The sequence below is a fragment of the Bradyrhizobium sp. UFLA06-24 genome (genome assembly GCF_054967145.1).
Map to the genome: position 1 here is coordinate 65,811 of NZ_JADFUE010000005.1, position 57,671 is coordinate 123,481.

The 57,671-nt window shown below is 64.8% G+C and carries 46 protein-coding genes (1 of these 46 only partly in view); 21 read left to right on the plus strand and 25 right to left on the minus strand.

Going from position 1 to position 57,671, the window contains the following annotated elements; translation table 11 throughout:
• Nucleotides 1-433 precede the first annotated feature (433 nt).
• Nucleotides 434-886, plus strand: coding sequence for a flagellar biosynthesis repressor FlbT (flbT, locus tag IF809_RS06825; protein ID WP_462837162.1), 453 nt, complete (start codon nucleotides 434-436; stop codon nucleotides 884-886).
• A 71-nt stretch (nucleotides 887-957) separates the two neighbouring features.
• Here flbT and IF809_RS06830 read toward each other — a convergent pair whose 3' ends face one another.
• From IF809_RS06830 to IF809_RS06870, 9 genes are all read right to left on the minus strand, one after another.
• A complete protein-coding gene (locus IF809_RS06830) occupies nucleotides 958-2,454 on the minus strand; it encodes a pyridoxal phosphate-dependent decarboxylase family protein (protein WP_462837163.1) in 1,497 nt (498 codons plus the stop codon).
• Nucleotides 2,451-3,698: an ATP-grasp domain-containing protein gene (locus tag IF809_RS06835; protein ID WP_462837164.1), complete on the minus strand. Its 1,248-nt coding sequence runs from the start codon at nucleotides 3,696-3,698 to the stop codon at nucleotides 2,451-2,453. Before IF809_RS06835 ends, IF809_RS06830 begins: the two co-directional genes overlap by 4 nt.
• Nucleotides 3,699-3,717: 19 nt before the next feature.
• Entirely contained in the window at nucleotides 3,718-5,319 is a 1,602-nt protein-coding gene (locus tag IF809_RS06840; protein WP_462837165.1) for a hypothetical protein, read from the minus strand.
• A 10-nt stretch (nucleotides 5,320-5,329) separates the two neighbouring features.
• On the minus strand, nucleotides 5,330-6,115 hold the full coding sequence (locus IF809_RS06845; protein WP_462837166.1) for a hypothetical protein: 786 nt from the start codon (nucleotides 6,113-6,115) through the stop codon (nucleotides 5,330-5,332).
• Nucleotides 6,116-6,187: 72 nt separating this feature from the next.
• Nucleotides 6,188-8,581 (minus strand): flagellar hook associated protein, encoded by a 2,394-nt coding sequence (locus tag IF809_RS06850; RefSeq protein ID WP_462837167.1) that lies wholly within the window; start codon nucleotides 8,579-8,581, stop codon nucleotides 6,188-6,190.
• An 18-nt stretch (nucleotides 8,582-8,599) separates the two neighbouring features.
• On the minus strand, nucleotides 8,600-10,480 hold the full coding sequence (gene flgK, locus IF809_RS06855) for a flagellar hook-associated protein FlgK (protein ID WP_462837168.1): 1,881 nt from the start codon (nucleotides 10,478-10,480) through the stop codon (nucleotides 8,600-8,602).
• Between the two features lie 33 nt (nucleotides 10,481-10,513).
• Nucleotides 10,514-12,766 (minus strand): flagellar hook-basal body complex protein, encoded by a 2,253-nt coding sequence (locus IF809_RS06860; RefSeq protein ID WP_462837169.1) that lies wholly within the window; start codon nucleotides 12,764-12,766, stop codon nucleotides 10,514-10,516.
• A gap of 191 nt (nucleotides 12,767-12,957) precedes the next feature.
• Complete coding sequence (msrB, locus tag IF809_RS06865; protein ID WP_462837170.1) at nucleotides 12,958-13,470, minus strand: peptide-methionine (R)-S-oxide reductase MsrB; 513 nt, start codon at nucleotides 13,468-13,470, stop codon at nucleotides 12,958-12,960.
• 85 nt (nucleotides 13,471-13,555) lie between these two features.
• Nucleotides 13,556-15,073, minus strand: a complete 1,518-nt coding sequence (locus IF809_RS06870; RefSeq protein ID WP_462837171.1) for an NAD(P)/FAD-dependent oxidoreductase — start codon at nucleotides 15,071-15,073, stop codon at nucleotides 13,556-13,558.
• Between the two features lie 106 nt (nucleotides 15,074-15,179).
• Between IF809_RS06870 and IF809_RS06875 the strand changes: the two genes are divergently transcribed.
• From IF809_RS06875 to IF809_RS06885, 3 genes are read left to right on the plus strand one after another with little or no spacing between them, the layout of a single operon-like run.
• On the plus strand, nucleotides 15,180-15,716 hold the full coding sequence (locus tag IF809_RS06875) for a SixA phosphatase family protein (protein WP_453983038.1): 537 nt from the start codon (nucleotides 15,180-15,182) through the stop codon (nucleotides 15,714-15,716).
• Between the two features lie 53 nt (nucleotides 15,717-15,769).
• Nucleotides 15,770-16,195 (plus strand): universal stress protein, encoded by a 426-nt coding sequence (locus IF809_RS06880; protein ID WP_128965398.1) that lies wholly within the window; start codon nucleotides 15,770-15,772, stop codon nucleotides 16,193-16,195.
• Nucleotides 16,196-16,210: 15 nt separating this feature from the next.
• On the plus strand, nucleotides 16,211-16,672 hold the full coding sequence (locus IF809_RS06885) for a hypothetical protein (RefSeq protein ID WP_453983037.1): 462 nt from the start codon (nucleotides 16,211-16,213) through the stop codon (nucleotides 16,670-16,672).
• Nucleotides 16,673-16,803: 131 nt separating this feature from the next.
• On the opposite strand, the gene IF809_RS06890 is transcribed toward IF809_RS06885, so the two are convergent.
• Nucleotides 16,804-17,040 carry a DUF1127 domain-containing protein gene (locus IF809_RS06890; protein ID WP_128965396.1) on the minus strand — a complete coding sequence of 79 codons (237 nt, stop codon included), beginning with the start codon at nucleotides 17,038-17,040 and terminating at the stop codon, nucleotides 16,804-16,806.
• Between the two features lie 184 nt (nucleotides 17,041-17,224).
• Between IF809_RS06890 and IF809_RS06895 the strand changes: the two genes are divergently transcribed.
• Entirely contained in the window at nucleotides 17,225-18,568 is a 1,344-nt protein-coding gene (locus IF809_RS06895) for an aminotransferase-like domain-containing protein (RefSeq protein ID WP_453983036.1), read from the plus strand.
• Between the two features lie 2 nt (nucleotides 18,569-18,570).
• Here the strand turns inward: IF809_RS06895 and IF809_RS06900 are convergent, their stop codons facing one another.
• Nucleotides 18,571-19,158, minus strand: a complete 588-nt coding sequence (locus IF809_RS06900) for a hypothetical protein (RefSeq protein WP_462837227.1) — start codon at nucleotides 19,156-19,158, stop codon at nucleotides 18,571-18,573.
• A gap of 65 nt (nucleotides 19,159-19,223) precedes the next feature.
• Here IF809_RS06900 and IF809_RS06905 point away from each other — a divergent pair, with 65 nt between their 5' ends.
• Nucleotides 19,224-19,658, plus strand: coding sequence for a hypothetical protein (locus IF809_RS06905; RefSeq protein WP_128965393.1), 435 nt, complete (start codon nucleotides 19,224-19,226; stop codon nucleotides 19,656-19,658).
• A gap of 4 nt (nucleotides 19,659-19,662) precedes the next feature.
• Here the strand turns inward: IF809_RS06905 and IF809_RS06910 are convergent, their stop codons facing one another.
• Nucleotides 19,663-21,063 (minus strand): MFS transporter, encoded by a 1,401-nt coding sequence (locus tag IF809_RS06910; protein WP_462837172.1) that lies wholly within the window; start codon nucleotides 21,061-21,063, stop codon nucleotides 19,663-19,665.
• A gap of 229 nt (nucleotides 21,064-21,292) precedes the next feature.
• On the opposite strand from IF809_RS06910, the gene IF809_RS06915 reads away from it, so the two are divergent.
• The gene (locus tag IF809_RS06915; protein WP_462837173.1) at nucleotides 21,293-22,507 is read left to right on the plus strand and encodes an MFS transporter; all 1,215 of its coding nucleotides are present in this window, start codon (nucleotides 21,293-21,295) and stop codon (nucleotides 22,505-22,507) included.
• A gap of 58 nt (nucleotides 22,508-22,565) precedes the next feature.
• Here IF809_RS06915 and IF809_RS06920 read toward each other — a convergent pair whose 3' ends face one another.
• On the minus strand, nucleotides 22,566-23,072 hold the full coding sequence (locus IF809_RS06920) for a YciE/YciF ferroxidase family protein (RefSeq protein ID WP_092303054.1): 507 nt from the start codon (nucleotides 23,070-23,072) through the stop codon (nucleotides 22,566-22,568).
• A 422-nt stretch (nucleotides 23,073-23,494) separates the two neighbouring features.
• On the opposite strand from IF809_RS06920, the gene IF809_RS06925 reads away from it, so the two are divergent.
• The 11 genes from IF809_RS06925 to IF809_RS06975 all read left to right on the plus strand — a co-directional run bounded on the left by IF809_RS06925 (nucleotide 23,495) and on the right by IF809_RS06975 (nucleotide 38,164).
• Nucleotides 23,495-24,577 (plus strand): lysylphosphatidylglycerol synthase transmembrane domain-containing protein, encoded by a 1,083-nt coding sequence (locus IF809_RS06925; RefSeq protein WP_128965390.1) that lies wholly within the window; start codon nucleotides 23,495-23,497, stop codon nucleotides 24,575-24,577.
• Between the two features lie 111 nt (nucleotides 24,578-24,688).
• Nucleotides 24,689-26,641, plus strand: coding sequence for an SGNH/GDSL hydrolase family protein (locus IF809_RS06930; RefSeq protein ID WP_462837174.1), 1,953 nt, complete (start codon nucleotides 24,689-24,691; stop codon nucleotides 26,639-26,641).
• A gap of 225 nt (nucleotides 26,642-26,866) precedes the next feature.
• Nucleotides 26,867-28,339 (plus strand): DUF1800 domain-containing protein, encoded by a 1,473-nt coding sequence (locus IF809_RS06935; RefSeq protein ID WP_462837175.1) that lies wholly within the window; start codon nucleotides 26,867-26,869, stop codon nucleotides 28,337-28,339.
• Between the two features lie 15 nt (nucleotides 28,340-28,354).
• Nucleotides 28,355-29,548, plus strand: a complete 1,194-nt coding sequence (locus tag IF809_RS06940) for a DUF1501 domain-containing protein (protein ID WP_462837176.1) — start codon at nucleotides 28,355-28,357, stop codon at nucleotides 29,546-29,548.
• 136 nt (nucleotides 29,549-29,684) lie between these two features.
• Nucleotides 29,685-31,025, plus strand: a complete 1,341-nt coding sequence (locus tag IF809_RS06945; RefSeq protein WP_462837177.1) for an MFS transporter — start codon at nucleotides 29,685-29,687, stop codon at nucleotides 31,023-31,025.
• A gap of 123 nt (nucleotides 31,026-31,148) precedes the next feature.
• A complete protein-coding gene (locus IF809_RS06950) occupies nucleotides 31,149-32,054 on the plus strand; it encodes a LysR family transcriptional regulator (protein ID WP_128965386.1) in 906 nt (301 codons plus the stop codon).
• Nucleotides 32,055-32,180: 126 nt separating this feature from the next.
• Complete coding sequence (kdgD, locus tag IF809_RS06955) at nucleotides 32,181-33,125, plus strand: 5-dehydro-4-deoxyglucarate dehydratase (protein WP_462837178.1); 945 nt, start codon at nucleotides 32,181-32,183, stop codon at nucleotides 33,123-33,125.
• A 22-nt stretch (nucleotides 33,126-33,147) separates the two neighbouring features.
• Nucleotides 33,148-34,491: a glucarate dehydratase gene (gene gudD, locus IF809_RS06960; protein WP_462837179.1), complete on the plus strand. Its 1,344-nt coding sequence runs from the start codon at nucleotides 33,148-33,150 to the stop codon at nucleotides 34,489-34,491.
• A gap of 26 nt (nucleotides 34,492-34,517) precedes the next feature.
• Nucleotides 34,518-35,966, plus strand: a complete 1,449-nt coding sequence (locus IF809_RS06965) for an aldehyde dehydrogenase family protein (protein ID WP_462837180.1) — start codon at nucleotides 34,518-34,520, stop codon at nucleotides 35,964-35,966.
• Between the two features lie 194 nt (nucleotides 35,967-36,160).
• Complete coding sequence (gene garD / locus IF809_RS06970) at nucleotides 36,161-37,702, plus strand: galactarate dehydratase (protein WP_462837181.1); 1,542 nt, start codon at nucleotides 36,161-36,163, stop codon at nucleotides 37,700-37,702.
• Between the two features lie 192 nt (nucleotides 37,703-37,894).
• Entirely contained in the window at nucleotides 37,895-38,164 is a 270-nt protein-coding gene (locus IF809_RS06975; RefSeq protein WP_453983025.1) for a hypothetical protein, read from the plus strand.
• A 50-nt stretch (nucleotides 38,165-38,214) separates the two neighbouring features.
• Here IF809_RS06975 and IF809_RS06980 read toward each other — a convergent pair whose 3' ends face one another.
• Nucleotides 38,215-38,571: a hypothetical protein gene (locus tag IF809_RS06980; RefSeq protein WP_462837182.1), complete on the minus strand. Its 357-nt coding sequence runs from the start codon at nucleotides 38,569-38,571 to the stop codon at nucleotides 38,215-38,217.
• Nucleotides 38,572-38,915: 344 nt separating this feature from the next.
• On the opposite strand from IF809_RS06980, the gene IF809_RS06985 reads away from it, so the two are divergent.
• Nucleotides 38,916-40,061, plus strand: coding sequence for a hypothetical protein (locus IF809_RS06985; RefSeq protein WP_462837183.1), 1,146 nt, complete (start codon nucleotides 38,916-38,918; stop codon nucleotides 40,059-40,061).
• Between the two features lie 21 nt (nucleotides 40,062-40,082).
• On the opposite strand, the gene IF809_RS06990 is transcribed toward IF809_RS06985, so the two are convergent.
• Nucleotides 40,083-40,682: a DUF2147 domain-containing protein gene (locus IF809_RS06990; RefSeq protein ID WP_462837184.1), complete on the minus strand. Its 600-nt coding sequence runs from the start codon at nucleotides 40,680-40,682 to the stop codon at nucleotides 40,083-40,085.
• Between the two features lie 106 nt (nucleotides 40,683-40,788).
• Entirely contained in the window at nucleotides 40,789-41,817 is a 1,029-nt protein-coding gene (locus IF809_RS06995) for an NAD(P)/FAD-dependent oxidoreductase (RefSeq protein ID WP_462837185.1), read from the minus strand.
• Nucleotides 41,818-41,999: 182 nt separating this feature from the next.
• Here IF809_RS06995 and IF809_RS07000 point away from each other — a divergent pair, with 182 nt between their 5' ends.
• Complete coding sequence (locus tag IF809_RS07000; RefSeq protein WP_453983021.1) at nucleotides 42,000-42,467, plus strand: acyl-CoA thioesterase; 468 nt, start codon at nucleotides 42,000-42,002, stop codon at nucleotides 42,465-42,467.
• Nucleotides 42,468-42,483: 16 nt separating this feature from the next.
• Here IF809_RS07000 and IF809_RS07005 read toward each other — a convergent pair whose 3' ends face one another.
• Nucleotides 42,484-42,804, minus strand: coding sequence for a 2Fe-2S iron-sulfur cluster-binding protein (locus tag IF809_RS07005; protein ID WP_008143731.1), 321 nt, complete (start codon nucleotides 42,802-42,804; stop codon nucleotides 42,484-42,486).
• 174 nt (nucleotides 42,805-42,978) lie between these two features.
• A complete protein-coding gene (locus IF809_RS07010; RefSeq protein ID WP_453983020.1) occupies nucleotides 42,979-43,353 on the minus strand; it encodes an Hpt domain-containing protein in 375 nt (124 codons plus the stop codon).
• 392 nt (nucleotides 43,354-43,745) lie between these two features.
• On the opposite strand from IF809_RS07010, the gene IF809_RS07015 reads away from it, so the two are divergent.
• Nucleotides 43,746-49,526, plus strand: coding sequence for an apolipoprotein A-IV repeat region-like domain-containing protein (locus IF809_RS07015; protein WP_462837186.1), 5,781 nt, complete (start codon nucleotides 43,746-43,748; stop codon nucleotides 49,524-49,526).
• A 91-nt stretch (nucleotides 49,527-49,617) separates the two neighbouring features.
• On the opposite strand, the gene IF809_RS07020 is transcribed toward IF809_RS07015, so the two are convergent.
• The 7 genes from IF809_RS07020 to IF809_RS07050 all read right to left on the minus strand — a co-directional run.
• Nucleotides 49,618-50,271, minus strand: a complete 654-nt coding sequence (locus IF809_RS07020; RefSeq protein WP_462837187.1) for a response regulator — start codon at nucleotides 50,269-50,271, stop codon at nucleotides 49,618-49,620.
• Nucleotides 50,268-53,855 (minus strand): hybrid sensor histidine kinase/response regulator, encoded by a 3,588-nt coding sequence (locus IF809_RS07025; RefSeq protein WP_462837188.1) that lies wholly within the window; start codon nucleotides 53,853-53,855, stop codon nucleotides 50,268-50,270. Before IF809_RS07025 ends, IF809_RS07020 begins: the two co-directional genes overlap by 4 nt.
• A gap of 127 nt (nucleotides 53,856-53,982) precedes the next feature.
• Nucleotides 53,983-55,473 carry a monocarboxylate uptake permease MctP gene (mctP, locus tag IF809_RS07030; protein WP_462837189.1) on the minus strand — a complete coding sequence of 497 codons (1,491 nt, stop codon included), beginning with the start codon at nucleotides 55,471-55,473 and terminating at the stop codon, nucleotides 53,983-53,985.
• Nucleotides 55,463-55,639, minus strand: coding sequence for a DUF3311 domain-containing protein (locus tag IF809_RS07035; protein ID WP_128965369.1), 177 nt, complete (start codon nucleotides 55,637-55,639; stop codon nucleotides 55,463-55,465). Before IF809_RS07035 ends, mctP begins: the two co-directional genes overlap by 11 nt.
• 272 nt (nucleotides 55,640-55,911) lie before the next feature.
• Nucleotides 55,912-56,811: an MlaD family protein gene (locus IF809_RS07040; protein ID WP_128965368.1), complete on the minus strand. Its 900-nt coding sequence runs from the start codon at nucleotides 56,809-56,811 to the stop codon at nucleotides 55,912-55,914.
• Nucleotides 56,812-56,827: 16 nt separating this feature from the next.
• Nucleotides 56,828-57,598 carry an ABC transporter ATP-binding protein gene (locus IF809_RS07045; protein ID WP_164938577.1) on the minus strand — a complete coding sequence of 257 codons (771 nt, stop codon included), beginning with the start codon at nucleotides 57,596-57,598 and terminating at the stop codon, nucleotides 56,828-56,830.
• 2 nt (nucleotides 57,599-57,600) lie between these two features.
• Nucleotides 57,601-57,671, minus strand: partial view of an MlaE family ABC transporter permease gene (locus tag IF809_RS07050; RefSeq protein ID WP_462837190.1) — the final stretch only. It continues 1,063 nt past the right edge of the window; 71 of the gene's 1,134 nt are visible here — the last part of the coding sequence; its start codon lies off the right edge, out of view — the gene reads right to left on this strand; the stop codon is at nucleotides 57,601-57,603.

Below are 57,671 nucleotides of genomic sequence, written 5' to 3' on the forward strand. Positions count from 1 at the left end.
TCACCTTCTTGCCGGTCGACAGACGCGACTGGGTGGTGGCGAGGAGGTCGGCGGTGGACTGGAGGGAGAGCAGGTTCTGGCGAACCGATGCGGAGAGAACGATACCGGACATACTGTTACCTTTCTGGTAGCTACGCGTCCTGTTTGACCGACATTGATCAAACGACCGGCGGACGGTGCCTCCGAGCCTCTAACAATCCGTGAAATGAAACCCCCAGTTTCTCCGCGTCGAACCCGAAAGCCTCCCTCCCGGAGTTCCGGCCGACTCTTTGCAGGATCGCAAGATGTTGACGGTGCATTGTTTTTCTGCTGCCGCCCAAATCTTTACGACCCGTTAACCACATTCAGCAAGGATTGGACCCAAATCAGGACCGGCAGCATTCGTTCACTGTGCGCGCGCCGCTCGTTACAGAAGAGTTGATGGAGAACAGGCATGGCTCTCAAGGTCGAGCTCAGACCGCACGAACGCATCATCGTCGGCAATTGCGTGATCACCAACACCGACCAGCGCGCCCGCCTGCTGATCGACGGCGAGAACGTGCCGATCCTGCGCGAGCGCGACATCCTCACGCCCGAGACCGCGGATACGCCGGCCAAGCTCGTCTATCTTGCGGTCCAGCTGATGTACATCTCGCCGGATCCGCAGAGCCAGCACGGCACCTACTTCAACCTGGTGCGTGAGATCATCACCGCCGTGCCCAGCGCCTGGCCGATCATCGAGAGCATCAACAACAACATCATGAGCGGCGATCTCTACCGGGCCCTGAAGGACGCCCGCAAGCTGATCGCCTACGAAGACAAGCTGCGTGAGCAGTTCGAGGCCACGCATCCGAAGAACGATGGCAAGACCGAGCCGGACGAGAGCGGCGTCAGCTCGGCGGCCTGATCTCGAACCAGAACAGACGACAACGGCCCCGGAACATCTTCCGGGGCCGTTGTCGTTTCGGCGGGTCGCCGCTATTGCGCGGCGAGCGGAGGCGCATCGACTTCGACCACACCGCCGGTTCGCTTGGCACCGAACTCGATCACGGCCGACACCAGCGCGTCGATGTCAGCCTCGGCGGTGCGATGATTGACGATCGCGGCGCGGATCGCGAACTTGCCGTCGAGCGTCGTGCCCGAGGGCGCGGCGATGCCGGACTCCTGGATATCGGCGACGATCTCCCGGTTGACCGCATCGCCGGTGCGGTAGCGGAAGCAGACGATGTTGAGATTGACCGGCGCGAGCAGCTCGAGCCTGGGATCGGCCAGCACCCGCGTCTCCAGGTATCGTGCCAGCGCGCAGCTCCGCGCGATCATCGCTCCCAGCCTGTCGGTGCCGAACGTCTTCAGCGTGAACCAGGTCTTCAGCGCGCGGAAGCCGCGCGACAAATCCGGGCCGAGATCGCATGGCCACACGGCACCGGCCGCAAGCCCCCTCGCTTCGCGGCTCAAATAGGCCGCGGGCTGGGCAAAGGCCTGCCGATGCCGCTCGCCATCGCGTACCAGCAGGAAGCCGGCATCATAAGGAACCTGGCCCCATTTGTGGAAGTCGAGCGCGATCGAATCCGCAAGCTCGATGCCGTCGAGCAGCGGCGCAAGCTCGGGCGACAGGATCGCCAGCGCGCCGAAGGCGCCATCAACGTGAAACCAGATCCCCTCCTCCCGGCACAGCTCCGCGACGGCCCTGAGATCGTCGATCGCACCGATGTCGACGGTGCCGGCAGACGCCGTGACAAGGAACGGCCTGAACCCGGACTCCCGATCGACGATAATCCGCGCGCGCAGCGCCGCGACGTCGATGCGATGGTCGGCATCGACATCGATCTTGCGCAGCGCATCGGTGCCGAACCCGGCGATATCCATCGCGCGGGAGATGCAGCCATGCGCGGCCTTCGATGCGTAGGCCGTCAGCAGCGCGCCGTCATTTCCAAGACCGTGTTGCCGCGCCAGCGCGCCGAGCGCGCTCGTACGCGCCACCAGCACCGCCATCAGGTTGGCCATCGACGTGCCGGTGACGAAGATGCCGCTCGCTTCTTTCGGAAAGCCGAACAGGCCGCGCATCCACTCGACGATCTGGCGCTCGACCTCGATCGGCATGTGATCGCGTCCGCCGAGATTGGCGTTGAGGCCGGCCGCGAGCATCTCCGCGATCATGCCGACCGCCGTGCCGCCGCCATGCACCCAGCCCATGAAGCGGGGATGAACATTGCCGGTCGCGTAAGGCGCGACATGCTCGGAAAATTCACGATAGACCTCGGCGAGATCGGTCGCCTCATGCGGCACGTCGGTTCTGATCGCCGCGCGAACCTCGTCGGGGATCGGCCGCCAGACCGGGCGCGCGCGGACGCCAGCGATGCCGTCGATGGCGTCGTCCAGCATGCGATGAGCGAGCGCACGAAATTCGCTCCAGTCCTGCGGATCGAGCGATCCATTCGAGACGTTCGCTTGCGGATTGCGGATGATCTCGTTCATGCAGCACTCTCCACGGCCGCCTTTGCAGCGCCTTCGGCATGCCGCGCCAGCATCGCGGTGAAGGCGGCAAAGATCTTGCGCATCTGCGGCGGCTTGTATGGAAACACGACAGGCGAATCCATGTTGTGCACGACGGCGGTGTTGTCGGCCTCGAACACCAGCAGCTCGCCGTTCTGGTTCTCGGCGCAATCGACGATGAAATAATCGAGCCCGACGCGCCGGCTCATTTCGTCGAGCGCCTGTCTGTGGCGCGCCGCGAAGGCATGATCGAAGTCTTGCATGAAGACGGCTTCTTCGGCGCGCTTCTCTTCGCTGAACGCCATATAGGCGTTGAGATACCAGATGTCCCAGCGATCGGCGATCGCCATATGGCAGGCATAAGGCTTGCCGTCGACCATGGTGAGCCGGATCTTGCGAAAGAGTCCGTCCGGGCCCGCATAATTGACGAAACGCGCGACGAAGAAGTCCTGCTCCTGCCGCTCGGCGAGATAGGCCGCGAGGGCGGCCGCATCGTGGAGCTTGGCAAGCCCGACGCCGGCATGCGTGCCACGCGGCCGCGCGATCATCGGAAAGTGCAATTCACCCGTAATATCTCCGCAAGCGATCCGGCCTTCCGCGAGATCGGTCAACTGGGCGCGCGTTGCGTGAGCCGTCACGGGAATGTCGAGACCGGGAATATCGGCCAGCAGCCGGAACAGCTTGTCGCGGTCGAGATTGCCGATCAACTCCGGGCGATTGAGCAGCGGCCGTGGCCAGTTCGGTGCGGCCTTTTCGATCAGCGCCAGCGCTTCGCGACATTCCTCGGAATCGGATGCGACAACGATGGCAACGTCGTGCTCGGGCAACGTTTCCGGCAGGCCTTTGTCCTTGGTCACATAGAGCGTCAGGAGCTCGATGTCCGAGCCTTCGAGCAAGAACTCGATCGGCGTGTTGCCGCCCATGTCGATGTCGGCGGCAAGCGCAAGGACGCGCAATCCCGGCTTCGGCACGGCGGCAGGCGTGCGAAACAGCTGATGGAACGACAGTACCTCGGATTGGATCACGAGGCCGGCTTCCTTCTCGCCCATCAACTGGGCAATCAGCGACAGGTCCAGCCCCTCGCCGGCCTGCGCCGTGCCTTCCGCGATTCGCGACAGGAGCTGATCACGCAACGGATGCAGATCGACGCCCTCGAAGGCCTGGCGGGTCAAATGCGCAAAGCCGATACGGTCGGCATAATTGGGCGCGGCAAGCGGATGCAACATCTCACACCTCGAATACGGACTACGCCGGCTCGGCGGCGGTACGGTCAAGCAGCAGTTCGATCTTCACCAGGACATGCGCGATGCGATCGAGGATGCCCTGCACATTAGCTTGCGCCTGCGCGCTGTCGACCGACCAGGCTTCGGTAACGAGCCGCGCGCCGACGCACAGCCGCAACGCGGCTTGCGGCGCGTCGTCCGCTTGCTCCAGCCGCAACGGCTGGCCAATGAGACAGGGCTGCGCGGCAACCTGCCGGTCCGCCGCACTGCTGACGATACCATCGCTCATGTCGCGCGCAAGCGCGCGATGCACGGCACTGGTGTCGGCGATGGACACCGGCTTGCCGTTTCGCAGCAACGTGAACGGAAAGATCGAAGGTTGCGTAAATTCTTCATCATCGGCATCAGCGGCGCCGAGAGCCGCCGGCACGGCCCGCAGCGACGGCGACAAGGCGATCATGCTGTCGATGCTTGCCGCCAGCTCGGCCATTGCCTTGGCGCGGAACGCGCCGGGCACGGCATAGTAGTTGCCGATTTCGGCGAGCGCTGCTTCCCAGCGTAGCCATTGACCGAAATTCGGCCGACGTTCGAAACGCGAGCGCAACGCCGTCCATGCCATCGGCCAATCGCAGCGGCCGGCATAGTCAAAGAAGTCCGGCGCGATCCCTTCGATCCGGTCGAGCGCGCGCGAAATCCCTTTCGGCACCAATAGCGCGCCGCTGAAGGCAGGCCCGCCGAAGAATTTCGAACCGGTGATCAGCACCATATAGCCACGATCGAGATAGGATCGGAGCCGGCGGCGGCCGAGCCGCGCCTGGCAGGCATCGACGACGACCTGAACCTTGCGCGGCCAGCGCCGCGCGATCTCATCGAGACAGGCGGCACTCGGCGCGCGCCAGCCGAGCTTTGACGAATCCATGATGTGCAACAGAACGCGCCGGCCTTGCGCGAGGCTGTCCTCGATGGCGCGCACGACCGCGGCATCCCCGTCACCTCGCATCGCAAAGCGAGCGGCGTCGAGCAGCGGCACCGCGATGCTGTCGCCCGCAAGCCCCGCGATCGCGGCGTCCTTGCGTACGGCAACGCCGCTCGCCGTCATCGCGCTGAAATGGTGGCCGCGCGCCGTATGAATGGTGCCGCTGCCGGTCTGGTCGGCGCCGACCACGATCGTCACCGGCGGAGCGCCGAGCACCGCGTGGGCCAGGAACAAGGCATGGAGCTGGGAGTCCGTGCCCGATGGCGAAAACACGATGTCGACGCGCGGCGGAAGCTGGAAGTGCCCGCGCAATTCCTCACGCATATCCTCGCAGCGCCGGTCGAAGGCGATCTCCACCTCGTCGAACAGCGATTTGTGCACCAGCTCCTCGCGCGCCATTGCGGCACGGTCATAGCCAGGCCGCGAGATGGTCGATGCGGTCGACGAGGCGAAATTCCAGATCTCGGACTCAGGCAACGGCGCGCAGCCATAGCCGTTGACGCGCTCCTTCGGGTCAAGCGCCAGCCGCTCGTCTCCGCCGGAGACAAGCAGCGTATCCAGCGGCGTGAAGAGATCGCGCAGGCGATAGCGCGAGCCCCCGTCGGGTGCGCGCTCGATGTCTGACAGGCGGGATGCGCCGATGCTCATCCCGGCAGGCTTACGCCGCGTCCACGGCCGCAACTACAGGCGCGGGCGCGAATTGCGAGGCGATGTCGCCGTGGAAGACCGACGGACCGACATGGTCGAGCGGACTCTGGATATCGGCCCAGATCTCACCGCCGATATCGGTCCAGCGCTTGCAAAAGGCGAAGTCCTCCGAAAGATAGGTGCCGGTCGCCGGATCGATCATGCATTCGAACAGGGCGAACCTGTTCGGACTCGTGACCAGCGAGTCATGCGAATGCTCGCGGAAGAACTGCAGACTGGCATAGTCCGGATGGCGGCACATCGCCTCCAGCGCCTGGCGCCGGATCATCAGGAAGCCGGTGCCCGCATAGCGCACGCGGGTAAAGCCGTTGACCACCACGATGCGATCGGGGTCCTCGATCTCGAGCACGTAATCGAGCGACGCCGCGGTCACGTCGGTGCGGCCGGCCTGGATCGCCCGTGCGGCCTTGGCCCAGTTGACCCGCTTGATCGGATAGCAGCCGGCGACGACGTCGGCGCCGCATTCGATCAGGCGGAACACCTGCTCGGGCTTGAAACCGATGTCGGCGTCGATGAACAGGAAATGCGTCGCGTCGGGGTCGTCCAGGAACATCGCGACCAGATTGGCCCGCGCGCGGGTGATCAGCGCATCGCCGTCGCGCAAGAGGACCTTGAGGTCGAGATTGGACATGCCGTGCACGGCGCGCTGGAGCGCGAAGATCGAGCTCGCGTAAATGCTCGACACCTGCCCGCCGAAGCAGGGGGTCGCGACCACCAGTTGCATCTTGTCCGACATTGACGGCTCCGCCCCCGCTCAAACCCTCTCCAAGAGGTAAAGAGGCATGGTTAACGGCGCCTTAATGCGCTGTTACAGGAACTTGACCAGCGAGAGCTCCGCGAGTTTGGCAGTCGTCTGGTAGGACGCCTGGAGCGCGTTCTGGAGCGACAGGATCTCAGCGGCGACCTGGTCGGGCGAGGCCGACTCCGCCTGATCCACGATGGTCTGGAGCTGCGCCTTGGCCTGAGTCTGGCGCGTGGTCGCGTCCTTCATCGTGTTCTGGGCCATCGCAATGTCGGTCTGGATGTCCTCGATCTTCTGCTGCCCCGGCTGCGGCGTCAGCGCCTGCGTGGTCCGCAGCGCCAGGGCCGAGACCTGCCCGCCCGCATATTGCCCGGTCGGCGATGTGGAGAAAGTGCCGAACACGGCGATCGCCTGCAGCTGCTTGCGGATGGCGGTCTCGTCCGCCTGCGCGCCGTATTGCACCGTGACGGAGTCATCCACCCGCGCCACCGCGGTCGAGCGTGCCGGGCCCGGCCCGTCATTGCCGGTGTACCATTTCACGGTGTTGGCCGAGCCGTTCACCAGCGTCGTCGCCGAGCCGAAGGGCGAGGAACCGACGCGCAACGGAGGCTTTGCCGTCGTAACCGGGATGGTCGTGAAGCCGAGCGCCCCGAACGCGGTGCTGTTCGAACTCGTGATGTTGAGGCTGCCGGGATCGTCCGTGTTGATCGTGATCACGCCGCACTGGATCGTCGACGGCTTCGAGGTGCCGGTGAGCTGATCGATCTTGCTCAGCAGAGTTGTGACGTTGTCGGTGATGTTGATCTGGTTTGGGCCTGATGCGCCCGAGGCGACAAAAGTCAGCGTCTGACCGTTCACCGTGATGGTATCGGGGTTCACGGCAGGCGGACCCGCCGATCCCGCCTGGAACGCCGATTGGAGGACTTCGGGGCCGCCCGTGGTCGCCGCGCCGCTCAGCACGGTTGAACCGGTGATCGGAGGCGTCGACGCCACGCTGCCGCGCGTCACGCTGCTGAGACCGAGCGCCGTGGTCGCGGGGCCGCCGGTGACCGCCACGTCCGTGCCAGTGCCGGTCGCGATCTGGATATTGCCGCTGGGGCTCAGAGTCACACTGGCGGAGGGGATGCCGGCCGCCGTCGCAATCGCATTCAGGATATCAGACACCTTCGCGGCGCTGCCCGAAGCCAATCCGATCGTGGTATTGCCGCCGGCCGTCGTGACCGTGGTGACGTTGGGGTTGAAGGTGATCGTACGGGCGCCGTTCGCACCGGTGATGGTCAGGGTGGTACCGGTCGGAGCGTTGGCGAGCGCGGTGAGAACAGCTCCGTTGAGATGGGGGGTCGCCGAAGAATCGAGCGACGTGGTCGCAGACGCAACCGCCGCTGTGCTGTCCTGCAGCGCGATCGAGCCCGTCCCGGTCGTCGAGGTATAGGAGCTCAGATTGCCGGCGACCGCCACATTCGCAATGGCCGACCCCGCTGTATTGAAGAAATTGTCGCCCGCTGCAACGGCGGATGCCGCGACCAGCGAAGTGCCAGCCAGCTTCTTGATCGCAGTGTTCAGCGCCGTATTGAGATTGGACGCCGTGATGTTCGGGTCGGGAGGAACCGGCGGCACCGCATTGGGCTTGCCGGGGTCGACCGCAAAGCTGCCGACCGGCGTCGGCGTGGCAGTGGACGCGGTCAAGTCGATCTGCTCCGTCGAACCGTCAGGCAGCGTGAACTGGATGCTGAGCTTGTCGCCGTTGTTTGGGTTGACACCGTTGAGATCGACCGAGAACGACACCGGCGAGCCGCTCGGGCCGGTGACGATCGCGCCTGATAGCGTCGAAGACACCGCCTTGAGCTTGAGCCCGAATGGCGATCCCGCGACGTCCTCGGACACGTTCACAGAGCTCGGCGTCGGCTGCGACTGCACCAGCCGGCCCATGCCGTTGGTGCCGAGGTCGGCGGCCTGGCGCTCGGCCATGACCTGCTTTAACCCGGCCTGCGTCGTGGTGCCGTTGATGATGTCGCCGGCATTGGCGACAGATTGCGTGTTGTAGGCGGTCCCGGAGAACAGATAGCGGTTGCCCGATTGCGTGTTGAGGACGCCGACCATCGAGCCGAACTGCGCGGCGGCCGTGTTCTGCGCCACGGTCTGGCCGTTGACATTGAGGTCTTGCGCGGTGCTGGCGGAGCCCGTCTGCACGGTATTGCGGATCGTGGTCAGCGACTGCAGCGCAGTGTTGGCAAGGTTGATGTTGACGTTGACGTTGGTGATCGTGTCGGTATAGGCGGCGATATTCGAGAGCTGCGCGCGCGAGGCGATCGCAAACCCCTCGTTGGTGCCCATGCCGGAATAGTTCTGCGACAGCTTGCCGGTCGAGAGCTGCGTCGACAGGTCGGTGAGCTGCTGGTTGATGTTACGGATCTGCGCGCCGAGGACCGACGAGCCGTAATTGATGCTGCTGATCGACATGTTTCAGAGCCCTACTGACTACCCTTGAGCCTGGATCAACGTGTTCATCATGCTCTGCACCACCGACATCACATGGGCGTTGGCGGCATAGGCATTCTGGAGCTGGATTAGGTTCGACATCTCCGAGTCCAGGTTGACGCTGGAGGTCGAGTTGAACTTGGCCTGCAGCGTCGAGACCACGACGCTCTGACCCTGCTGGAGCTGGCTCGCCTGCGTCGAGGCGTTGGCCTGCACGCTCAGGAACTGCTGGAGATAGTTCGAGACGCTGCCGGTGAACGGCTGGCTCGCCGAGCCGAGACCGGTCTGCGGCGAATAGGAGTACACGGCCGTGGTGAGCTGCGAGTAGAGATAGTCCGAGCGCGTGGTGTCGCCCGTGGGCGTCACCGGTGAGGTGCTGTAAATCGACAGCCTGGTCGGGTCGGCGGTCAGCTGCGTGTTCACAGCGATGCGGCCGGCGAAGCCCGTCATCTGCAAACCCGTCCCCGTGATCGCGCCGGTATAGAGCGCCTGGCCGCCGTCGGTGAACAGCGGCAGCTGCGGGCCGCCGGAGGTCAGCGAGGAGACCGTCTTGCTGCTCGACACCGAATTGACCTTGGCGAGACCGCTGTTGTCGTCGGTGACGCGCAGCGTCGTCGCGGTCGCCGGCAATGGCGCCGCGGAGAACACCAGATGCGATGTCGGCAGCGCGGTATTGAGGGCGGAGGCGATCGCGCCCATGCCGCCTGAAAAATCGATGCCGATCTGCATCGGATTGGCATTGGTGGCGTTCTGAAGCGGCAGCGCCGTCGGATCGGTCACGTTCACCAGCGTGACCTGGCGCTGGGTGTTGGTGGAGTCGGTATAGGTGAGGTTGACGGTGTTGCCCGGCTGGGCGCCGGAAAGATCGATGTCGAAGCCGGCGGGCGAACCGGAGACGGGGGTGCCCGCCGTGGTCTTGTCCGATAGCGCGCTCGACATCGTCGCGGCGAGCTGGTCGACCTGGTTCTGCGCCTGCACCAGCGTCTGGTCGCGCAGCTTCAAATCGGCCGCGATCTGGCCGGACGAGACCACGTTGTTGCCGGCGACGTCGATGGACGAGCCGTTCGGCAGCTTGATGGTGAGCGCGCCGACCCCGGACTTGGTCGGATCGATGTTGTAGAGCGACGTCGCCGACAGTGTCCCGGCGGACACAAACGAGAATTGCGAGGCGAGGCCCGCGCCGACCAGCTGGATGCCTGTCGTGGTGTAGATGTTGGCCTGGTTCGATCCGTCGGTGGTGACACGGACGTCGACATATTTCGACAGCGAGTTGATGGCCTGGTCACGCTGGTCCATCAGGTTTGCTGCCGACGGATCCGTCGGCGCCAGGCCCTGCAGCTTGGTATTGATGTCGGCGATCTGGTTCAACGCCGCATTGGCGGCCTGCGACGAGGTGGCGAGATCCTGCTCGACATTGGAGCGCAGCGACTGGATGCCCTTGGTGGTGACGTTGAGCTGCGTCGCCAAAGCCTGCGCAGCGCCGAGCGCAACCCGCTGCGCTGACGACGAGCCTGCGCTGGTCGAGAGTGCCTGCAGCGACGAGGTGAAGGTGTTCAGCGCGTTTTCAAGCGTGCCGCTGTTGCCGGGCGTGCCGTAGACACTCTGAAGCTGCTTCAGAATGTTGGCCATCTGGTCGGCATAGCCGCTGCCGCCGGTCTCGGTGCGCAGCTGGTTCTGCACATAGCTGTCGATCTCGCGGCTGACGCCGGTCGTCTTCGCCGTCGCGCCGAAATCACCTGTCGTGACCTCGATCTGGTTCGGCGTCTGGGTGACGTAACCCGGCGTTTGCGAGTTTGCGACGTTGGAGGAGACGATCGACAGCGCGGCCTGGTTGGCACGCAGGCCGCTCATCGCACTGGCAAGGGCTGAACTCAAACCCATCTTACTTGCCGCCTTTGGTTACGTTACGCGCGATCAGCGCAACACGTTGAGGAGGTCCTGCACCATCGAATTCGCCGTCGTGATCACCTTGGTATTGGCCGAATAGGCCTGCTGGGTCACGATCAGCTTAGTGAACTCGTCGGCGATGTCGGTGTTGGAGCCTTCCAATGACGAGCCGCTGATGGTGCCCGAGGCGCCGTCGATCGCGGGACCCGACTGGTCGGTCGCGGCGTAGGCGCCGCCGTCGAGCGCCTTGAGATAGTTGGTGCCGTTGAAGTGCGACAACGAGACCTGGGCGAGATCGAGGTTCTGTCCATTGGAGAAGGTGCCGACCACGAGGCCGTTGTTGTTGACGGCGACCGAGCGGAGCTGGCCGGCGGCGTAGCCGTTCTGGGTGATGGTATTGATGGTCACCGCGCCGCTGGTCGAAGCATATTGCGTCAGCCCGCCCGAGGAGATGTTGAAGGCGACCGAGCCGAGCGATTGACCACCGACGCTGACGTTCGGGATGGTGATGCCGGAGCCGCTCGGCGACGTCAGCGAGCCGTCGGCGGCGAAGGTGAAGGCCTGCCCGGTATTGACCCAGCCGACCGTCGTACCGGTCGCGTTCGGGTCGGTCTGGTAGAACAGGTTCCAGCTATCGGAATGACCCGCGCCCAGCGAGGCGCTATCGGTTTTGGCCCAGCGCAATTGCAGGTTCACCGGCGTGCCGGCGGCGTTGTAGGCCGTTACGGCGCCGCCGCTGATCGATTCCTTGGTGAATGTCGCGATGTCGTTGCCGATCACGCCGCCGGTGCCGGCGGTGCCACCGCCGTTGCGGTTCTTGGTGATGGTCGAAGTGAAGCCGAGCGCGGCAAAGGCGGCGCTGTTGGAGCTAGACACCGACAGGTTCGAAACGGTGCCGGTGTTCAGCGTGATCACGCCACCGGCGCTGACCGTTGATCCCGACGCACCTGAGAGAGCGTCGATCTTGCCGAGCAGGGTCGTAATGTTGTCGGTGACGTTGATCTGGTTCGCGCCGGCCGCGCCCGACGCCATGAAGGTCAGTGTCTGACCGTCGACCGTGATCGTGTCACCCGCAGCAAACCCTGATGTGATCACCTCGGCGCCGCCTGCGGTCGCGGTGCCGCTCAGCACCGTGGCACCGGTGATCGCCGGGGAGGACAGCACGTTGCCGCCGCGCGTCACGCTGCTGAGGCCGAGCGCGGTGGCCACCGTACCGCTGCCGACCGCCACGTCGGTGGTCGTGCCTGTCGAGATCTGGATGTTGCCCGTGGCGTTCAGCGTCGCTGTGACACCGGCACCGCCTGCGGTCTGGATCGCGGTCAGGATACTCTGAACAGTCGCCGTCGTGCCTGCGCCGAGACCGATCGTGGTGTTGCTGCCCGCCGTCGCGACGGTGGTGCCACCGTTGAAGGTGATGGTGTTGCCGTTGATGGTCAGCGTCTGGCCGCTAAGCGCAGTGAGGATGCTGGAAGCGAGATGGGTGCCCACCGAGCTGTCCAGGGACGTGGAGGTCGATGCCACCGCGGCCGAATTGTTCTGGAGCCCAACTGTCCCCGTCCCCGTCGTCGACGAGTAGGGCGATCGCATATTGCCGGTCGCGGCTGCGCCGGATACCGTCGCGTTGGTATAGGGCGCCGGCGGCGTGCCGACCGGGAGCGGGTTCGCGGCGAAATCCGAGGGGTTGATGCCGCCGGCTGCGAGAAGCGTACCGGTTGCTGCGGTCGAGCTCGCCACCGTGTTCGGCACGGACGGCAGGTTGGCGGCGTACTGGATTGAGGTGGTCGCCTGCGCCGGGATGAAGTTGTTCTGGAATTTCAGGACGCTCGCAACGTTACCTTGCGGGTTGCCGGTCTTCGGATCGACCGTGACGCCCATCAGATAGTAGCCGGCACCGTTGACGAGGTTGCCGTTGGCGTTGAGCTGAAAGTCACCGCGCCGTGTGTAATAGGTCACGCCGCTGAACTGCGGCAAGTTGTCGACGATGCTGGTGGCTTTCTGGATCGAGAAGAAGCCGTCACCGGTGATCGCCATGTTGGTGGCGACGGTGGAGGATGAGATCGTGCCTTGGGTGGTGATGGTGGCCTTGGCATTGGCCGTCACGCCGCCCGCGACCTGCTTGCTCGGGACTGAGGCGTCGGGAATGAGATCGACGAAGCTGGTGCCGATGCCCTTGTACCCGGTGGTCGATGAGTTGGCGATGTTGCCGGAAATGTTCTGAAGCGCGAAGGACTGCGCCTGCAGACCACCCACCGAGGTATTCATTGCATCGAAGATACCCATAACTTTGTCTCCAAATCCGGTCGCGGCGGCGGATCGACTTATGGCCGCAATCGGGGAGACAGTCGCAAGGCCTATGCCAAAGGGGGTATTCTCACGAAATCAATGACTTAAAAGATACGCCCCGGCCGAGTGACCGGGGCATAATTGCCGGAGGCGGCAACAATTGCCGGGGAATCTCATCAATTGACGCCCTATGTCGCCGACGGCGTCGCCGGGTGGAACACCAGCCCGAAACCGTCGATGCAGTAGCGCAATCCAGTCGGCTTCGGACCGTCGTCGAAGACATGGCCGAGATGGCCGCCGCAGCGCCTGCAATGCACCTCGGTGCGCACCATGCCGAAGGTGCGGTCCTCGGTCTTGCCGACATTGCCCTCGATCGGCTGGTAGAAGCTCGGCCAGCCCGTGCCGCTCTCGAACTTGGTCTCCGAGGTAAACAGCGGCAGGTCGCAGCCGGCGCAAGCGAAGACGCCTTTGCGGTGCTCGTTCAGCAACGGGCTGGAGCCGGGCCGCTCGGTGCCCTCCTTGCGCAGGATCTCGTATTGCTGCGGCGTCAGCTGGGCGCGCCACTCGGCGTCGGTCTTCTCGATCTCGAATTTTTGCGCGGCCTTCTCTCCGGCCCGGGCCGGCGTTGCCCTCAACCAGCGGAAGGGCGAAAGGCCAAACAGGCCGGCGACAGTCGTTAGCAGGATGCGGCGGTCAAACATCTCATTCTCCGTGCGCGGGGACCACGCCTTGAGATACGGGCTCTAACGGCCGACGTTACACTTTCAGGCGGAATTTTTCCTGCCTTTATTGCGCGACGCCCTGCTCTTGAGAGGTCGCTCGGACAGTTTCTTGGACCGTCTCGTGAACAGTCTCTTGAATGGTCTCTTGGGCGCCCGGTTCCACCTCCTCCGGCGCAGCCGGCTGTGGCGGGGCCATCCGCGGACGAACCCCTGGGGGCTGATGACGCGGACCGGTGCCGGCGGCCCGGTTGGCCTCGGCCAACCGCGCCTCGCGTTCCCTGTCCTTTACCCGCGCCCGCTCGCGGTACCGGGCAAGCGCCCCCGCGGCAGCAAAGCTCGCTCTGCCCCACATGCCGACCAGTTGGCCCGCGACCCGTCCGGTGGTGCCGCCGGCCCAGACCAGCTCGAAGGGCGAGAACAGCTTCCAGCGCTCGTCGCCCCACAGGATGCTGCGCGCGATCAGCTGTCCGGCCATGGCTGAGGTGTTCATGCCTTGGCGGCCGAACCCGCTTGCCACCCAAAGGCCTTTGCGCAACTGGCCGATCTGCGGCATCCCGTGCACGGTCTGGCCTGTCGCGCCGCCGAATGTCTCGCTGATCTCGACATTGCCGAGCTCCGGGAAGATCGACCGGATGCGACGCTTGACGCTGCCTGCAAAGCGCTGTGGACGCGCCGCCCAGGTGGTCTCCGGGCTTTCCCACATCAGGCGGTCGCCGTCGACGATACGGAAATGATCGACACCGTCCGAATCCATCACCGATCCCTTGAAGCCGATGATTCCGTGCAAGCGCTCGCCGAGTGGCGCGGTGATCCCGGCGTAACGCCAGACCGGCAGCAGCGTCTCCGACAGGCGCCGCATCGGCGCGCCGAGATGAATGTTGCCAGCAAGCACGATGTGGCCCGCGCGCAGTCGCGCCGACGGCGTAACGATGCGCTTGCGGATGCCGGAATGATCGATGCTGACGACTGGCGTATCCTCGAAGATGCGCGCGCCGGCCCGCCGTGCCAGCGCGGCGAGGCCATGCACATATTTGCGGCCGTCGAGCTGGAACGCCTTGGGGTAATAGACGCCGTGGAAATAACGATCGGTCTTGAGCGCCTCGCGCACGCGATCGACTTGCCAGCCCTCGGCCTCGGTGTCGAAATCCTCGTTGAGCATCTGGAGCCGGCTGATCAGCCGGTCGCCGGCATCGACGTTGGAGACCTCGAGCACGCCGTCGGTGAGGCGGATATCGGGCATGTTCTCTTCGGTGGCGACGGCGCGGACGAACTCGGCGCCCTCCTTCGAGAGCGACCACAATTCGCCGGCATCCTCGAAACCGATGCGCTCGATCAGATCGGCTAGCGGCAGTGCAAAGCCCGGCATCACCGTACCGAGCTGGTTGCCCGAGGCGTTCCAGCCGACATGGCGACCCTCGAGCACTGCGACGCTGGCTCCTAACCGGGCCGCCTCCAGCGCAATGGAAAGCCCGGCGAGCCCTGCCCCGATCACGCAGATATCGGCATCGAGATCGAACGACAGCCGCTCACGCTCACGAAAGTCGGGTTCTTGCTGGGACACGCTTGTGAAAGTCTCGCTCATGTCGCTTTCTTAGAGCATGATCCGGAAAACTGTGCAGCGGTTTTGTCACCTTGTCCTCAACACCCGCCTGTAGATTATTCTGGACGTGGAACGATTCGAGAATGCCATGCGCCGTTTGATGTTGCTGCGTCACGCCAAGACCGAGACCGACGCGCCGAGCGGCCGTGACCAGGACCGCCGGCTCGACGAGCGCGGCCAGCGGGATGCCGCACAGATGGGTAACTGGATCGCCAGCCATCCCCCGGTCCCCGGGGCCGTGCTGGTGTCGCATGCGGTCCGCGCCCGGCAGACTTGGGACCTCGCTTGGCAGGCCATGAAGGACCGCGTCGCGGCGCCCGAGGTCGAGATCCTGCCGGAACTCTACGGCGCGGACCCTGCGCAGATTCTCGAAACCATTCGCACTGCAACGATCCCGACCGACCCTGCGCAGTTGCTGCTGGTCGGCCACAATCCCGGCATGCACGAGGCTGCCCTGATGCTGATGGGCAGCGGCGATCCCGTCGGCGCCAGGGCGCTCGCCGACAATCTGCCCACCGCGGGGCTTGCGATCCTCGACTTTGACGTCAAGGATTGGGGCGACGTGGCCTACCGCCGCGGCAAACTGGTGCTGTTCGTCAGCCCCAAGCTGCTTCGACTGGGATAAGACGCGCGGCGCCGTCTCCAGATCGATCCAGCTTGGACATTAGGGAGGCGCAGATGTTCAAGTCCATCCTCGTGCCCATCGACCTCGCCGACACCGATCTGGCGAAGCCGGCGATCGAAACTGCGGCAACGCTCTCGCAGAACTGGGGCGGATCGATCCGGCTGCTCAACGTGCTGCCGATGACGCCGGTGATGCTGGCCGAATATGTCCCGGCCGATTTCGACGAGCAGCAGCGCCAGACTTCAGAGGAGGCGCTCGCCATCGTCGCGCGCGAATCCGGCATCGACGCCGCTCACATCTCCAGCGTGGTGCGGCAGGGCGGCATCTATCACGAGATCCTCGAGGAAGCCGCGCACATGAAGGCCGACCTGATCGTCATGACTTCGCACCGGCCGGCGATGCGGACCTATTTCCTCGGATCCAATGCCGGTCATGTGGTGCGCTACGCCAAATGTTCTGTGCTGGTGGTGCGGCACTAACCTCGGAGCAATGTCGTGAAGCGATGGTGGCGCAGATGGACCTACGAGGTCCCACTCGCAATCAGTGACGCGTTATGGGAGGTGCTGGTCGTCCAACTGGCCGCGCTGCTCGACCGGCTGACGGTACGGAAGGTCATCGCCTTCATCCCTGTCGTGATCATCGTGCTCGCTTACTACCACAGGATTCCAATTCCGCCGGAGCTGATGCTGATTGGCGATTTCCTCGCCTATATCGATATCTTCTCGGTGCTGATCCTGATGGGCGTGCTCAGCCGCATCAGCACGATTCTGTTCGTCGTCAAACAGGCAACGGCGCGGATGGCGGCGTGTGCCGGCAGTGTCACCGCTCGAATTCAGCGCCTGGATATCAGGCATCGGCGACAGCGTAGCACGTCAATGCAGCCTCGCCGCAGGCCTGACCGCTCTGATGACGATCGAGCTTACAGCAGCGTGTGGGGCCAGCCTGCATTGGCCTAGTCGCGCGGAGGTTCGAGCTCACGGCCGCCGCAATGACCGTGTGGAAATGCGGTACGCGGAATCTCCGCGCTCGTGCCCCGACCGTACCGCAGCGTCTCTCGACGCTGCGCTACAAAGCCGAAGCCCAGCGCTCACAGATACCGCGTCAGCTCGGCCTTGAACTGCCCGTAAACAGCGTCCTCGATCTGACTGCGGGTGATCCCGATGTCGCGCAAGGCGCGGTCGTCGAGCTCGTTCAGCGTCTTGACGGCGGTGCGGCGCTGCAGGCGATCGAACAGGGCATAGGCGGCGCCAGCAAGCGTGGCAAAAAATCCGCTCGACGAGGATGGACGTAAACTACGCCCTGCAGTTTGCGAGATCGTGGTCATGTTTCTTCTCCGGCCTTGTGTCCCGCGCGGCGAAGCAGGTGCCGTTGGCGCAAATGCGGAGCATCTGCGTTCATTTTGCCGTCGGATTGCTCTCGCTCACCTCGGCTCAATCGCGGAACTTGATGGAACTTAAATGCTCCAGTACATTGCTCGGAGCAAGGAAAACATTGCTCTCGGTGCAATAATGTCCAAGTTCGAGTACGTGAAGCTTGCGGATGCCATTGCCGCAGATATCGCTAAGGGCACGTTAAGAGCCGGTGACCGGCTGCCGCCGCAGCGCAATTTTGCCTATGACCGCGGCATTGCGGTTTCGACCGCCAGCCGTGTTTATACGGAGCTATTGCGCCGCGGACTCGTGGTCGGCGAGGTCGGCCGCGGGACTTTCATTTCCGGCGACATCAAGCGCCAAGTCGAGACGATCACCGAGCCGCGCGACGCGCGCATCGATTTCGAGGTCAATTATCCCCTGTTGCCGCAGCAATGGGCGATGATCGCCAAGAGCCTCGCCGGGCTCGAGCGGGTCGATGCGCTCGAAGCCGTGCTGCGCACCTCCACCAGCACCGGCACCAAGAGCGCGCGCAATGCCGCCGCGACCTATCTCGCGCGCAAGGATTTTGCGCCCCAGGCCGAGCAGATCGTGTTCACCGCGAACGGCAAGCAATCGCTCGCAGCGTCGCTCGCAGCGCTCGTTCCGACCGGCGGTCGCTGCGGCGTCGAGGCCCTCACCTACCCTTACGTCAAGAGCATCGCCGCGCGGCTCGGCATCACGCTGGTGCCGATCCCGATGGACGAACATGGCGCGCGGCCCGACGCAATTCAGAAGGCACATCGCGAAGCACATCTGTCGGCCCTGTATCTCCAGCCGATCATCCAGAATCCGCTTGGCGTCACCATGAACGCGGCACGACGCGCCGACCTCATGCGCGTTGCCGAGAAGCTCGACCTCACCATCATTGAGGACGCCGTCTACGGCTTCCTCGCCGACGATACGCCGCTGGCCGCGCTCGGGCCCGACCGCTGCATCGTGCTCGACAGCCTCTCCAAGAAGGTCGCGCCAGGACTTGCGCTCGGCATTCTGGTCGCGCCGCCTCGTTTGCGCGAAAGCGTGATGAGCGCGGTCCGCACCGGCGGCTGGATCGCCTCCGGCCACGCGCTCGCCGCCGGACAGCGGTTGATGGCCGACGGCACCGTCGCCGAGCTGACGCGGCTGAAGCGCATCGACGCCGCCCGCCGCCAGCAGACCGCGGCGCGGCTGCTCGCCGGCTATCAGATCGCAGCCGACGCGCGCTCCTATCATCTCTGGCTGACGCTGCCGCCGCATTGGCGCTCGCAGACCTTCGTTGCTGCGGCCGCAAGGCGCGGCATCGCACTGACGCCATCCTCGACCTTTGCGGTCGCGCATGGCCATGCCCCGAACGCGGTGCGCCTCGCGCTCGCCCCGCCCTCGTTCGAACAGCTCGATTCCGGCCTGCGCACGATTGTCTCACTGCTCGGCACCAAGGAGGAGGATTTCGATTCGACGGAATAGCGCTACGGGAGCAAGGACCGCGGCAGCTGATCAAAACTGTAGCGCCGCGGCCGGTTGCGGCGGACGAAGCCGCCGACCTGCCAGGCGAACAGCCCAGCAAAGCCGAGGATGAACAGCACCCCGGCGAATTCGCCGATCAGGAGCGCGCGGATCAGAAGCGCGGCCATCGCCGCTGCCAACATCGCCATGAACGCAAGCACCGCCGCATACGTCCTGACGCCGAGGCCGGCGGTCAGCTCGGCCCGGCTGCCTGACATGGCCATCCGAGCGTGCAGTTCGACGATGAACTGCCGAAAGCCATTGTCCTGCGGCGCCATCAACGCTGCAGTCTGCCAGCTCGTCGACAGGATGGCGATGCGGCCGCCCTTGATGTGGCTGATGTCGGCGCGAAAACGATGCTGCTGCATCGAGACCGGACGGAACGATAGCCTGATTGCACCGATCTCGTCGTAGCGCCAGACGCCCGAGCGCCCGCCGATGTGCCAGGACAATCCTGCCTCGGTCAGCTCGAAGCGATGCGCCGAGCGGATCAGCGACGCCTTGTAGGCGTAGCTCGTGACCAATCCGCTCTGCCCGTCCGAAACCTGCATCTCGATCATCGGTCCCGTCTGCGATCCGCTTGCGCGATCGCCCCTCCCCATCCTACAAGCGAGGCATGGCTGAGACGATCTATTTTCCGCGCCGCCTGATTCTCGGCGCCGCCATGATCGCGGGCGTGCTGCTCGCGCTCGCGGTGCACATGCTGGGCGCGCGCTACGGGCTCGACCTCGGGGGCCTCTGGCGCGCCGATACGCGCGAGTTCGTGCCGACGGGCGCGGCGATCGCTTGGTGGCTGATCGCGACGGTCGGATTCTCCGGTGGGTATTTCACCGCGACGTTGATGCAAAGCGCCGTCTCCGGCCAGATCCCGCAACGGATGCGCCAGTTCCTGATCGCGGTCGGCGTGCTCCTGCTCGCGGGTGCCGGACAGGCTGCCTCGGCGCCGAGCCCGATCCCGACCGTATCCGGCGTGCTGGCAGGACTCGCCGCGCTATGTCTCGGCGCCGTGATGGCGTTCTGCGGCGCGCATTTCGCGCTGCGCCGCAGCTAGCCGGTCAGGCCGTCCTCGCGCCGAAGCCGATCACGGCAGCCGCAATCAGCAGCACGGCCGCCGATATGCTGAGCGACTGCTGAAGACCGGCCATGAAGGTGTGGTCGGAGGCAATCAGCGAGCCGAACAGCGCAACGCCAAGGACACTGCCCGTCTGTCGCGTCGCATTGAGGACGCCGGCGGCGATACCGGAGCGCGCCTTCTCGACGCTGCCGAGCAAGGTCGAAGTCAGCGGCGGCACAAGGAGGCCAAGCCCGCCGCTGATCGCGATCAGCTGAGCAAATATCGCCCAATAGCTCGTCCCGGCCTCGATCCAGACGAGGCCAAGGCAGCCGAGCGCGGAAATGCAGGCGCCGACGACGATGGTCCGGCACGGGCCAATGCGTTCGGCAAGCCGCGGCGCCAGCAAATTGACCGGCAGCACCGCGCCCATCATCGGCACGAAAGCGAGCCCGGTCCACCAGGCCGACAGGCCATTGATCCGCTGGAAGTACAGGCTGAGTACGAAGATCAGGCCGTAGATGGCGACATTCACGAGCAGACCGACGATCGTGGTGAGCGTAAACAGCCGGTGCCTGAACAAGCCCAGCGGCAGCATCGGATGCGTCGTGCGGCTCTCCCGCGAGACAAACAGCGCCGCAAGCACTGCCGAGGCCACGAATGCCGCGATCACGGCTGGATGGCCCCAACCAAGCGCGCCGGCTTCGATGATCGCCCCGGCAAGCGAGCCGAGCGCGCCGATCGCGGCAAGCTGGCCGGGCAGATCGATCTCCCGCGAGCGCGCCCGCGTGGTCTCGCTGGCGTAGCGCCAACTCAGCCACAGACCGGCGAGGCCGATTGGAAGGTTGACCAGGAAGATCGCGCGCCAGCCAACCAGCGTGATCAGCGCACCGCCGACGAAGGGACCGGCAGTCAGCGCCAGGCTCGCACCGGCGGCCCAGACCGCCACGGCACGTCCGCGCGCACGATCCTCAGTATAGGCGTGGTTCAGCAGCGCCAGCGAATTCGGCACCAGGATCGCCGCCGCCAGACCCTGAACCAGCCGCGCGCCGATCAGCACCATCGCATTGGGCGACAGCGCGCAGGCCAGCGAGGCCGCGGTGAAGATCGCAAATCCCGCCATGAAGATTCGCTTGGCGCCAATGCGGTCGCCGAGTGCGCCGGCGGTCAGGATGAAGGCGGCGAAAGCGATGGTGTAGGCACTCACCACCCATTGCAATTCGGCAACGCCGCCGCCTAGCGTCCTGCCGATCGCCTCGAGAGCAGTGTTGACGATGGTGACGTCGAGCTGCACCACGCCATAGCCGAGGCTCATCGCAGCCAGCGTGAGCGAGGTTGCAGTTCGTGCGCCTGGCGCGCTCCACCCGTTCGGAAAGGATTGCAGCTGAAGAAATTCTGCCGGCATGGTCCACCTCCTGTTTGCGGGTGAACGCCACTGCTAGGCTTTCGTTGCGGGATCATGCTTCGTCCGCGATCGAAGCATCATCGCGGGGTGGAAACATATGCTCGGATGCAAAAAGCATCGACGTCTCCCGCTCTGCTTGCCCTGCAAACCCCGTCCGCAGGGAGGCATGGGAACAGCGTCGGATTCCCCGGTGTTGAGGCCGTTAGCTTGTTTTCAAGGCAGCGAAGTCATGGCAAGAGCTGGCAACACTTCAGTTCCGTCAATCGCAAGAGAGTTCGGCAGGACGGCAACCATCATCGCCGTCGGGAGCATGATCGGCGCGCTGTTCGCCGGCAGTACGGTCGCAACCCCGCTCTACATTGTGTACAAGCAGCAGCTGGGTTTCTCCCAGATCACGCTGACTCTGATCTATGCCGTCTACGTCGTCGGAAATCTGACCGCGCTCCTGATATTTGGCCGGATGTCCGATCAAGTCGGGCGGCGGCGCACTGCGGTCATTGCAATCGGCATCGCCATCGCGGGCGCCTTCGTTTTCCTGTTCGCGCACGGGATCGCCTCGCTCTACATCGCGCGGGTGCTCAGCGGTCTTGCGATCGGGATCGGCGCCGGAACTGGCACCGCATGGCTGGCGGAACTGATCGCCGAGCAAGACCGTTCCCGCGCCACGGTGATCGCAACGATCGCGAACTTCACCGGCCTAGGTGTCGGCGCATTGATCGCTGGCTTGCTCGCCGAATATGTCGCATTTCCTCTGCGAACGCCGTTCATCGTCTATCTCGCGGTGCTGGTCGTCGTCGCGGCCCTTCTCGCCTTCGCGCGGGAGACCGTCAGGCCTCCCTTCGCGGCTCTCGCGCAGCTGTCCGTGCGGCCGCGCGCCAGCGTGCCGCCGTCGATCCGGACCCAATTCGTCGCGCCCGCGGTCACGGGCTTCGGCGCCATGTCCCTCGTCGCCTTTTTCGCCGCGCTCGCGCCAAGCGTGCTCGCCGGCGAGCTGCACATCACCAGCCATGCGGTCGCCGGCGCGATCTTCCTCGAGCTCGCTTCTGCCGTTGCACTCGTCATTGCCCTGACGCGGTCGATGTCGAGCCGCGCTGCAATGCTATGGTCGCTCGGCCTGATGTTGCCGAGCCTCGTTCTGCTCGTGACGGCCCAGTTCGTGGAATCGCTCGGCGTCATGATCGCGGCAACCGCAACGAGCGGCGTGGCGGCGGGCCTTGGCTATCGCGGCAGCCTGCAGGTCGTGAACCAGATCGCGCCCAACGATCGTCGCGCCGAAGTGCTGTCAGCCTATTTCATCTGCTGCTTTCTCGGCAACGCGCTTCCGGTGATCGGAATTGGCTCGACCCTGATCAGTTCGACCGTGGCGAGTCTGGTCTTCGCCACGACGATTGTGGTCTTTGCCGTCGCTGCGCTGGTGTTCGGGCTGAAATACCAGGCCGACTAGACCCAGCCAAAAAGACGCCGCGCAAGATGCGCGGCGTCTCCAGAGGCTCTCCTGACCTTTAGCTCGCCGCCCGCAGGTTCACCTTGCTTTCGGCCAGCGACGTCAGCTTCTTGTCCGTTGCTTTCTCTTCCTCGAGCGTCTTGGCCAGCACGGTGGCGCAGTCGTTGCGGCCGAGCTGCTTCGCCCAGGCGATCAAACTGCCGTAGCGGACGATCTCGTAATGCTCGGCGGCCTGCGCCGCGTTGATCAGCGCCGCGTCGAGCACCGCCTTGTCTGCGACGTCGCCCGCCGTCTCATCGGCCTCCTCGATGATGCCGTCGATCGCCGGGCAATCCACCGCCTTCACCTGGGCGCCGTGCATCTTGAACACTTCCTCGAGCCGCTTGACGTGCTGCTTGGTTTCCTCGAGGTGCGTCAAAAAGCCCTGCTTCAACTGCGGATCGTTGGCCTTTTCTGCCATTTTCGGCAGCGCCTTGGTGAGCTGCTGCTCGGCGTAATAGATGTCCTGGAGCTGATGCACGAACAGGTCGTTCATGGTCTTGATGTCTTTTGTGAACAGTCCCATCGTTCCGGTCCTCTTCGGTTCGGGAACACGGCGGCGTCAGCCTGCAGGAAAGCCGCCTGTTTCGCCATGTTCGATTGCTGATGGGGCCTAACGAACAGGGGCCATCGACGTTCCGAAACGGCGCATGACACTTGAGCTGGAACAATGTCGGCGGAGCCGGGACATGAAACGATGTCCATCTCCGGACGCGGGCCCGAGCCACTTGCCGCGACTCGTATGCTTAACGCGCCCGATATGAACCGCGTGTGACAAGACCGGCCGGTCCGACGTAGAACCTATTGTTGTCAAGGGCTGCACAAGCCGCCGGTTTTGCCTTAAATGAGCTTTATCATGTCTTGCGATCGACGCCTGCCTTTGGCCACGATCGTAGCCGATCTGCCAATGTCTGGCCGGGTCGGATCTGCCCCCCGCCGGGAGGATGAATGCACGGACTGCTGCCCGCGCTGAAACGCGGCTTCAAGAGATGGATCGGCTGGCGACGGCTGGGCATTGCCGCGAGCGTGATGATCATCGCCTTCGCGGTCACCACGCTGTTGCGAACCCTCAAGGGCATCGACACCGGCGTCATCCTGACCGCGTTAACCGAGATTCCCCGCGCGCATATCGGGCTCGCTGCGGTTTGCGTGTTCTTCGCGTTCTGTACGCTGACTTTCTATGATTTTTTTGCACTGCGAACGATCGGCAAGAAGCACGTGCCTTATCGCATCGCAGCGCTATCAAGCTTCACGTCCTATTCGATCGGCCACAATATCGGCGCCACGGTCTTCACCGGCGGAGCGATCCGATTCCGGATCTACTCGGATTATGGGCTGAACGCGATCGACGTCGCCAAGATCTGCTTCCTGTCCGGCCTGACTTTCTGGCTCGGTAACATCTTCGTGCTGTCGATCGGCATGGCCCTCCATCCGGATGCGGCCTCCTACATGGACCAGCTGCCGTCGTCGATTAACCGGCTGATCGCGTTCGGCGGGCTCGCTTCCATCGCCGCCTATCTGGTCTGGCTCGGCATGGGCGAGAAGCGCCGCGAGCTCGGCCAGAAGGGCTGGAAGGTGGTGCTGCCGTCGGCGCCGCTGACGCTGGTGCAGATTCTGATCGGGGTGGTCGATCTCGGCTTCTGCGCCTTCGCAATGTACCTGCTGATACCGGCCGATCCGCCGATCGATTTCCTGTCGCTCGCTGTGGTGTTCATCCTGGCAACGCTGCTTGGGTTCGCCAGCCACGCCCCCGGCTCGATCGGCGTGTTCGACGCCGCCATGCTGGTGGCGCTGCCCGAATTCGGCCGCGAGCAGCTGCTGGCGACCCTGCTTGTCTTCCGCATTCTCTATTTCGTGATCCCGTTCGGCCTCGCCATCTCCATCATGGGCACTCGCGAGCTCTGGATGAACGTGGTCCAGCCCTGGCAGGAGCGGCGACGACTGGCGGAAGCCTGCGCGCAGGCCAACCTGCCCAAGCAGGTCACGGCAATGGAGCACGAGCGGTCGCTGCGCCAAGCCAGCAAACGATGAGGCTGGCCGGCGATGATGCCGGCTACCCGTGAAAGCGGCAGACAAAAGTTGCAGGCAGGCGAGCGATGCTCTCTTATTTCCGCCTCAACTTTGCCGTTGAAGACGCGGATCATGATGCCTGTTTCCCTTCGTCGATGTTTCGCGGCCGCCCTGCTGCTGGCCGGGCTCCTCTCCGTTCTGCCGCGTCAGCCCGCAGCCGCCCAGGATGCCGGCGCGATGCAGATCAATTGGGAGGTCCGCAACCGCTTCCGCCTGTTCCGGGAAGAGCGCGACTTCCTGCTGCATGTGGAGAATGCGCGTAACCGCAGCATTCTCGCAGCCGAACAGTCGCTGGAGCTCCAAAGCGAGGGCCGCGGCTGGGCTCGCAACATGGTCAACCGGCTCTGCATCGACCTCCAGGGCCGGGTCAACCAGCCCTGCACGCGCGATAACGTCAAAGAGAACTACATCACCCCGATCGACCACCCCATCACCGTCCGCCTGACGGGCGCGGTGCCGGTCGGCGCCACCTGCGCCTGGTCGTTCGACGACGGCGACGGACCGCAGACCTCGACCTTCGACTGCGCCGAGCCGGTCAATCTGCGGGTGCGCTACGGCAAGCAGACGGTGGCGACCGTCGACGTCTCCTCCGGCTCCGATCCGAGCCAGCGTATCCAGACCGAGATCCAGGTCCGCGACATCTTCATCGCCGGCCTCGGCGACAGCATCGCCTCCGGCGAAGGCAATCCTGACCGGCCGCTGGCGCTGTCCGATGAGGGCTTTTGCTTCCGCTCCTATCTCGGCACCGCCGGCGCACAATATTACCGGCCGAGCCGCGCCGGCTACAAAGGCGGCCGCGCCTGCGAGGCCCCGGATACGCTCGCTAATTGGCAGCATTACAGCGCGCTCTGGTTCAACTCGCCCTGTCATCGCTCGTTGTACAGCTACCAGACCCGCACCGCGCTCGCGCTCGCGGTGCGCTACACCCATATCGCCGTCACCTATCTGCCGCTCGCTTGCACCGGTGCCAGCATCAGCGACGGGCTGCTCGGTTCGCAACGCGCACGCGAATGCCCGCCCGGCAAGTCCGGCGTCTGCAACACCAGCGTGAACGCGCAGGTCGCCGAACTGCGCGAGGCCGTCACTGCGGCGAAGAAGCGCCAGCCGGACCGCAATCTCGATCTCGTGCTGCTCTCGATCGGCGCCAACGACGTCTACTTCTCAGGCCTCGTCGCCGACGTCATCGTCGACACCGCGACCGAACGTGCGCTATTCCGCCGCTCCGGCGTGATGGCGAGCGTCGACGATTCCCGGGACGCGCTGCAGCGCGAGTTGCCGCAGAACTTCGTCAAGCTGCGCGAAGCGCTGAAGCCGCTGGTCGGCGGCGATCTCTCGCACGTCGTCTATGTCTCCTATGCCAATCCGGCGCTGGCCGACGGCGGCGTGCCCTGCCGCGGCGGCCGCGCCGGTTTCGACATCCATCCCGCCTTCAACGCCGATCCGCAGCGGCTCGCCCGCGTCTCGACCTTCGTTGACACCGAATTCCTGCCGCAGTTGAAGGGGCTCGCTACCTGCACGCGCGGCGCGCTGTGCCGCGACCCCGAGGCCGACCGCATGACCTTCGTCGATGCGCACCAGAGCGCGTTCGCCGATCATGGCTTCTGCGCCCATGCCGGCAGCGATCCCGAGTTTGATCGCACCTGCTTTGCCGAGAATGGCCAGAGCTTCAATCCTGATATCGTCAGCGCGGCAAGCCAACCGATGTTGTGCGGCCGCGGCGCCTCCGAGTATCGCGCCTATCTGCCGCGCGCGCGCTGGATTCGCGATGCCAATGACAGCTATTTCGCGGCGATGACCTATCCGCAGGGCCTGCCGGCGGCGAGCCAGCCGAGCGACATCCACGACGCGACATGGGGCGTGCTCTCGGCCGTCTATGGCGGTGCCGTGCATCCTAGCGCCGAAGGCCACGCCGCGATGGCGGATGCGACGCTGCCTGCCGCAAGCGCCGTGCTTGGCCTTGACGCCGTGCCGCCAGGCGTCACGCGCGGACTGTTGGCTCCGCTCCTGCCGGGCGCGCAGCAATAGTCCACTGCGCCGGAACCCGTTGTCGCTCGCTGGAAATTGATGGCGCTGCCGTCAATTGAGTCCATTCCATTCAGGGCGGGTTCAGCCGACCGGTGCATGATAATGCACGCGTCATGGGATGTGGGCGTCCTCATGCAGCCGGGATTAATCGTGGATAGCAGAAGCGCATATCGTCGGCTGCGTCGGTCGCGCCTAGCGGCGCTCGTCGCCCTGTCCACAGGCCTGATGCCGAATATCGCCCATGCCGACGACCTCAACCCGCATGATCTCGCTTTGCTCGACCGGCTGACTTTCGGCGTGAGCACCTCGAGTGCCGCGCACATGCACGGCATCGGTGCCGAGCGCTGGCTCCAGGAGCAGTTGCATCCGGCCGGCAATCCGGCATTGCCCGCAGCGGCCAAGGTGCAGATCGAGGCGATGCCCGACGTGCACCGCTTCCCGTTCGACATTGCGGTCGCCTTCGAACAGCAATCCAAGAGCGCCAATCAGGTCGCCGATCCCGACCAGAAAAAGGCGGCGCAGCAGGTGTTTCAGCAGGCAATGAGCGATCGTGCCAAGCAGGCCGCCGCGCGCACCATCCTGCGCGCGCTCTACGCGCCCGACCAGCTGCGCGAGCGCATGGTCTGGTTCTGGTTCAATCACTTCAACGTCCATCAGTACAAGTCGAATCTGCGCGTGCTGATCGGCGACTACGTCGATCACGCCATCCGTCCCAATTCGCTCGGCAAATTTCGCGACCTGCTCGCGGCGACCGTGCATCACCCCGCGATGCTGCGCTATCTCGACAATGCCGACAATGCGGCTGGCCACCTGAACGAAAACTACGCCCGCGAGATCATGGAGCTGCATACCGTGGGCGTCGGCTCCGGGTACACGCAGGCCGATGTCGAGGCGCTGGCGAAGATCCTCACCGGCGTCGGCATCGACACAAGGCCGGAAGACCCGAAGCTCAAGCCGGAATTGCAGGCCCAGCTCGTGCGCGAGGGCGCCTTCGAATTCAATCCGTCCCGTCACGACTACAGCGACAAGACCTTTCTTGGGCATATCATCAAGGGACGCGGGCTCGCCGAGGTCGATGAAGCCATCGACATCCTGGTCCATCATCCCGCCACCGCAAGCCATCTGTCGCGCAAGATCGCGACCTACTTCGTCTCCGACAATCCGCCGGAAGCACTCGTGCAGCGGATGGCGCAGACGTTCAAATCCACCGATGGCGACATCGCCTCGGTCCTCGCCACGATGATTCATTCGAGCGAATTCGAGGCTGCGCTGAAGCCCGGCACCCGCTTCAAGGATCCCGTGCAATACGTACTGTCGGCCGTTCGCCTCGCCTATGACGATAGGGTGATCCTGAATACCGCGCCAATCCAGGGCTGGATCAATCGCCTCGGTGAAGGCCTGTTCAACCACGAGACGCCGGACGGCTATGCGCTGACCTCGGCGGCGTGGAACGGCCCCGGACAGATGATGGTTCGCTTCGAGATCGCGCGTCAGATCGGATCCGGCTCCTCCGGCCTGTTCAAATCCGACGGTCCCAACCCGGTCGAGCAGCCCGCGTTCCCGCTGCTCCAGAACGCGCTCTACTTCAACAGTCTTCGCAACACTCTCGGCCCGGCGACGCTGGCCTCGCTGGACAGGGCGATCTCACCGCAGGACTGGAACACGCTGTTCCTGTCGTCGCCGGAATTCATGCACTGAGCGAAGGAGATCGCCATGAACCGCCGCGAGCTGATCAAGACCTTTGCCGCGCTCGCTCCGCTCACGGTGGCGGGCCGCGTCTGGGCCGCGCCGGCGACCGACGCGCGCATGCTGGTGGTGTTCTTGCGCGGCGCTTATGATGCCGCGAACGTCGTGGTGCCGGTCTCGAGCGACTTTTACCGCACATCGCGGCCGACGCTCGCCATCGCCAGGCCTGACGCCGGAAATCCCAATGCAGCGCTCGCGCTCGACGCCGATTGGGGGTTACATCCGGCCTTGCGCGACAGCATCTATCCGCTCTGGGCCAAGCGCGAGATCGCCTTCATTCCCTTCGCCGGCACCAGCGACGATTTGACCCGAAGCCATTTCGAAACCCAGGACATGATCGAGCTCGGCCAGTCTGCCGGTGGCTCGCGCGACTATCGCTCGGGCTTCATGAGCCGGCTCGCCACTGAGCTGGCTCGCGCCAAGCCGATCGCCTTCACCGACCAGCTGCCGCTGATCTTCCGCGGCAAGACGCAGGTCCCCAATACCGGCATCAGCAATGTCGCCAAGCCCGGCGTCGACGATCGCCAGGCCGATCTGATCAAGAAGATGTACGCGCAGTCGAACCTCGCCGCCTCGGTGTCGGAGGGTTTTCGGGTCCGCGACGACGTCTACCGCTCGGTCTCCGAGGAGATGAATGCCGCCAATCGCGGCGCGGTCTCGCCGCGCGGCTTCGAATTGTCGGCGCGGCGCATCGGCCGCCTGATGCGCGAGCAATTCAATCTCGGCTTCGTCGACGTCGGCGGCTGGGACACGCACGTCAACCAGGGCGCCGCCAACGGCTATCTCGCCGACCGGCTGGGCGAGCTCGGTCGCGCCCTGGTCGGCTTCTGCGAGGAAGTCGGGCCGGCAGCGTGGCGGGATACAGTGGTGGTGGTGATCTCGGAATTCGGCCGCACCTTCCGCGAGAACGGCGACCGCGGCACCGATCACGGCCATGGCAGCGTCTACTGGGTGCTCGGTGGCGGTATCAACGGCGGCCGCATCCTCGGCGAACAGGTCAAGGTCGAGCAGGCGCATCTGTTCCAGAACCGCGACTATCCCGTGCTGACCGATTATCGCGCGCTGTTTGCCGATCTGTTCGGGCACGTCTTCGGCCTCGGCAACGAGAGCCTCCAGCGCATCTTCACCGGCGTGCACCCGACGAACCTCGCATTGGTCTAGCTGACACCGCTCCGGGCTGCTGCCGTTCCATCAATTCAAAAACGGCATCAATCGATACCCCCTTCAACTTGGACACTTTCCCGCGCGCGCCTCTAGGAGTCGCCTTGAGGAAACATTCGACTTGAGGAGGCGCATGATGAGCGCAGTCGTGTCCACGGCGGACGTGAGGAGGTCTCGCGTCAGGCTGTTCATCGTGACCATGTTGTTCCTGGTTACGACCGTCAATTATGCCGACCGCGCCACACTGTCGATTGCCGGCCCGGCGCTCTCCAAGGAGCTCCATCTCGATCCCGTGGCGATGGGCTGGATCTTCTCGGCCTTCGGCTGGTCCTACGTCGTCGCGCAGGTGCCGGGCGGCTGGCTGCTCGACCGCTACGGCTCGCGCCTCGTCTACGCTTTCAGCATCATCGTCTGGTCGCTGTTCACGATGATGCAGGGCTGGGTCGGCTTCTTCAGCGCCGGTGCTGCCATCGTCGTGCTGTTCGCGCTTCGCCTCCTCGTCGGTGTCGCAGAGGCGCCGTCCTTTCCCGCCAACGCCCGCATCGTCGCAGCCTGGTTTCCCGGCAACGAGCGCGGCACCGCATCGGCCTTCTTCAATTCGGGGCAGTATTTCGCCACCGTGATCTTCGCGCCGCTGATGGGCTGGATCGCGCATGATTACGGCTGGCGTTACGTGTTCTTCGTGATGGGCGGGCTCGGCGTCGTTATGGGTCTCGCCTGGATCAAGACTGTCTACGGGCCGAAAGAACATCCTTCGATCAACGAAGCCGAGTTCGGTTACATCAAGGACGGCGGCGCCCTGGTCGATCTCGACGCACCAAAGGACGAGCGCGCGCCGGACTCCGGTCCGAAATGGGACCACATCCGCCAGTTGCTCTCCAACCGCATGATGCTCGGCGTCTATCTGGGCCAGTACTGCATCAACACGCTGACCTATTTCTTCCTGACCTGGTTCCCGGTGTACCTGGTCAAGGAGCGCGGCCTCTCGATCCTGCAAGCCGGCTTCGTCGCGACGCTGCCGGCGCTGTGCGGCTTCATCGGCGGTGTGCTCGGCGGCATCATCTCCGACGCCATCCTGCGCAAGAGCGGCTCGCTGACCATGGCGCGCAAGATCCCGATCGTCGGCGGCATGCTGCTGTCGATGTCGATCATCGCCTGCAACTATGTCGAGGGCCAGGCGCTGGTGGTCGGCTTCATGGCGCTCGCCTTCTTCGGCAAGGGCATCGGCGCGCTCGGCTGGGCGGTCGTCTCCGACACCTCACCCAAGGAGGCCGGCGGCGTGTCGGGCGGCCTGTTCAACTCCTTCGGCAACCTCTCATCAATCACCACGCCGATCGTGATCGGCTACATCCTCGCCGCGACCGGCTCCTTCAATGGCGCGCTGGTGTTCGTCGGACTCAACGCTCTGGTGGCCGCCTTCGCCTATCTCGTGATCGTGGGCAAGATCGAGCGGGTAGTGCTCAAACGTTCCTCCTGAGGGCTCCATGAGAGCTTGACCAGGCAACTCAACGGCGGCTCGCAAGGCCGCCGTCTTTGTTTTTGGGGGTGATCGATGCTAGAAGTGCCGGGGAAACGCCTTATCCATCTAAGGCATGTATCAATGTTCGATCTCAACCAGCTCCGCTGTTTCGTCACGGTGGCGGAGGAACTGCATTTCGGCCGCGCTGCCGCGCGGCTGAACATGACCCAGCCGCCGCTGTCCCGGCAGATCCAGGTGCTGGAGCACATTATCGACGCGCCGCTGCTGGAGCGCACCAGCCGCTCGGTGCGCTTGACGCCGGCGGGGCGCAGCTTCCTCCCCGAGGCACGCCGCATCCTGAAGCTCGCCGAAAGCGCCTCGCAGGTCGCCCGCCGCATCGCGCTCGGCAAGACCGGCTCGCTGAAGATCGGCTTTACGGCGGCCGCCGCCTACGGCTTCCTGCCCGAGCTGATCGCGGCCTGCCGCGCCAAGCTGCCGGAGGTGGACTTTTCGTTGAAGGAGATGGTGTCGGGCGACCAGTTCGAGGCGCTGACCTCGGGTCAGATCGATGCCGGTCTGCTGCGCCCGCCGATCGCGCGGCCCGAACTGACCAGCCGCCGCGTCGTCGCCGAGCCCCTGCTCGCCGCGATCCCGAAAAAGCACCCGCTCGCCAATGCCGACAGCATCACCATCAAGGACTTCGACGACCAGCCGTTCGTGATGTATTCGCCCTATGAGAGCCGGTACTTTCACGATCTCCTAGTGGCTTTGTTCACACGGGCCGACATCCTGCCGCGCTATGTCCAGCACCTCAGCCAGATTCACTCGATCCTCGCGATGGTCCGCGCCGGCCTTGGCCTTGCCATCGTGCCGGCCGCGGCTGCCGGCCTCAAGATCACCGACGTCCGGCTGCGTCCGCTGAAGCTGCGCAACCGCGTGCCGGTCGAGCTGTTCATGGTGTGGCGCCGCGACGACGAGAACCCGCTGCTGTCCGCGCTGGTCAAGATCGCCAGCGAACTGTCCTCGGTGGAGGCGGTGGAGGATTGATGCTCAATCCGCATCGGTCGATATAGGCTTTGGCTTGGACGCGCATCGAACGGTTGCCTAAACACCGGCGCATGGACGCGCGGCCTCTTGCGTCCTCCCCAACACTGGAACACAGGGACAGCGCCCATGAGCAAGATGACCCCCCAGGAAATGGCCCAGAAGATCGGATCGGGCCTCCTGTCCTTCCCCGTCACGCCGTTCAAGGCTGACTACTCCTTCGACGAGGCGACCTACCGCGCCAACATGGACTGGCTGTGCGGCTATGACGTCGCCGGCCTGTTCGCTGCCGGCGGCACCGGCGAGTTCTTCTCGCTAACTCCGACCGAGGTCCCGCAAGTGGTCAAGGTGGCCGTCGACGAGACCAAGAGCCGCGTGCCCGTGCTCGCCGGTACCGGCTATGGCACCGCGATCGCCCGCGAGATCGCAATCGGCGCCGAAAAGGCCGGCGCGGACGGTCTGCTGCTGCTGCCGCCCTACCTCACCCATTCCGAGCAGGAAGGCCTTGCCGCTCACGTCGAGGCCGTCTGCGCCTCCGTGAAGATCGGCGTCATCGTCTACAACAGAGACAACGCCATCCTGCAGCCCGACACCCTCGCGCGTCTCGCCGAGCGCTGTCCGAACCTGGTCGGCTACAAGGACGGCATCGGCGACATCGAACTGATGACGCGCGTCTACACCAAGCTCGGCGACCGCCTGACCTATGTCGGCGGCCTGCCGACCGCGGAGACGTTCGCGCTGCCCTATCTCGATATGGGCGTGACGACCTATTCCTCGGCCGTGTTCAACTTCGTGCCGGAATTCGCCACCAATTTCTACACCGCCGTGCGCAAGCGCGACCATGCGACGATCCATGCCGGCTTGAAGGATTTCATCCTGCCGCTGATCGCGATCCGCAACCGCAGGAAGGGCTATGCGGTCTCGATCATCAAGGCCGGCATGAAGGTGATTGGCCGCGACTCCGGCCCGGTTCGCCCGCCGCTCACGGACCTCACCGAGCAGGAGATTGCGGAACTGACCGCGCTGGTGAAGAAGCTGCCCGCCATTCGATCGTCACAACAGGCTGCAGAATAAAGGCAACAGGGAGAAGCGCGCGATGGCCCAGACGGATATCTCTGGCGCACCGGTCGTTACGGCCATGCAGGTGATCCCGGTCGCCGGTCGCGACAGCATGCTCCTCAATCTGAGCGGCGCGCACGCGCCGTTCTTCACCCGCAATATCGTTATCCTCACCGACAATGGCGGCCACGCCGGCGTCGGCGAGGTGCCGGGCGGGCAAAGGATCTGGCAGACGCTCCAGGACGCCCGCGATCTCGTGATCGGCAAGACCGTCGGCGCGATGAACAACATTCTCGCCGATGTGCGCACCAAGTTCGCCGACCGCGACGCCGGCGGCCGCGGCAAGCAGACGTTTGACCTGCGCGTGATGATCCACGCGGTCACCGCGATCGAATCCGCCCTGCTCGATCTGCTTGGCCAGCATCTCAATCTTCCGGTCGCCGCCCTGCTCGGCGAAGGCCGGCAGCGCAAGAGCGTCGAGACGCTGGGCTATCTCTTCTTCGTCGGCGATCGGCGCAAGTCTAAGCTCGACTATGTCACGGGCGAGAGCGGCAAGGCGGACTGGTTCAACCTCCGTCATCAGGAGGCGATGACGCCGGAAACGGTGGTCCGGCTCGCGGAAGCCACCCACGACCATTACGGCTTCGCCGATTTCAAGCTGAAGGGCGGCGTGCTGCGCGGTGAGCAGGAGATCGAAGCCGTCACCGCCATCGCCAACCGCTTCCCCAACGCGCGCGTCACGCTTGATCCCAACGGCGCCTGGTCGCTGGACGAGGCCATCCGCCTCTGCAAGGACATGCACGGCATCCTCGCCTATGCCGAGGACCCTTGCGGCGCTGAGGCCGGCTTCTCCGGCCGCGAGATCATGGCCGAGTTCCGCCGCGCCACGGGCCTTCCGACCGCGACCAACATGATCGCCACCGATTGGCGGCAACTCTCCCATGCGTTGCGTCTCGGGGCGGTGGACATTCCGCTGGCCGACCCCCATTTCTGGACCATGCAGGGATCGGTGCGCGTTGCCCAGACCTGCCGCGACAACGGCCTGACCTGGGGCTCGCATTCCAACAACCACTTTGACATTTCGCTCGCCATGTTCACCCATGTCGGCGCCGCCGCTCCCGGCAAGGTCACTGCGATCGACACCCACTGGATCTGGCAGGATGGCCAGGCGCTCACCAGGGAGCCGCTCCAGATCAAGGGCGGCAAGATCGCGGTCCCGGATCGTCCGGGCCTCGGCATCGAGATCGACCGCGCGGCCATCGAGGCCGCGCATGAGCTCTACAAGAAGCATGGACTTGGCGCCCGAGATGACGCTATCGCCATGCAGGACTTGATCCCGGGCTGGACCTTCGACGACAAGAGGCCCTGCCTCGTTCGGTAAGAAAACTTCCTTGGAGGAAAAAAGAGATGACTGCGATCCTCAAGAACTTCATCGGCGGTGAATGGGTCGACGGCTCCGGCGTCACCAGGAACATCAACCCCTCCAACACCAATGACCTCGTCGGCGAATACGCCAAGGCCGACAAGGCGCAGACCGAGAAGGCGATCGCCGCCGCGAAGGCCGCCTTCCCTGCCTGGGCACAGTCGACGCCGCAGGTGCGCTACGACGCGCTGAACAAGATCTCGACCGAAATCCTGGCCCGCAAGGAAGAGCTCGGCCGCCTGCTCGCCCGCGAGGAAGGCAAGACGTTGCCCGAGGGCATCGGCGAGGTTGCGCGCGCAGGCCAGATCTTCGCGTTCTTCGCCGGCGAGGCGCTGCGCCTGATCGGCGAGAAGGGTGCTTCCGTCCGCCCCGGCCTCGATGTCGAGCTCACCCGCGAGCCGGTCGGCGTCGTCGGCATGATCACCCCCTGGAATTTCCCGATCGCGATCCCCGCCTGGAAGATCGCGCCGGCGCTCTGCTACGGCAACACGGTCGTGTTCAAGCCGGCCGAGCTGGTGCCGGGCTCCGGGCATGCGCTCGCCGAGATCATCACCCGCTCCGGCATTCCGGCCGGCGTGTTCAACCTCGTTGTCGGCTCCGGTTCGGTGGTCGGCCAGACCCTGCTCGAGCATCCTGACGTCGCCGCGATCTCGTTCACCGGCTCGGTGCAGACGGGGCGCAAGATCGCCCAGGCCTGCGTGCTGTCGAACCCGATGAAGAAATTCCAGCTCGAGATGGGCGGCAAGAACCCGCTGGTGGTGCTAGATGACGCGGACTTGAAAACCGCGGTCGAGGTAGCCGTCAACGGCGCCTATTTCTCCACCGGCCAGCGCTGCACCGCCTCCTCGCGCTTGATCGTCACCGAAGGCATCCACGACCGCTTCGTTGCCGCGGTGGCCGAGCGGCTGAACAGCCTCTCGGTGGACGATGCGCTCAAGGCCGGCGTGCATATCGGCCCGGTGGTCGACCAGAGCCAGCTCGACCAGGACCTGCGCTACATCAAGATCGGCCAGGATGAGGGCGCCAAGCTCGCCTTCGGCGGCGAGCTCCTCAAGCGCGAGAATCCCGGCCACTATCTCCAGCCGGCACTGTTCACCGAGGCCAACAACAACATGCGCATCGCGCGCGAGGAAATCTTCGGGCCCGTTGCCGCGGTGATCCGCGCCAAGAACTACGAGGAAGCCCTCGCCATCTCAAACGACACCGAGTTCGGCCTCGCCTCCGGCATCTGCACCACCAGCCTGAAATATGCCTCGCACTACAAGCGCAACAGCGAGTCAGGCATGGTAATGGTCAATCTGCCGACCGCCGGCGTCGACTATCACGTGCCGTTCGGCGGCCGGAAGGGCTCGAGCTACGGCGCCCGCGAGCAGGGCTCCTACGCCCGCGAGTTCTACACCACGGTGAAGACGGCTTATACGTATCCCGGCTGACAGGCGGATGATCGAGCCGCGGCGCAGGTGCCCACCTCTTCCTGTGGGAGAGGTCGGATCGCACAGCGATCCGGGTGAGGGGTTGCGTCCTTTCGTTGGAGCCGCGGCCCCTCACCCGGCGCCTACGCGCCGACCTCTCCCCTCCGGGGAGAGGTGATCGAAAGCACGGCTTTTACCGTTCTTGAGGAAAGTCCATGGACCAGGACGTCGCAGCGAAAGAACAGCCCCGCTACATCAAGCTCAACGCGCGCGACAACGTCGCGATTGTGGTCAACAATTTCGGGCTTCCCGCCGGCTCCCGCTTTGCCTGCGGGCTGACGCTGCGCGCCTTCGTGCCGCAAGGGCACAAGACCGCGCTCGTTGACATCGCGCAAGGTCAGCCGATCATCCGTTACGGCGAGGTGATCGGCTACGCGCTCTCGCCGATCCTGGCCGGCGAATGGGTCGATGAGGCCCGCATCCGCATGCCGGAGGCCCCTGCCCTGGACAAGCTCGAAATCTCCACCGCCGTCCCCGCACCGCTGCCGCCGCTCGAAGGCTTCACTTTCGAAGGCTATCGCAATCCCGACGGTTCGGTCGGCACAAAAAACATTCTGGGCATCTCCTCCTCCGTGCAATGCGTCAAGGGCACGATGGAATATGCCGTCAAGCGCATCCGTGCCGAGCTGCTGCCGAAGTACCCCAATGTCGACGACGTCGTGCCGCTGACGCACGCCTATGGCTGCGGCGTCGCGATCACCGCGCCCGACGCTGTAGTGCCGATCCGCACGCTGCAGAACATCGCGCTTAATCCCAATTTCGGCGGCGAGATCCTGGTCGTCGGCCTCGGCTGCGAAAAGCTGGCGCCCGAGCGGCTGGTGCCGGAAGGCGTCAACGATGCCATCGTCCGCATGCAGGACGAAGCCTTCGACGGTTTTGGCGCGATCGTCGATGCCATCATGACCCAGGCTGAAGCGCGACTGAAGGTGCTCAACACCCGCAAGCGTGAGACCTGCCCCGCCTCCGATCTCGTGATCGGGCTGCAATGCGGCGGCAGCGACGCCTTCTCCGGCGTTACCGCAAACCCAGCCCTCGGCTTCGCTGCGGACCTGCTGGTCAGCGCCGGTGCCACCGTAATGTTCTCCGAAGTCACGGAGGTGCGCGACGCCATTCAGCTGCTGACGCGCCGCGCCATCAACGAGGACGTCGGCCGCGCGCTGGTGCGCGAGATGGCCTGGTATGATTCCTATCTGGCCCGCGGCGGCGCGGACCGCAGTGCCAACACCACGCCCGGCAACAAGAAGGGCGGTCTCGCCAACATCGTCGAGAAATCGCTCGGCTCGATCGTCAAGTCGGGCTCATCAGCCATCACCGGCGTGCTCTCGCCCGGCCAGAAGGCCACGCAAAAGGGCATGCTGTTCGCGGCAACGCCGGCGAGCGACTTCATCTGCGGCACGCTTCAGCTTGCCTCCGGCATGACCTTGCAGGTGTTCACCACCGGTCGCGGCACGCCTTACGGACTTGCGGCGGCCCCCGTGATCAAGGTCGCCACCCGCACCGAGTTGGCGCGCCGCTGGAAGGATCTCATCGATTTCGATGCGGGCGGCATCGCCACCGGCGCCAAGACCATCGAGGAAACCGGCTGGGACCTGTTCCACCTCATCCTCGACGTCGCCTCCGGCCGCACCAAGCCGTGGTCGGACCGCTGGGGCATCCACAACGATCTCACGCTGTTCAATCCAGCGCCGGTGACCTGAGCCGCAATTGTCGCGCGATTGGATGAAACGGTCCCGAAACAAAGGCGTGAAAAGCTTCTTTCTCGCTTCATCGCGCACGTGCCACGCAACCAAATAAGACCGCGAAGAGAGACGAATGCCCGCAAGCAGGCGAACCTGTTAAGGCAGTGCCGCGACCAAATCTCCGATTGCTATCTTCACGGAGATTTTGATATGCGCGTTCTTACACTGATTGCCGTTACCGGCGCGATGATTGCAGGCACGGCCAGCGCCTTCGCCGGCGAGCTTCCCTCTTACGAGGCGAAGTCGTTTCCGATCTCGACGATGCAAGTGCAGGTGCTCGGCAGCGCCGGCGTGGAGCAGCAATCAGCCGCACCCACGATGGTGGTCGCCGGCATGCCGGCCTCGCCCGTGCAGATGATGGTGCTGTCACCCCGCGTCAAGCGGCTCGCCAGCGCGAGCTCCGACAACGAAGCACGCTGAGCTCTTACGTCACTGATGGCGCCCGCATCTCGTGCGGGCGCCATCATTATTCACGTCATGCTGCCCGGCATGAAGCACCGCACCCGCGGGTGGCCGTCGATATAGTGCTTCCACACCATGGTGCGGCCGATCTTGTTTGGTTCGGTGATCACGGCTCCATCGGGAACGACGACCCACTCCTCGTCGAGATGCACGCGATAGTGCCCCTTGTCGGACTCCCAATCGACGTCGGCGACGACATAGCCATCGGCGTCCGAGCAGCACTGCCCGTACTCGCTGCGCAGGCCCTCGAACCAGGGTTTGAGGGGCGAGTTTGCATAGCGTCCGTCATCCCGCGCGAAGGCCGATGTTGCCAGCAGCGTCATCACCACCAGCAGCGTCGCTGCACACAGTCTTGCAAGCCTCATTGCGTCATCTCACGGATCGGCCCCGCAGGGAACAAGCGACATCCCTCACGCCCTTCGCCGGGCGCGGCAGCGGCGACTCGTTCCTCCGGCAGCTTTGCCGATTACTATGCAAATCCAGCGCCAGCGCGCATTCCCGGGGAACTACTGGCGCGACAAGCGCGCCCAAGCCGGCTGTCCTCCTGCAGATGTGACGTGACGATAATCCAATCGTCCTGCTCCGGAGACTTTCCTTGTCATGCCAGGACGTGTACGAAGCTGGCGCGGGCGCGGCCGCAATCGATTAAGCGACTGTTTCGCATGGAAGAATTGGGTATCGGCGTGACAGGCATTGGACCGTCAGCGCGATGAGCGACTCCAGAGACCTACTTCCCGGTCAACAGGATCCGACCGATCTGCCCGCCAACCAGGTGCAGTTCGCGCTGGTGATTTCGCGCATGCTCGACACGGTGAAGGGCGACGCTGAAGCCAGGCGGCAGATGGTCTACGATCTCGCGCGCTACAAGCTCACCGAGCAGTTCACTTACGCCGACGCGAAGAACATCGATAATATGAAGCAGGCCCTCGAGGTCGCGATCGACGAGGTCGAGAAGTTCTCGCGCGAGCAGGCGCCGCTGGAGCGTCTGCCGCAACAACAACTCACGTCATCCAGGATCAGCGAAGCAAGCGGTGTTCTGGTCTCCGGCTCCGCGACCGTGCTACCGCCGGGCATCGGAACGTCCCGCAGCAAGCTGCCTGCGGTCCCGGGCCCCCTCTGGCCGGTGATCAAGCGGACAGCGGCCATCCTGGTTGTCGTCAGCGCGGTCAGCCTGATCGTTTCGCACAGAGACAAGATCGCTGCGCTACGCCGGCTGATTTCCTCGCAAGCGCCGGAGATCGCGCTGGTCGCGCCCAAGCCGGAGGCAACCGTCACGGTGGCCAAGCCCGAAATGGTCCCTTCCGCCCCGCCTCCGCCGATGCCTGTGCTTCCGACCGACTACGGCATCTATGCCCTGATCGACGACAAATCGCTTGCTGAGTTGAACGCAATCAGCGTGATGGCGCCGGACATGCGAATTGCGATCTCACCGGAGTTCAAGAAGCCCGACCGGCCGCATCTGCCGAACGGGCACGTCAAGTTCATCGTGTTTCGCCGGGACATTTCAAATGTGATCCCAGAGCGCCTCGAGGTCCGGGTGGTCGCGAAAGTGAGAGAGTTCTCCACCAACGGTGCCAGCAAGAATTCGGGCGGCGGAGAGGACGCTGGCGTCATCCGCAACTTCTCCTATCCATTTCGGATCGCGCCGATTCCGGGCAAATCCGAAATGTACGAGCTTCACGCCAGCGATGCGGACCTCGAACTTCCGCCAGGACATTACGTCCTGAGCCTTGGACAGCAGGCCTATTATTTTGAGGTGGACGGCGAGATCACCGATGCCCGCCAATGCCTCGAGCGTGTCGCTGCCGGCAACGGCACGTTCTACGCGCCTTGCCAGAAGGCGCGGACGTATTGAGGCTCGTCACCTTGGCAGCGCTTATTGTTTGGGCGCCGGCGCCATCATCGCACCGCCCTTCTTCGCCGCCGGCGCGGGCTTCGGCACGGTCGCGGCAGCCTGCGCCGGAAGATATTTGGCGATAATGGCCGGATCGACCTGAGCCAGATTGGCGTCCGGCAGGCGCTGCCAGGTCTCATCTTTGCCGAACAGGGAGATGCCGAGGAAGCCGCGCATGGTCAGGACCTGGCCATCCGGGCTCACGCTCATCTTGGCCTTCCAGACGTTGCCGTCGCGCGGATTGACCACGTTGCCGCCCTCATATTTCAACCCGTCGCGCTTCATGTCACGGATGAAGGAGAGCCCGAGCACCGGCTGGTTCTTGCGATCGTCGGTGCATTTCGAGCAGACCTCGTTCGGATCGTCGCCGGGACGCGGGAAGGTCTTGGCGATCACGCCTTCGAAGATGCCGTTGTGGTCGATGAAGAGAAACCAGCCCACCGGCCTGCCGTCTTCGACCTTCTGCCACAGGCCTGCGGCGGTCGGCTGTTGCGCGGCAGCCGGTTTCGTCATGCCAATCGCCGCCACGACGGCGAGCGTCAGGAGCGAGAGCAGCCGAAAGCTCGAAAAAGGATTCCGCATTATGATCACCTTGTTAAGCCGCCACTGCAATGGCCGCAGACTACGGCGATTTCGCGAACGGTTCCAGCGCCAGAAACATGGGGTGCCTGCCCCGTTCGCGTAGCGGTCAGTTGACACCGAGCTTCTTTTGCAGGCTGGAGGACGAGGTCGTGTACTGGAACACGAGCCGCTTCTCCGGATAGACGTAGCGGTGGGCTTTTTGCGACATCAGCGCGCCCTCGTGGAAGCCGCACAGGATCAACTTGATCTTGCCGGGATAGGTGTTGATGTCGCCGATGGCGAAGATGCCCGGTACGTTGGTTTCGAACGCGCTCGTCTCGACCGGCACCAAATTGTTCTCCAGCGCGATGCCCCAATTCGCGACCGGGCCGAGCTTCATGGTCAGGCCGAAGAACGGCAGCATGGTGTCGCAGGCAATATCGCTGACGCTGTTGTCGTTGCCCTTGATGGTGGCGCCGGAGAGCTTGCCATCCGCGCCCGACAGCGCGGTGACCTGGCCGAGCCTGAGATCCATCTTGCCGCCCGCCACCAGCGCGCGCATCTGCTCGACGCTATGGGGTGCTGCGCGAAACTCGTCGCGACGGTGCAACAGCGTGATGCGCTTGGCAACCGGATGCAGATTGAGCGTCCAGTCGAGTGCGGAATCGCCGCCGCCGGCGATCAGCACGTTCTTGTCGCGGAAGGCCTCCATCTTGCGCACGGCATAGTGTACCGAAGTGCCTTCATAGGCCTCGATCCCCGGCACGGGCGGGCGCTTGGGCTGGAACGAGCCACCGCCGGCTGCGATCACCAGCACCTTGCATTCGAACACCTTGCCGGCATCCGTGGTGCAGCGGAACGCGGGATCGCCGATCTTCTCCACCGTCTCGACCATCTCGCCGAGATGGAAGGTCGGGTGGAACGGCTTGATCTGCTCCATCAGCGCATCGGTGAGGCCCTGGCCGGAGACCTGCGGAATGCCGGGGATGTCGTAGATCGGCTTTTCCGGGTAGAGCTCGGCACATTGGCCGCCGACCTTGTCGAGGATGTCGACGAAATGCGCCTTCATGTCGAGAAGGCCAAGCTCGAAAGCGGCGAACAGGCCACAGGGGCCGGCGCCAATAATCAGCACATCGGTTTTGATCACATCGCTCATGTCGTCTCTTTATCGATCGTTATCGGTGGGACGGCGCCCTTCGGGCCGAGGTGACTTTGTCTGTCTAACCAACGGGGATGGATCAGGGAAGGCATAAAAGCGGGAGCGCCCCGCGGCCGCGCCCACTTGCCGGGCCAGCATAACTGGGCTGTAACGGGATGCGATATGACGGAGATCAATCGGTGAACGCACCAAGCCGCCTCGATACGACGCCGCGCCTGGAGGACTTTCCTTTTCGCCTCAGCGACAATGTCCGCTTCGGCGATCTCGATCCGAACCAGCACGTCAACAACGCGGTCTACGCCACCTATTTCGAGACCGGACGTGTCACGCTGATGAAGCTTCCTCAATACGGGCTGACGCCGCCTGGCCTCGCCTGGATCATGGTGCGGCTCGACATGCATTTCCGTGCCGAGTTGCGCTGGCCGAACACGATCGAGCTCGGCCTCGGCGTGGTGAAGCTGGGACGCACGTCCGTGACATTCGAGCAGGTCGTGTTCTCGGAAGGAAAATGCATCGCCTCGGCGACCTCGGTCGGCGTCCTGCTCGACGAGACGACACGCCGGCCGTCCCCGCTGACGGCGGAGGTGATCGCGAAGTTCAAGCCCTGGCACAAGCGCGGCATCGATGTCGCGCCGCCGCACAGCTGATAGCTGGGAGAGACGATCAGGCCTGCCGTTCCGGCGTCGCTACCACGAGCCCGTCGAGCTCGTCGGAGACCTTGATCTGGCAGGACAGGCGCGAGTTCGGGCGCACGTCGAAGCCGAAGTCGAGCATGTCCTCTTCCATCGGCGTCGGGCTGCCGACCTTCTCGCGCCAGGCTTCGTCGACATAGACATGGCAGGTCGCGCAGGCACAGGCGCCGCCGCACTCGGCCTCGATGCCGGGAATGCTGTTGCGGATGGCGGCTTCCATCACGGTCGCGCCGTTCTCGATTTCCACCGTGCGGGTTTCGCCCTTGTGGTCGACAAAGTGAATCTTGGCCATGTGTGCTCGTGCTGCCGCGATGTTGATTGGGAGTAATGAGGGTCTGGGCTGTCCTATAACGGGTCGGTCAGGCGGGCGCCATAGCGTTTTGTCGCGAAGTCGGCGCCGGTTCGCGCGGGGAAAGCCCCTGGAAACAAGCCGCTAACCTATCGTCGCCGGCAAGCTTGGGCCGGCCTAGTGCTTCAGGATCGTTTCAATCGCGGCGCGGGCCTCGGCGACCGCCTCTTTCAGCGCTGCGAAGGCCTGCGGCTGGTCATGGCCGTGCCGGATCGCGGCCTCCAAGCTAGCGGCGGCATCCGCCACAGCAAAGGCACCGATTCCCCGCGCCGAGCCCTTGAGCTTGTGGGCGAGCGCGCCGGTCTCGGGCGGAAGCGCAGCCATCGCCGCGAGCAGCCTGACGGCCTGCTCGGCGAACATCGCCAGCACTTCCTGCTCCAGTTCGGCATCGCCGAGCGTCATCCGGGAAAGGTGGCCGAGGTCGAGCGGGCTGTCGATGGGCGCAAGCGGGGGCGAGGGCATCCAGTCCATCCGTTGCAGTTCAGGCGTCATGGCGCAGGCCCCCGGCATCGCGCGATGGTCCGCCGGCTCGGCGGTTTCCCCACCGAAGCATGGAAATGGTTAACGAAGTGTTCGGGCTGCTTTACGCAAATCTGCCCGGTTCTTGACGAAAAGTTGCCGCAATCTACCGAGTCCGGTGGAGAATTTCATTTAGGGCTAAGGTGTTACGGCCCATTCCTGTTAACGATGATTAAGAATGTCTTAATCGCGGGCATTTCATTCGCGACGCTCTGCCAATAGGATGTTGCAGAAATTGGCGGACAAGCCGTCCGGGTGGGGATGGCTCGGAGATCCGCGCAAGCGGCATGATCCGGTCTGTGGGCTTGCGTAGCGCGCAGGGCTCGCGGGGGGACGCGTACAAATAACGAGGGCTCGGACTGAACATGGCCAATACTCCCAAAAAGGTCAAAGACCCCACAGAAGTTGCGCTTTCTGCGATCCAGGAAGCCCTCAACATCAGCGATACGGCTGCCGATACCAGCCGCAACGCCTCGATGCGCAACGAAACCGCGCCTCCGGTCGCACCGCCCGCACCTCCCGTGTTCGACGAGCCGTCCTTCGAGCCGCGTCCTGCCGCCAACGAGCGTGCGGTGTTCGATTCCGTCGAGGAACCTCGCCCCTCGCGCCGCGCCGCCAATGACGACCGCGAGACCATCGGCCAATTGCTCCAGTCGCTGCAAACGGGCCGCCCTGCCCGCAACATCTATACCGGCGCGACCATCTTCACCGTGGTCTGGCTGGCGGCTTGCGCCGCGCTGACGGTCGGCTTCCTGCCCTCGATCCGGGCCGCGATGGGCGAGAGCGGCGGCGTGCTGGCCATCGCCGGCCTTGCCACGATGTTCTTCGCGCCGATCATGCTGTTCTACTTCCTGGCCAGCCTGGTCTGGCGCGGTCAGCAGATGAGCCAGGTCGCGCAGGCGATGGCGCAGGTCGCGATCCGCTTCTCCGAGCCGGAAGGCTCGGCCTCCGATTCCATGGTCACCGTTGGCCAGGCCATCCGCCGCGAGGTCGCGGCGATGGGCGACGGCATCGAACGCGCGATTGCGCGCGCCGGCGAGCTCGAGACGCTGGTCGCCAACGAGGTCGCGGCGCTGGAGCGCGCTTATTCGGACAACGAAGTCCGCATCCGTGCCCTGCTTCAGGACATCGCCCATCAGCGCGACAACCTGGTCGGCCAGGCAGAACAAGTTCGCAGCGCCATTTCCGGCGTGCAGATCGACCTGCGCCACGACATCGCGCTGATCTCGGACGCGATCGCTTCCCGCGTCGACGAAGTCGCAAAATCCATCACCGGCGCTTTGGAAGAGCGCGGCGCCCATATCACGAGCGCGCTGAGCCATGCCGGCGACAACATGATCCTGGCGCTCGGCGAGCGTGGCGGCGATCTGCTCGACCGTCTCGAGGAGGCCAGCGCAGAGACCACTCGCGCAGTGCTGGACGCGAGCGAGCGGCTGACCACCAGCCTCAACTTCAAGACCGGCCACGTCCACGACGAGTTCGTCGACCTCGCCGACCGTGTCCACGAGATGCTCAACGAGCGCATCGACCGCATCACCGGCGAGTTCGAGCAGCGTTCCGCCGCGATCGTCGACGGCATCTCCGAGCGCACCGAGCAGGTGCACGACAGCTTGAAGAATTCGTCGGACTCGCTGCTGCTCGAGCTCGAGCTGCGCTCGAACGACCTGTCCGCTAAGATCGACGACGCCGGCAACCGCCTCGCCGGCCAGATCATGACCTCAGGCGACAAGGCGAGCGAAGCGCTCGACGCCACCGTCAATACCCTCGTCGCCAAGGTCGTCAGCCAGACCGAGACCGCGCACGACTCGCTGTCGTTGCAGATGAGCGCGTTCGACGAACTGGTGAAGAACCAGGGGAGCGAGCTGGTCGAAAAGTTCGCCCGCGATTCCGGCACGCTGGGTGCCCTGATCACGCGCCACATCTCCGAGTTCGACCGCACCGTGAAGACCTTCGGCGGCGAAATCGTCGAGCGCATGGGCCAGCGCACGCACGAGATCCACGAATCGTTGAAGACCTATGTCGACAATTTCGACGCCCGCTTCAGCTCCAACGGCGGCGAGATCACGGCCCTTCTCGACCAGCGCCTGGTGCAGTTCGAGAGCACGATCGGTGAGCGCGTGTCCAGCCTGGACGCCTCGCTGGACGGCAAGATCGCAAGCCTCGACAACACGATCGGAGGCCACATCAAGACCTTCGACGAACAGCTCGGCGGCCGGGTCGGCGCCCTCGAGCAGTCGTTCGACGCCCGCGCGAAGTCCGTGACCGAGACGATCGACGGCCGCCTCAACACGCTCTCGACGACGCTGATCGACGGTGCGACGCAGGCGATCCAGTCGATCGACTCCCGCCTCACCCACCTCACGACGACGCTGACCGACGGCGCCTCGCAGACGATCCAGTCGATCGATACGCGCCTGACCCATCTCACCACCACCCTCAACGGCGGCGCGACGCAGGCACTCGAGTCCATCGACTCCCGCCTGACCTACCTGACGTCAGCGGTGACCAACGGCGCCTCGCAGGCTGTGCAGTCGATCGACACCCGCCTGACCCTACTGACTTCGACGCTCACCGACGGCACGGCGCAGGCGATCGAGGCCGTCGACCGCCGCATCACGAGTGTCGGCGAACTGATCGATGGCCGCAGCATGCACCTGACGGACACGGTCACGGCGCGTTTCCAGGAGATCCAGCAGGCGATCGAGACCAAGGCCGGCTCCGTCGCGAGCGACATCGACGTCCGCGTGGCGCAGTTCGAAGACCTGCTCGGCTCGCGTGTCGAGGCCGTCGCCGGCCGCATCGAGAGCAGCGGCCGCCAGGCCAGCGAGGACATGATCTCCCGCGCCGAGATGATCTCAACTGCGATCCGCTCGCATGTCGAAGATGCCGAGCGCTCACTCACCAACCTCGTGGTCAACACCAGCGAGACGATCCAGACCGGTGCGCGCGCCGCGCAGCAGTCGCTGATGACCGTCTCTTCCGACGTCAACGCCCAACTCAAGATGACCTCCGCCGAGGTCGAGCGCGCGCTGACTGCGGTCGGCACGGGTGCTGCGAATTCGATCCTGACCAGCGCCCGCGAGGCGCAGTCGTCCCTGATTGCCGCCTCGGGCGATGCCTCCAACCAGATCAAGGGGCTCGCGGCCGACGTCGAGCGCACGCTCTCCGCGGCCGGCTCGGCCACGGCGGCCTCGATCCTGGCCGGCGCCCGCGAGGTGCAGACCACGCTCGTCACGGCGTCTTCGGATGCGGCCAACCACGTCAAGACGCTGACCGCCGACGTGCAGCACTCGCTGTCGCTGGCCGGTACCACCACGGCGGAATCAATCACCGCCGGCGCGCGCGATGCGCAGAGCGCGCTGATCGCGGCCTCGACCGAGACCGCCAACCAGATCAAGGCGCTGTCCGCCGACGTGCAGCGCTCGCTCTCGATGGCCGGCACCTCGACTGCCGAAACCATTATGAGCGGTGCACGCGAGGCCCAGAACACGCTGGTCGCGGGATCCGCGGATGCGGCGAACCAGGTGAAGGCTCTTACCGCCGACGTGCAGCGCTCGCTCTCAATGGCCGGCACTTCGACCGCCGAGAGCATTCTGGCCGGCGCACGCGAAGCCCAAAGCACGCTGGTCAATGCGTCCTCCGATGCGGCAAGCCAGGTCAAGTCGCTCGCGGCCGAGGTGCACCGCTCGCTGTCGCAGGTCGGCCAGACCACCGCCGAGACGATCACGGCCAGCGCCCGCGACGCCCAGAGCACCCTGCTCGCGGTTTCGGCCGAGCAGACCAGCCAGGTCCGTTCGCTCGCAGCCGAGATGCAGCGCGCGCTGGCAACCGCCGGCGGCGCCACCATCGAGGCTCTCACCAGCGGTGTCCGCGAGGCCCAGGGTACCCTGATCACCGCGTCGACCGACGCGGCGAGCCAAATCAAGTCGCTGACAACGGACATCGAGCGCACGCTGACCGCCGTCGGCGCCGACACTGCCTCGACCATCCTCAACAGCGCCCGCGAGGCCCAGACCTCGCTGACCTCGACCTCGGCGGATGCCGCGAGCCAGATCCGCACGATCTCGACCGAGATCGAGCGCGCGCTGAGCACGGCGACGGCGAACGCGACCAGCGATATCCAGAGCAGCGCGCTCAACGCCCAGAACGCGCTGATCTCCGCCTCCAACGAGGCGAGCTCGCGGGTCAAGTCCAGCTCGGCCGACGTCGAGCGTTCGGTGCTCGCGGCCAGCTCGAGCTTTGGTCAGGCCATGACCGGCAAGACCGACGAGATCGTCACCTATGTGCAGCAGCAGGCCGACCGCCTCTCCAACATGATCGACGCCAAGCGCGGCTCGCTCGTGGACGCGATCGGCTCGAAGACCAGCCAGCTCACGCTCGACATCGACCGCGTCACCTCCGACGCGCTGAAGTCGATTGAGACGCGCGGCCAGGCCTTCTCGCAGACCATGATGGGCAACGGCAACGAAGTCGCGCGCACCATCAACGCGGCGAGCGAAGTTGCGACCAGCGCGGTCGGTCGCTCGCTCAAGGACCTCGAGGCGGCCTCGCGTGCGGCGATCGACCAGTCGCGCCAGGTCTCGATCGCGGCCGTCACCGAGATGCAGGAGACCAGCAAGATCCTGCGCACCGACACGGTCGCCCTGTTCGAGCGGCTGCGCGAAGGCAACATCCTCCTCCAGGAGGTGCTGACCGGCGCCCACGACAACCTCAATTCGCTCGAGCGGGCGCTGGTGACGCGTGTCGCCGACTTCGTCTCGGCGATGAACGACGTCACCTCGCGCAACGGGGAAGCGACGCAGAACCTGGAAGACCAGCTCAACGTGTTCAATTCGAAGACCACGAAGGCGCTCCAGGACCTCGGTGAGCTGTCGACCCAGTTCGACGCGCACGGCAAGGCGCTGGTCGATGCCGCTCAGGTTGTCGAGCAGAGCAACAAGAACACCACCGCCTCGCTCGCCGAACGCAAGGCGGCGCTGGAATCGCTCGTCACCACCATCGACCTGCGCACCGCCGATCTCGACCAGCGCCTGTCGCGCTTCACCGGGCTGCTCGATGAGTCGCTCGCTGCGGCCGAAGAGCGGGCCCGCGACATCGCCCGCGTGGTCGCGGAGACCGCCGGCGCAGGCTCGGCCGCCATCACCCGCCAGTTCGAGGCGGTGCGCGTGGCGTCCGAGGAAGAGCACCGCCAGACCATCGAGGCCATGCAGGACATCTACCGTCAGACCACCGACGAGGCGGATGCGATGTTCAAGCAGTCGACCGAGAAGTTCGGCAACCTCGTCGCCAGCATGAAGCAGATGGCCTTGGAGATGCACAACGAGCTCGAGGCCACCCGCAACGAGCTGCGCCGCGGCGTGCTCGAGATGCCGCAGGAGGCCGCCGAGAGCACCGCGCAGATGCGCAAGGTGATCGTCGACCAGATCGAGGCGCTCGCCGAGCTCAACCGCATCGTGGCCCAGCACGGCCGCGGCCTCGACGTCACCACGACGAGCCGCGCTTCTGTCGTCGTCCAGCGCCAGGAAGAGCCGATGATGGCCACTGCGGGCGTTCGTGTGACCGAGACCCGCATGCGCGACACCGGCAGTGCCTCGACGCTGCCGCCGCCAGACCTCGGCTTGCCCGGTTCCTCGCGTCGTACCGAGGCTCCGCCGGTCGCCCCCGGCGGCAACGACCCCGGCCGCGACGGCTGGCTGTCGGATCTGCTCAACCGCACCGATGCGGGCCAGGCCGCTCCGAGCGGACGTGAGGCTCCGCGTAGCCGCCAGACTGCCCCCGCTCCGCAGCCGCAGGCCCCGCAGGCCAGCAGCAATCCGCTGGAGTCGCTGTCGCTCGACATCGGCCGGCTGATGGACCGCAACCTGGCGGCCGAGATGTGGGACCGCTACCAGCGCGGCGAGAACAAGGCCTTCACCAAGCGCCTGTACACGCCGGCCGGCCAGAAGGCCTTCGACGAGGTCGCCCGCAAGTACCGCGCCGACCGCAACTTCAAGAGCACGGTCGACCGCTATATCGGCGAGTTCGAACGGCTGCTCGACGAGGTCGCCCGCGACAACCGCGGTCCACAGGAGCTGCGCAGCCACCTGACTTCGGAGACGGGCCTGGTGTACACGCTGCTCGCGCATGCGGCGGGACGGCTGGGTTAAGCGGCCGGGCTCACTAGCAAGGGAATGCAAACGGAGACCTCACGGCCTCCGTTTTGCTTTTGACGCTTGGAAACCAGGTTCCCTCGCGAACTCAGGTTCCGCCTGGCTGCCCGAACGACAGCCGCTCGGCCAGCACAGCGGCCTGGGTCCGCGAGCCGACGCCGAGCTTGCGCAGGATTGTCGAGACGTGCCCTTTCACGGTCTGCTCGGCGATGTCGAGTTCGCCGGCGATCTGCTTGTTGAGCTTGCCCTCGACGATCATCGCGAGAATGCGCAGCTGTTGCGCCGACAGCGAGGCCATGCGGCCGGCAAGCTCGACATCGGCGCTCTGGATCGAGCCGCGGCCGCCGACATTGGGCGGCATCCAGATTTCGCCGGCGAGGATCTTCGTGATCGCTTCCGCCATCTCGGGCAGGCCCAGCGACTTCGGGATGTAGCCGGATGCGCCATAGGCGATCGCGCGTCGGATGGTGGCGGCGTCCTGCCGCGCCGAGATGATCGCCACCGGCACCGTCGGAAATTGTGCCGACAGAATGAACAGCGCGGCAAATCCCTGAATCCCCGGCATGGTCAGATCCCACAGGATCAGGTCGATATCGTCCGACCGAACGGAGAGCGCGCTCACCGCCTCGTCAAGCGACTGGCAGGCGATGATGTCGAGATCGGGCAGCACGGTCGAGAGCGCGCTGCGGAGCGCGGCCTGCACCAGCGGGTGATCATCGCCGATAAGGATGCGCATGGTCACGCCGAGGAAGCTCCCTGTTTGGTCCCGAACTGGCGGCTCAAGGCTTCGCTGCCGAGGAAGCGCCGCAGCGCCGCCGGCTTGACCGGCTTGGACAGCACCTCGCAGCCGCGCGCCCTCGCCGCGGCGCGGACCGCCTCGCTGCGATCGCCGGTGACGACCAGCGCGCAGACGCCGCGTCCTGACCTCTGCCTGAGATCGTCGAGAAAGTCCAAGCCGGTGCGCTCGCCACCGAGATGATAATCGACCAGCACGACGTCAGGAGGGCTTGCCGCTGCCGCGGCCATGGCACGGTTCGCATCGGTTGCGACCAGCACGCGATGACCCCAGCCGGCGAGCAGCGCCGTCAGGCCGTCGAGGATCGTCGCATCATTGTCCAGACACAGGATCGTCAGCTGTCGCTCGGTCGTCGCAGGCGCCGTGGCCGCCACCTTGCGCTGGAGCGGCGTTCCAGGTCCCTGCGCGAGCGGCACGGTGACCGCAAAGCATGAGCCGCGTCCAGGACGTGAACGGACATCGACGGGATGCCCCAGCAGCCGCGAGACGCGGTCGACGATCGCAAGTCCCAAGCCCAGCCCCTTCTCCGATCCGGGCGTCAGGCGCTGGAATTCCTCGAAGATCCGCTTCTGGTCCGCCGCGGCGATCCCGATGCCGGTATCCCAGACCTCGATGCGCAGATGGCCATCGCGCCGCCTGCAGCCGAGCAGGATGCGTCCCCTGGATCTGTCCTTGGATGTGTCCTTGGATGTGTCCTTGGGCGTGTAGCGCAGCGCGTTCGACAACAGGTTCTGAAGAATTCGCCGCAACAGATGCGGGTCGCTGCGCACCGAGAGAGAGCAATCGACGACACGGAAGGCGAGGTTACGCTCGCGCGCCATCGCCGAGAACTCCACGTTCAGCTGCACGAGAAGATCGGCGATCGGAAAGTCGAACGGCTCGGCGCGGACCGCGCCGGCATCGTAGGAGGAGATGTCAAGCAGCCTGTCGAGCACATGTTCGGTCGAGCGCAAGGCCGTGATGGCGCTGCCGGCAAGCGTTCGCTCCTTCTCGGCCGCACCGGCATGCGAAGAGGCTTGCAGACTTTCGTCGAGCGCCGACAGGAACAGACGCGCCGCGTTCAACGGTTGCAGCAGATCGTGGCTCGCCGCCGCCAGGAAGCGGGTCTTGCCGAGATTAGCCTGCTCGGCCTCCGCCTTGGCCTGCTCGAGCGCCTCGGTCCGCTCGCGGACGCGCAGCTCGAGATCCTCGTTGGCCCGCCGTAGCGCTTCCGCGGCGCGGTGACGCTCGGTCACATCGGTGTAGGTCGAGACATAGCCGCCCTCGGCGATGCGGTCATAAACGATCTCGAGCACCGTGCCCTCAGGACGCTTGCGCTCGTACAAATAGGGCCAGCTCTGGGTCGCGACATCGCGATTGACCAGGAGAGCTGCAAATTCGGACGCGGCGTATTCGCCGCGCTCGACGTTGAAGGCAATGAGCTCGGCGAGCGGAAGGCCGACGCGCACGAAATCCGGCGGCAGGTCGAGCAGCGCGATGAACCGCCCGTTCCAGGCCGTGATGTTGAAATCGGCATCGAAGGCGCAGATGCCCTGTGGCACGCTCTCGAGCGTGCTCTGCAGGAGACTGCGATTGAAGCGCAGGGCTTCCGAGGCTTCGTCCAGCATCGCCATCGCCGCCCGCCGCGACAGCGAATGTCCTTCCAGCGAGGCCGCAATCACCACGCGCGCCGAGGCAGCGCCGATCGCGCCGGCAAGAAGATTTTCGGTGAAGCGGATCGAATCGAGATCGACTAGCCCCGATGGATCGAGGCGCGGCCCGGAGCCCGACATGCGCGCCGCGAGATAGCTGTCGAAGGCCGCCTCGCCGCGCGCCGCACCGACAAAGCGCCGTGCCAGCGCGCGGAGATCGTCGAGCCGAACCACCACACGGGAGGACAGCTTCGGCACCGTGTCGCGGACGACGCCATCGGCAAATGCCGCAGCCTGGTTGCGCTCGACCGTCGTTTGTCCTCCCAGCAGAGAGAACAGGAGGAAACAGACGAGGTTCGCGGCAAGGCTCCACAGCGTCGCGTGCGAGATCGGGTCGAGCCCTTCGAGGCCGAACAACGCGTTCGGTTTGAGGAGCGCGAGTTGCCACGGGCCGTTGCGAACGATGTCCTCGAAGGCGGGCCAGAGCGGCGCCGCCGAGGGCAGCAGCAGCGTATAGGCCCAAATGGAAAATCCGGCCGCGATCCCAATCGAGGCGCCGATCTTGTTGGCACGCTGCCAGAACAGGCCTCCGACGAATGCCGGACCGAACTGCGCGACCGCGACGAACGACAACAGGCCGATCACGGTGAGCGGATAGGCCTGGTTGACCAGGCGGTGCATCAGATAGGCCAGCAGCAGGATGCCGAGGATCGAGAGCCTCCGTACCGTCATCAGCACCGAGGTCATCGGCCGGCTTTGGGCGCGCAGGCCGAAGACGCGCGAGCGCAGCAGCAGCGGCATGATGACGTCGTTGCAGAGCATGGTGCTCAGCGCGACGGAGGTCATGATCACCATACCGGTCGCGGCCGAAAGCCCGCCCAGGAAGGCGATCAGGCTGATCGTACCCGCATTCGCCGCAATCGGCAGCGAGATGACATAAGTGTCGGGGTCCATCATGGCGCCGAACCTCGAAAGGCCGGCGGCCGCGATCGGCAGGATCAGCAGGCTGAACAACGCAAGATAGGTTGGATAAAGCCACGCCGCGGTGCGCGTGTGACCAGGGCTCTCGTTCTCGACGACCGCGACGTGGAACGCCTGCGGCAGGCACAGAAACGCGATCGCCGAGATGACGACCGTCGAGGGCCAGACCGGCTGCGTCGGATCGAAGGCGAGAATACCAGCCAGTTGCGGATCCGAGGAGAAGTGCGACAGCAGCGCTGTCGGTCCTCCCGACAGGCCGAACAGCACGAACAGCGCCACGACGAGGAATGCGACCAGCTTGACCACGCTCTCGAACGCGATCGCGAGCATCAAGCCGCGGTGATGCTCGCTGGCATGGACATGGCGGACGCCGAACACGATGGCGAACAGCGCCATCGACGCGGCGACGCCGAAGGCCGAATCCTGCCAGAACCGCAGCGCCTCGCCGCCGGCGCGCTCAGGCTGCAGGATCAGATAGTCGAAGCTCTTGCCGACGGCCTTGAGCTGAAGCGCGATATAGGGAAGCACGCCAAGCAGCGAAGCGAGCGTCACGAAGGCCGCAAGCACCTGGCTCTTGCCGTAGCGCGCGGCAATGAAGTCGGCGATCGAGGTGACGTTCTGCGCCTTCGCGATCGCGATCACCCTGGATAGCAGCGGCTGGCCGAACAGCAGCACCAAGGTCGGGCCGATATAGATCGTGGCGAAGTCGAGCCCGCTCGTGGCAGCGCGGCCGACCGAGCCGTAGAAGCTCCAGGAGGTGTTGTAGACGGCAAGTGTCAGGCAATAGCTGATAGCAGCCGCCCAGGATTTTGGCGAGACAAGCGGTCCGTCCACGCTCCGCCGATCGCCCCACCAAGCAATCAGGAACAGCGTGGTTACATAGCCGGCTGCGACCGCAAGAACGAACCACGCCTGCAAGACATCCTCACTCGAGATCGATCCTGCCTACCCATGAACGGTCCCGGATACTAGAGTGTTTTCAATCCCGCGGAAGGCAGATTTGGGATCGGCGGCCGGGCGGCCGGCCGCCGATCCGAACTTGACGTCAGGCCGCCTCGCGCGACAGGCCGGCCTGTGGCAGGCCCTTGAGCGCAAGGTTGACCACCACGGCGACCACGATGTTGAGCGCGAGCGCCAGCAGTCCGGTGTAGATCGCGACCTTGCCGGCGCCGAAGTCGATGCCGTGCAGCGGCTTCAGCCCGTCCGACCACGCCAGCCACGATCCGCCTGCCAGGCCGATGGCCCAGCCGGTCAGCAGCGCCGTGCTGGAGAACCAGTTCAGATAGAGCCCGAAGATGAGGGCGGGCAGTGTCTGCAGGATCCACAGGCCCCCGAGCAATTGCAGATCGAGCGCGAACTGCGTCGGCATGAAGAGGATGGCGAGCAGTGCGCCGACCTTCACCAGCATGGAGGTGATCTTGGCAACCTTCGCCTCACCCGCCGGCGTCACCTTCGGATCGATCCACACCTTCCAGAAATTGCGGGTGAACAGATTGGCCGCCCCGATGCTCATGACGGCCGCCGGCACCAAGGCGCCGATCGCGATCGCCGCGAACGCAAAGCCTGCGAACCAGCTCGGGAACAGGGTCTTGAACAGCTCCGGCACGACATCGTTGTTGCTCGCGAGCTTGAGCCCCGCGGCATGGCCCATGTAGCCGAGCAGCGCGAGCAGCCCGAGCAAGAGCGTATAGGCCGGCAGCAGCATCGCGTTCTTGCGGATGGTGTTGCCGCCCGACGCGGCGAAGATGCCGGTTAGCGTGTGCGGATACATGAAAGCGGCGAGCGCCGAGCCCAACGCCAGCGAGGCATAGGGCACGATCTGCGCCGGCGACAGCAGGATGCCGCCCGAGCCTTTCGCCGAAAACGCTGCATCCGCCGCGGTAAAGATCGCGCCATAGCCGCCGAGCTTGGACGGCACGATCGCAACCGCGGCGATTACCACGATGTAGATCATGATGTCCTTGACGAAGGCGATCAGCGCCGGGGCACGCAGGCCCGACGAATAGGTGTAGAGCGCCAGCACCAGGAAGGCCAGAACGAGCGGCACCTCGCCGCTCAGCCCGAGCGCCTTAATCGCGACCTCCATACCGATCAGCTGAAGCGCGATGTAGGGCATCGTCGCCAGCACGCCGGTGGCCGCAACGGCAAGCTCGAGCCCGCGCGAGCCATAGGCGCCGCGCACCACGTCGCCTGCGGTGACGTAGCCGCGCTCCTTGGCGACTTTCCACAACACCGGCATGACCGCGAACACGAAGGGATAGACGATGATGGTGTAGGGCAGCGCGAAGAAGCCGTAGGCGCCGACCGCATAGACCAGAGCGGGAACGGCGATCACTGTGTAGGCTGTATAGAAATCGCCGCCGACCAGGAACCAGGTGATCCAGGTCCCGAACTTGCGGCCACCGAGGCCCCACTCGTCGAGATGGGCGAGCGTCTCCGGCTTGCGCCAGCGCGCGGCGACGAAGCCCATGCCGGTGACCAGGATGAACAGAGCGAGGAATACGGCAAAGGCCGCGCTATCGACATTAGTCAGCACGGCGCATGCTCCTGTAGACGATGTAGGTGAGCAGCGAGGTCAGCGGCACCCAGGCGAGCTGATACCAGTAGAAGAACGGAAAGCCGAACAGATGCGGCTCGCGGATATTGTAAAACGGCACGATCATCAGCCCGATGAACGGCAACAGCAGCAGCAGACGTATCACGCTCTCTCCTCCCCTGTGAGTGAAGTCGGCGCGCTCTTCGTGAAGCGCGCCTTGAGCGCGATATAGCCGACATCGCCCGCCTGCCCCTCCCCCTACCTTGGCTCGGCGAGACCCCCATACTTTCGTATCGGCACGGCAGTCCTCGTCATTGCTGCGAGGAACTCGCGACAAATTGCGAAGCAATTTTCCGCTGGCGACGAAGCAATCTAGACTGCCCCGGCGGAAACAGTCCGGATTTCTTCGCTACGCTCGCAATGACGGAGGAGTTGCGCTTACTGCCGTCGGCCGCTCGCGGCGGGCGCCGGCTTCGGCGGCTCGGGCGGCGGGGCGGGCTGTGCGCTGCTGTTGCTGGCGCCGAACAGCACGCGGGTCGGGTTGCGATCGAAATTATTCACGGCGCGGCTGATGTCGCCGAGCGTGCGACGGCCGTCGGTCATCAGTGCACCAGAGCGCTTGTCGAAATCTTCGGCGAGTTCACGGATCGATTTCACGGTCAGGAACAGCTCGCCGCCGTCCTTGCCGCCGGCAAGCGTATTGAGGCCGAGCATGAGATTGTCCGCCTTGAGCATCACCCCGTCGGCCTTGAGCATCACGCCGTCGACCTTGGCCATCACGCCATCGATCTTCTCGGAGTTGCGCGCGAGCGAGTTGGTGAAGGTCTCCAGGTTCTTCAGCGAGTTTTTCACCGATTCCTGATTGTCCGCGACGATCTTGTTGATGTTCTGCAGCGTGCCGCGGATCGCCTCGGTGACGTCCTGAAGCCTGTTTGGATCGGCCGTCAGCGTCGGAATGCCGTCCTCGTCGAGCGGCGGAGGCGGCGCGGCCTCGTCGCCGCCCTTGAGCGAGATCGCGGCAACGCCTGTGAGGCCCTGGAATTCGAGGCCGACCAGGGTGTCCTTGCGAAGCGGGGTGTTGTTCTCGACCATGGCGAGTGCGACAACTCGCCGCGGATTGTCGAGCTTCACCGAAACCACCTCGCCCACTCGGATACCGTTGAAATTGACGCTGCCGCCGTTGCGTAGGCCGGCCGCCGGGCCTTCGAACACGACGCGCAGGGGGCTGCGCTGCTTGGTGGTGTGCAGCGATTGGAACCAGAGCACGAAGCCGATCGCCGCCGCGATCACTGCCAGCGTGAACGATCCGATCAGGACGTAATTGGCCCGCGTTTCCATCAGGTGCTCCGGCTACTCAACTCATCACCGCGCGGGCGCGCTTGCCATGGAAATACTGCCTCAGCCAAGGATGCTGCGAGGCCTGCATGTCGGCGATCGACCCTGCCGCAATGATCTTACCGTTCCCTAAAACGGCGATGCGGTCGCAAGCTGTGTAAAGGCTGTCGAGATCGTGGGTTACCATGAAAACGGTCAGCCCCAAAGTGCGCTGAAGCGTGCGCACCAGTTCGTCGAAATCGCCGGCGCCGATCGGATCGAGGCCCGAGGTCGGCTCGTCCAGGAACACGAGGTCGGGATCGAGCGACAGCGCGCGTGCGAGCGCGACGCGCTTGATCATGCCGCCTGAGAGTTCCGATGGGAAACGCTCGGCCACTTCAGGCTTGAGCCCGACCATGGCAAGCTTGGCCATGGTGATCTCGTCCATCAGCCGCTGCGAGACGCGAAGATATTCGCGCATCGGAAACTGGATGTTCTGCCGCACGGTGAGCGAGGAGAACAGCGCACCCTGCTGGAACAGCACGCCCCAGCGCCGCTCGACATTGCGGCGCTGCGAGGTACTGGAGGAATCGAGATCGACGCCGAACACCTGGATGGAGCCGGCGACCTTCGGCACCAGGCCGATAATGGTCCGCGTCAGCACCGATTTGCCCGCACCGGAGGGCCCGACAAATCCCAAAATCTCGCCGCGCTTGACGTCGAGGTTGAGGCCGTCGAGCACGCGCGTCGCACCGAACTGCACGGTGATGTCGCGGACGCGGATAATGGGATTTTCAATCTCGCCCGCCATCGTCACATCCCGATCGAGGCGAAGAAGATGGCGAACACGCCGTCCATCACGATGACGAAGAAGATGCCTTTCA

Bases quoted from the DNA above. Each gene is read 5' to 3' on its own strand.
- IF809_RS06975 (WP_453983025.1), top strand. From the start codon at position 37,895: ATGCGCGTTCTTACACTGATTGCCGTTACCGGCGCGATGATTGCAGGC.
- IF809_RS06950 (WP_128965386.1), top strand. From the start codon at position 31,149: ATGTTCGATCTCAACCAGCTCCGCTGTTTCGTCACGGTGGCGGAGGAA.
- IF809_RS06905 (WP_128965393.1), top strand. From the start codon at position 19,224: ATGGCTGAGACGATCTATTTTCCGCGCCGCCTGATTCTCGGCGCCGCC.
- flgK (WP_462837168.1), bottom strand. From the start codon at position 10,480: ATGGGTTTGAGTTCAGCCCTTGCCAGTGCGATGAGCGGCCTGCGTGCC.
- kdgD (WP_462837178.1), top strand. From the start codon at position 32,181: ATGAGCAAGATGACCCCCCAGGAAATGGCCCAGAAGATCGGATCGGGC.
- IF809_RS06965 (WP_462837180.1), top strand. From the start codon at position 34,518: ATGACTGCGATCCTCAAGAACTTCATCGGCGGTGAATGGGTCGACGGC.
- IF809_RS06925 (WP_128965390.1), top strand. From the start codon at position 23,495: ATGCACGGACTGCTGCCCGCGCTGAAACGCGGCTTCAAGAGATGGATC.
- IF809_RS06870 (WP_462837171.1), bottom strand. From the start codon at position 15,073: ATGAGCGAGACTTTCACAAGCGTGTCCCAGCAAGAACCCGACTTTCGT.
- IF809_RS06980 (WP_462837182.1), bottom strand. From the start codon at position 38,571: ATGAGGCTTGCAAGACTGTGTGCAGCGACGCTGCTGGTGGTGATGACG.
- IF809_RS07005 (WP_008143731.1), bottom strand. From the start codon at position 42,804: ATGGCCAAGATTCACTTTGTCGACCACAAGGGCGAAACCCGCACGGTG.
- IF809_RS06880 (WP_128965398.1), top strand. From the start codon at position 15,770: ATGTTCAAGTCCATCCTCGTGCCCATCGACCTCGCCGACACCGATCTG.
- IF809_RS06895 (WP_453983036.1), top strand. From the start codon at position 17,225: ATGTCCAAGTTCGAGTACGTGAAGCTTGCGGATGCCATTGCCGCAGAT.
- IF809_RS06860 (WP_462837169.1), bottom strand. From the start codon at position 12,766: ATGGGTATCTTCGATGCAATGAATACCTCGGTGGGTGGTCTGCAGGCG.
- IF809_RS06945 (WP_462837177.1), top strand. From the start codon at position 29,685: ATGAGCGCAGTCGTGTCCACGGCGGACGTGAGGAGGTCTCGCGTCAGG.
- IF809_RS07045 (WP_164938577.1), bottom strand. From the start codon at position 57,598: ATGGCGGGCGAGATTGAAAATCCCATTATCCGCGTCCGCGACATCACC.
- IF809_RS06990 (WP_462837184.1), bottom strand. From the start codon at position 40,682: ATGCGGAATCCTTTTTCGAGCTTTCGGCTGCTCTCGCTCCTGACGCTC.
- gudD (WP_462837179.1), top strand. From the start codon at position 33,148: ATGGCCCAGACGGATATCTCTGGCGCACCGGTCGTTACGGCCATGCAG.
- IF809_RS06875 (WP_453983038.1), top strand. From the start codon at position 15,180: ATGCGCCGTTTGATGTTGCTGCGTCACGCCAAGACCGAGACCGACGCG.
- IF809_RS06840 (WP_462837165.1), bottom strand. From the start codon at position 5,319: ATGAGCATCGGCGCATCCCGCCTGTCAGACATCGAGCGCGCACCCGAC.
- IF809_RS06985 (WP_462837183.1), top strand. From the start codon at position 38,916: ATGAGCGACTCCAGAGACCTACTTCCCGGTCAACAGGATCCGACCGAT.
- garD (WP_462837181.1), top strand. From the start codon at position 36,161: ATGGACCAGGACGTCGCAGCGAAAGAACAGCCCCGCTACATCAAGCTC.
- IF809_RS06900 (WP_462837227.1), bottom strand. From the start codon at position 19,158: ATGCAGGTTTCGGACGGGCAGAGCGGATTGGTCACGAGCTACGCCTAC.
- msrB (WP_462837170.1), bottom strand. From the start codon at position 13,470: ATGTTTGACCGCCGCATCCTGCTAACGACTGTCGCCGGCCTGTTTGGC.
- flbT (WP_462837162.1), top strand. From the start codon at position 434: ATGGCTCTCAAGGTCGAGCTCAGACCGCACGAACGCATCATCGTCGGC.
- IF809_RS07015 (WP_462837186.1), top strand. From the start codon at position 43,746: ATGGCCAATACTCCCAAAAAGGTCAAAGACCCCACAGAAGTTGCGCTT.
- IF809_RS06910 (WP_462837172.1), bottom strand. From the start codon at position 21,063: ATGCCGGCAGAATTTCTTCAGCTGCAATCCTTTCCGAACGGGTGGAGC.
- IF809_RS06930 (WP_462837174.1), top strand. From the start codon at position 24,689: ATGATGCCTGTTTCCCTTCGTCGATGTTTCGCGGCCGCCCTGCTGCTG.
- IF809_RS06995 (WP_462837185.1), bottom strand. From the start codon at position 41,817: ATGAGCGATGTGATCAAAACCGATGTGCTGATTATTGGCGCCGGCCCC.
- IF809_RS07040 (WP_128965368.1), bottom strand. From the start codon at position 56,811: ATGGAAACGCGGGCCAATTACGTCCTGATCGGATCGTTCACGCTGGCA.
- IF809_RS06915 (WP_462837173.1), top strand. From the start codon at position 21,293: ATGGCAAGAGCTGGCAACACTTCAGTTCCGTCAATCGCAAGAGAGTTC.
- IF809_RS06835 (WP_462837164.1), bottom strand. From the start codon at position 3,698: ATGTTGCATCCGCTTGCCGCGCCCAATTATGCCGACCGTATCGGCTTT.
- IF809_RS06920 (WP_092303054.1), bottom strand. From the start codon at position 23,072: ATGGGACTGTTCACAAAAGACATCAAGACCATGAACGACCTGTTCGTG.
- IF809_RS06940 (WP_462837176.1), top strand. From the start codon at position 28,355: ATGAACCGCCGCGAGCTGATCAAGACCTTTGCCGCGCTCGCTCCGCTC.
- IF809_RS06890 (WP_128965396.1), bottom strand. From the start codon at position 17,040: ATGACCACGATCTCGCAAACTGCAGGGCGTAGTTTACGTCCATCCTCG.
- IF809_RS06830 (WP_462837163.1), bottom strand. From the start codon at position 2,454: ATGAACGAGATCATCCGCAATCCGCAAGCGAACGTCTCGAATGGATCG.
- IF809_RS06845 (WP_462837166.1), bottom strand. From the start codon at position 6,115: ATGTCGGACAAGATGCAACTGGTGGTCGCGACCCCCTGCTTCGGCGGG.
- IF809_RS06850 (WP_462837167.1), bottom strand. From the start codon at position 8,581: ATGTCGATCAGCAGCATCAATTACGGCTCGTCGGTCCTCGGCGCGCAG.
- IF809_RS06935 (WP_462837175.1), top strand. From the start codon at position 26,867: ATGCCGAATATCGCCCATGCCGACGACCTCAACCCGCATGATCTCGCT.
- IF809_RS07010 (WP_453983020.1), bottom strand. From the start codon at position 43,353: ATGACGCCTGAACTGCAACGGATGGACTGGATGCCCTCGCCCCCGCTT.